This window comes from Daejeonella sp., from assembly GCF_030695525.1.
Lineage (GTDB): Bacteria > Bacteroidota > Bacteroidia > Sphingobacteriales > Sphingobacteriaceae > Daejeonella.
Genome location: NZ_JAUYSS010000042.1, coordinates 1 through 52,946, shown reverse-complemented (window position 1 = coordinate 52,946; position 52,946 = coordinate 1). Strand labels below are relative to the sequence as shown.

General features: G+C 40.5%; 42 protein-coding genes, 2 tRNA genes and 1 other RNA gene. 20 read left to right on the top strand and 25 right to left on the bottom strand.

Features of this window, described 5'->3' with window-relative positions:
- Positions 1–157: 157 nt before the first annotated feature.
- Positions 158–1,246: a tRNA 2-thiouridine(34) synthase MnmA gene (gene mnmA, locus Q8S11_RS09380; RefSeq protein WP_305661830.1), complete on the bottom strand. Its 1,089-nt coding sequence runs from the start codon at positions 1,244–1,246 to the stop codon at positions 158–160.
- A gap of 338 nt (positions 1,247–1,584) precedes the next feature.
- Between mnmA and Q8S11_RS09375 the strand changes: the two genes are divergently transcribed.
- Positions 1,585–1,785 (top strand): dodecin family protein, encoded by a 201-nt coding sequence (locus tag Q8S11_RS09375; protein ID WP_305661829.1) that lies wholly within the window; start codon positions 1,585–1,587, stop codon positions 1,783–1,785.
- Between the two features lie 229 nt (positions 1,786–2,014).
- Here Q8S11_RS09375 and Q8S11_RS09370 read toward each other — a convergent pair whose 3' ends face one another.
- On the bottom strand, positions 2,015–3,382 hold the full coding sequence (locus tag Q8S11_RS09370) for an NAD-dependent succinate-semialdehyde dehydrogenase (protein ID WP_305661828.1): 1,368 nt from the start codon (positions 3,380–3,382) through the stop codon (positions 2,015–2,017).
- Positions 3,383–3,443: 61 nt separating this feature from the next.
- Positions 3,444–4,502 carry a glycoside hydrolase family 2 TIM barrel-domain containing protein gene (locus Q8S11_RS09365; protein ID WP_305661827.1) on the bottom strand — a complete coding sequence of 353 codons (1,059 nt, stop codon included), beginning with the start codon at positions 4,500–4,502 and terminating at the stop codon, positions 3,444–3,446.
- Between the two features lie 700 nt (positions 4,503–5,202).
- On the opposite strand from Q8S11_RS09365, the gene Q8S11_RS09360 reads away from it, so the two are divergent.
- The 7 genes from Q8S11_RS09360 to rlmF all read left to right on the top strand — a co-directional run bounded on the left by Q8S11_RS09360 (position 5,203) and on the right by rlmF (position 13,659).
- The gene (locus Q8S11_RS09360; RefSeq protein ID WP_305661826.1) at positions 5,203–5,721 is read left to right on the top strand and encodes an AraC family transcriptional regulator; all 519 of its coding nucleotides are present in this window, start codon (positions 5,203–5,205) and stop codon (positions 5,719–5,721) included.
- 123 nt (positions 5,722–5,844) lie between these two features.
- On the top strand, positions 5,845–8,112 hold the full coding sequence (locus tag Q8S11_RS09355) for an ice-binding family protein (protein WP_305661825.1): 2,268 nt from the start codon (positions 5,845–5,847) through the stop codon (positions 8,110–8,112).
- An 80-nt stretch (positions 8,113–8,192) separates the two neighbouring features.
- On the top strand, positions 8,193–10,130 hold the full coding sequence (locus tag Q8S11_RS09350) for an outer membrane beta-barrel protein (protein ID WP_305661824.1): 1,938 nt from the start codon (positions 8,193–8,195) through the stop codon (positions 10,128–10,130).
- Positions 10,131–10,458: 328 nt separating this feature from the next.
- A complete protein-coding gene (locus Q8S11_RS09345) occupies positions 10,459–10,794 on the top strand; it encodes an arsenosugar biosynthesis-associated peroxidase-like protein (protein WP_305661823.1) in 336 nt (111 codons plus the stop codon).
- A 6-nt stretch (positions 10,795–10,800) separates the two neighbouring features.
- A complete protein-coding gene (gene arsS / locus Q8S11_RS09340) occupies positions 10,801–11,850 on the top strand; it encodes an arsenosugar biosynthesis radical SAM (seleno)protein ArsS (RefSeq protein WP_305661822.1) in 1,050 nt (349 codons plus the stop codon).
- 6 nt (positions 11,851–11,856) lie between these two features.
- Positions 11,857–12,456 carry a TIGR04282 family arsenosugar biosynthesis glycosyltransferase gene (locus Q8S11_RS09335; RefSeq protein ID WP_305661821.1) on the top strand — a complete coding sequence of 200 codons (600 nt, stop codon included), beginning with the start codon at positions 11,857–11,859 and terminating at the stop codon, positions 12,454–12,456.
- Between the two features lie 288 nt (positions 12,457–12,744).
- Positions 12,745–13,659 (top strand): 23S rRNA (adenine(1618)-N(6))-methyltransferase RlmF, encoded by a 915-nt coding sequence (rlmF, locus tag Q8S11_RS09330; RefSeq protein ID WP_305661820.1) that lies wholly within the window; start codon positions 12,745–12,747, stop codon positions 13,657–13,659.
- Between the two features lie 34 nt (positions 13,660–13,693).
- On the opposite strand, the gene Q8S11_RS17850 is transcribed toward rlmF, so the two are convergent.
- Together Q8S11_RS17850 and Q8S11_RS09325 are read right to left on the bottom strand one after the other, a co-directional pair.
- Positions 13,694–13,864 (bottom strand): helix-turn-helix domain-containing protein, encoded by a 171-nt coding sequence (locus tag Q8S11_RS17850; RefSeq protein ID WP_371135147.1) that lies wholly within the window; start codon positions 13,862–13,864, stop codon positions 13,694–13,696.
- Between the two features lie 351 nt (positions 13,865–14,215).
- Positions 14,216–14,422 (bottom strand): type II toxin-antitoxin system HicA family toxin, encoded by a 207-nt coding sequence (locus Q8S11_RS09325; RefSeq protein WP_305661819.1) that lies wholly within the window; start codon positions 14,420–14,422, stop codon positions 14,216–14,218.
- A 436-nt stretch (positions 14,423–14,858) separates the two neighbouring features.
- Between Q8S11_RS09325 and Q8S11_RS09320 the strand changes: the two genes are divergently transcribed.
- Positions 14,859–15,092, top strand: coding sequence for a hypothetical protein (locus Q8S11_RS09320; protein ID WP_305661818.1), 234 nt, complete (start codon positions 14,859–14,861; stop codon positions 15,090–15,092).
- 330 nt (positions 15,093–15,422) lie between these two features.
- Positions 15,423–15,941 (top strand): DinB family protein, encoded by a 519-nt coding sequence (locus tag Q8S11_RS09315; RefSeq protein ID WP_305661817.1) that lies wholly within the window; start codon positions 15,423–15,425, stop codon positions 15,939–15,941.
- A gap of 209 nt (positions 15,942–16,150) precedes the next feature.
- Here the strand turns inward: Q8S11_RS09315 and Q8S11_RS09310 are convergent, their stop codons facing one another.
- From Q8S11_RS09310 to Q8S11_RS09300, 3 genes are all read right to left on the bottom strand, one after another.
- Positions 16,151–17,917 carry a PQQ-dependent sugar dehydrogenase gene (locus Q8S11_RS09310; RefSeq protein ID WP_305661816.1) on the bottom strand — a complete coding sequence of 589 codons (1,767 nt, stop codon included), beginning with the start codon at positions 17,915–17,917 and terminating at the stop codon, positions 16,151–16,153.
- A gap of 21 nt (positions 17,918–17,938) precedes the next feature.
- Positions 17,939–19,732 carry a c-type cytochrome gene (locus tag Q8S11_RS09305; protein ID WP_305661815.1) on the bottom strand — a complete coding sequence of 598 codons (1,794 nt, stop codon included), beginning with the start codon at positions 19,730–19,732 and terminating at the stop codon, positions 17,939–17,941.
- Between the two features lie 400 nt (positions 19,733–20,132).
- A complete protein-coding gene (locus Q8S11_RS09300; RefSeq protein ID WP_305661814.1) occupies positions 20,133–21,278 on the bottom strand; it encodes a serine hydrolase in 1,146 nt (381 codons plus the stop codon).
- Positions 21,279–21,428: 150 nt separating this feature from the next.
- Between Q8S11_RS09300 and Q8S11_RS09295 the strand changes: the two genes are divergently transcribed.
- Positions 21,429–23,123 carry a sodium:solute symporter family protein gene (locus tag Q8S11_RS09295; protein WP_305661813.1) on the top strand — a complete coding sequence of 565 codons (1,695 nt, stop codon included), beginning with the start codon at positions 21,429–21,431 and terminating at the stop codon, positions 23,121–23,123.
- 26 nt (positions 23,124–23,149) lie between these two features.
- Entirely contained in the window at positions 23,150–25,435 is a 2,286-nt protein-coding gene (locus Q8S11_RS09290; protein ID WP_305661812.1) for an FAD-dependent oxidoreductase, read from the top strand.
- A gap of 127 nt (positions 25,436–25,562) precedes the next feature.
- On the opposite strand, the gene Q8S11_RS09285 is transcribed toward Q8S11_RS09290, so the two are convergent.
- From Q8S11_RS09285 to Q8S11_RS09255, 7 genes are all read right to left on the bottom strand, one after another.
- On the bottom strand, positions 25,563–27,266 hold the full coding sequence (locus Q8S11_RS09285; protein ID WP_305661811.1) for a PQQ-dependent sugar dehydrogenase: 1,704 nt from the start codon (positions 27,264–27,266) through the stop codon (positions 25,563–25,565).
- A gap of 5 nt (positions 27,267–27,271) precedes the next feature.
- On the bottom strand, positions 27,272–28,453 hold the full coding sequence (locus Q8S11_RS09280) for a PmoA family protein (RefSeq protein ID WP_305661810.1): 1,182 nt from the start codon (positions 28,451–28,453) through the stop codon (positions 27,272–27,274).
- A gap of 53 nt (positions 28,454–28,506) precedes the next feature.
- Complete coding sequence (locus tag Q8S11_RS09275; RefSeq protein WP_371135146.1) at positions 28,507–29,793, bottom strand: MFS transporter; 1,287 nt, start codon at positions 29,791–29,793, stop codon at positions 28,507–28,509.
- 26 nt (positions 29,794–29,819) lie between these two features.
- Positions 29,820–30,596: a 3-ketoacyl-ACP reductase gene (locus Q8S11_RS09270; RefSeq protein ID WP_305661809.1), complete on the bottom strand. Its 777-nt coding sequence runs from the start codon at positions 30,594–30,596 to the stop codon at positions 29,820–29,822.
- A 92-nt stretch (positions 30,597–30,688) separates the two neighbouring features.
- Entirely contained in the window at positions 30,689–31,834 is a 1,146-nt protein-coding gene (locus Q8S11_RS09265; RefSeq protein ID WP_305661808.1) for a Gfo/Idh/MocA family protein, read from the bottom strand.
- 12 nt (positions 31,835–31,846) lie between these two features.
- Complete coding sequence (locus Q8S11_RS09260; RefSeq protein ID WP_305661807.1) at positions 31,847–32,680, bottom strand: sugar phosphate isomerase/epimerase; 834 nt, start codon at positions 32,678–32,680, stop codon at positions 31,847–31,849.
- Positions 32,677–34,059: a glycoside hydrolase family 88 protein gene (locus Q8S11_RS09255; protein WP_305661806.1), complete on the bottom strand. Its 1,383-nt coding sequence runs from the start codon at positions 34,057–34,059 to the stop codon at positions 32,677–32,679. The genes Q8S11_RS09260 and Q8S11_RS09255 overlap by 4 nt, the downstream gene beginning before the upstream one ends.
- Positions 34,060–34,193: 134 nt before the next feature.
- Between Q8S11_RS09255 and Q8S11_RS09250 the strand changes: the two genes are divergently transcribed.
- The 3 genes from Q8S11_RS09250 (at position 34,194) to Q8S11_RS09240 (ending at position 36,586) form a co-directional block, all read left to right on the top strand.
- Entirely contained in the window at positions 34,194–35,219 is a 1,026-nt protein-coding gene (locus Q8S11_RS09250) for a LacI family DNA-binding transcriptional regulator (protein ID WP_305661805.1), read from the top strand.
- 352 nt (positions 35,220–35,571) lie between these two features.
- Positions 35,572–36,108, top strand: a complete 537-nt coding sequence (locus Q8S11_RS09245; protein ID WP_305661804.1) for a PepSY-like domain-containing protein — start codon at positions 35,572–35,574, stop codon at positions 36,106–36,108.
- 37 nt (positions 36,109–36,145) lie between these two features.
- On the top strand, positions 36,146–36,586 hold the full coding sequence (locus tag Q8S11_RS09240) for an Hsp20/alpha crystallin family protein (protein WP_305661803.1): 441 nt from the start codon (positions 36,146–36,148) through the stop codon (positions 36,584–36,586).
- Positions 36,587–36,683: 97 nt separating this feature from the next.
- On the opposite strand, the gene Q8S11_RS09235 is transcribed toward Q8S11_RS09240, so the two are convergent.
- The 5 genes from Q8S11_RS09235 to Q8S11_RS09220 form a co-directional block, all read right to left on the bottom strand.
- Positions 36,684–36,911, bottom strand: a complete 228-nt coding sequence (locus Q8S11_RS09235; protein ID WP_305661802.1) for a hypothetical protein — start codon at positions 36,909–36,911, stop codon at positions 36,684–36,686.
- A 196-nt stretch (positions 36,912–37,107) separates the two neighbouring features.
- Positions 37,108–37,392 carry a GIY-YIG nuclease family protein gene (locus tag Q8S11_RS17845; protein WP_371135145.1) on the bottom strand — a complete coding sequence of 95 codons (285 nt, stop codon included), beginning with the start codon at positions 37,390–37,392 and terminating at the stop codon, positions 37,108–37,110.
- Positions 37,393–37,501: 109 nt separating this feature from the next.
- Positions 37,502–37,587: transfer RNA gene (locus Q8S11_RS09230), tRNA-Leu, on the bottom strand.
- Positions 37,588–37,719: 132 nt separating this feature from the next.
- Positions 37,720–37,795 (bottom strand) — tRNA-Gly (locus Q8S11_RS09225).
- A gap of 88 nt (positions 37,796–37,883) precedes the next feature.
- The gene (locus Q8S11_RS09220; RefSeq protein ID WP_305661801.1) at positions 37,884–38,372 is read right to left on the bottom strand and encodes a regulatory protein RecX; all 489 of its coding nucleotides are present in this window, start codon (positions 38,370–38,372) and stop codon (positions 37,884–37,886) included.
- Positions 38,373–38,431: 59 nt separating this feature from the next.
- Here Q8S11_RS09220 and Q8S11_RS09215 point away from each other — a divergent pair, with 59 nt between their 5' ends.
- Positions 38,432–40,891 (top strand): bifunctional UDP-N-acetylmuramoyl-tripeptide:D-alanyl-D-alanine ligase/alanine racemase, encoded by a 2,460-nt coding sequence (locus Q8S11_RS09215; RefSeq protein WP_305661800.1) that lies wholly within the window; start codon positions 38,432–38,434, stop codon positions 40,889–40,891.
- Positions 40,884–41,477, top strand: coding sequence for a DUF502 domain-containing protein (locus tag Q8S11_RS09210; protein ID WP_305661799.1), 594 nt, complete (start codon positions 40,884–40,886; stop codon positions 41,475–41,477). The genes Q8S11_RS09215 and Q8S11_RS09210 overlap by 8 nt, the downstream gene beginning before the upstream one ends.
- Before the next feature lie 296 nt (positions 41,478–41,773).
- Here the strand turns inward: Q8S11_RS09210 and Q8S11_RS09205 are convergent, their stop codons facing one another.
- The gene (locus Q8S11_RS09205; protein ID WP_305661798.1) at positions 41,774–43,825 is read right to left on the bottom strand and encodes an OPT family oligopeptide transporter; all 2,052 of its coding nucleotides are present in this window, start codon (positions 43,823–43,825) and stop codon (positions 41,774–41,776) included.
- A 132-nt stretch (positions 43,826–43,957) separates the two neighbouring features.
- Here Q8S11_RS09205 and Q8S11_RS09200 point away from each other — a divergent pair, with 132 nt between their 5' ends.
- Complete coding sequence (locus Q8S11_RS09200) at positions 43,958–44,443, top strand: HAD family hydrolase (protein WP_305661797.1); 486 nt, start codon at positions 43,958–43,960, stop codon at positions 44,441–44,443.
- Between the two features lie 130 nt (positions 44,444–44,573).
- Here the strand turns inward: Q8S11_RS09200 and Q8S11_RS09195 are convergent, their stop codons facing one another.
- The 4 genes from Q8S11_RS09195 to ffs form a co-directional block, all read right to left on the bottom strand.
- A complete protein-coding gene (locus tag Q8S11_RS09195) occupies positions 44,574–45,545 on the bottom strand; it encodes a YpdA family putative bacillithiol disulfide reductase (protein WP_305661796.1) in 972 nt (323 codons plus the stop codon).
- A 109-nt stretch (positions 45,546–45,654) separates the two neighbouring features.
- Positions 45,655–46,314, bottom strand: coding sequence for a fructose-6-phosphate aldolase (gene fsa / locus Q8S11_RS09190; protein ID WP_305661795.1), 660 nt, complete (start codon positions 46,312–46,314; stop codon positions 45,655–45,657).
- Positions 46,315–46,356: 42 nt separating this feature from the next.
- Positions 46,357–46,713, bottom strand: coding sequence for a four helix bundle protein (locus Q8S11_RS09185; protein WP_305661794.1), 357 nt, complete (start codon positions 46,711–46,713; stop codon positions 46,357–46,359).
- 58 nt (positions 46,714–46,771) lie between these two features.
- Positions 46,772–46,871: signal recognition particle sRNA small type (gene ffs, locus Q8S11_RS09180), an RNA gene on the bottom strand.
- Between the two features lie 216 nt (positions 46,872–47,087).
- On the opposite strand from ffs, the gene gltB reads away from it, so the two are divergent.
- On the top strand, positions 47,088–51,614 hold the full coding sequence (gene gltB / locus Q8S11_RS09175) for a glutamate synthase large subunit (RefSeq protein WP_305661793.1): 4,527 nt from the start codon (positions 47,088–47,090) through the stop codon (positions 51,612–51,614).
- Positions 51,614–52,946, top strand: a 1,333-nt coding sequence (locus Q8S11_RS09170) for a glutamate synthase subunit beta (protein ID WP_305661792.1), incomplete at its 3' end; no start/stop codon positions are given. The genes gltB and Q8S11_RS09170, both read left to right, overlap by 1 nt.

The following is a 52,946-nucleotide window of genomic DNA, read 5'->3' as shown; positions in this document are numbered from 1 at the left end:
AAGGCCATAAGCTGGACTGATTCAGTTAGAATCAATTTCTCCGACTTCGTTGCAATGGAACAGAAACAGCAAAGTGCAAAAAATAACCCAATACATTCACTGTCTAACTTGTTTTACGCTCGTAATTAGCCAAACTTTAGTGATCTGCTGAAGCAGATCAGACCAAAAAGCCACCCCCAATTAAATCATTTCCTTCATAGAAAACTGCCGACTGACCCGGTGCAATTCCTGAAACTGAATGATGGAAATTAATCCTGATCATATCACCTTCTTGTGTCAAAGTGCTCATAGCACCGGAATCCTTGTAACGGATCTTGCTAATGGCTTCCATAGGCTCAGGTATGCTTGCATATTTTACAAGATTGATATTTCTAACCAGAGCTTCCGATTTCTCAAGCTCTTCGATCGTGCCGAGCATGACAGTATTGCTTTCGGGTAGTATTCGTGTTACAAACATAGGGTGGCCAAAGGCTACACCCAGTCCTTTACGCTGTCCGATAGTATAATAAGCATAACCCAGATGCTTCCCTGCGATGCTGCCATCGCTAAGCATGAAGTTGCCGGGACCGATACGTTCATCGAGATCCTGAACCTTATTCCTAAGAAAAGCACGGTAATCATTGTCTGGAACAAAGCAAATCTCATAGCTTTCGGATTTGTTGGCCAGTTCCAGCTGTCCCATATCCTTAGCCATCTGCCTGATTTCAGATTTTGCAAAGCTTCCCAGAGGAAACTGAGTACGGGCCAGGTTTTCCTGAGATACACCCCAAAGCACATAAGACTGATCTTTATGTTCATCTTTTCCTTTAGAAATTACATATCGGCCATTCTCCTGTAAATGGATATTGGCGTAATGTCCGGTTGCAATGAACTCACAATCCAGCTTATCAGCACGTTTTAACAGAGCCTCCCATTTGATATGGGTATTACATAATACACAGGGGTTAGGAGTCCTGCCTGCAATATATTCATCTACGAAATTGTCGATCACAAAATCACCGAACTCAGAACGGATATCCAGAATGTAATGTGGAAAGCCATAGGCAACCGCAAGAGCCCGGGCATCATTGATACTATCCAGACTGCAGCAACCCGTTTCTTTTGAGGAGCCACCGGATGAAGCATAATCCCAGGTCTTCATGGTCAGGCCGATTACTTCATAACCCTGTTCATGCAACATAACTGCAGCAACAGAACTATCTACTCCACCACTCATTGCAACCAATACTCTTCCTCTTTTGCTCATTGTACTATTCTGACCACTGTCGGGTCTATTGAAATTATTTGCAAAGATAGGGCTTTAAGCGAAAAGTATAATATAAGGATAGTCAGTGTGAGGTAAATTATGAGATTCTGAATTTCCGGTTTACAGGGAGTTCGTTTAGGTCCTTCCGCTAGCTACCTGTAATTCGAAATGGGATTAAAATCCAAAGCAGCTTTTAAAGCGGCATTGATTTTGTTATATGAAATTGTGGCATTGAAGCCCGGATAAAAATACTGCGGTGAATCCATGTTTCAGCTCAGCTAAAGACCAAAATTCTATTTAAACACTATTAATGTTTTTTAAACTATAAATTAATAATTATGACACTTGTAAAGGTTATTGAAGTAATTGCTTCTTCTGAAATTAGTATTGATGATGCAGTCCGCCAGGCGGTAAAAGAAGCATCAAAAACTATCCGAAATATTGACTCGGTGTATGTGAAGGATATTAAAGCCCATGTAAAAGATGGTAATGTAACCACCTTTGGCTGTGTTTGTAAAATATCCTTCAGGCTGGATTAAATATCTGTTAATTGGAACAGTATAATTAGAACAAGTATTCAATATGTAATTAAAACATAGAAATGTAGTTCTATAGAATTATGCTGCTCTTAATCAAATCAACATTACCAGCCCCAACATGGCTGGTAATGTTATTAAGGATTTATTGATTATTTTGAGCATGGCTATAGAATATCTATAATGTGCAACTCTGGCTGCTTTATCATGTCTGACTGAACTCGCTACATCATTATTTAATGTAGACAGTCTTAATATTTACGAATTCCCGGATACCATACAATCCAAGCTCCCGGCCATAACCTGATTCTTTAATCCCTCCAAAAGGTAATCTTGGATCTGATCTAACTAAGGCATTGACAAAGCATGAACCTGCTGCCAGGTGACGGGAGGCTATTTCCTCTCCACGACTTAAATTTCTTGTGAATACTGCAGCACCCAAACCAAATGGGTTGTCATTCGCAATTTGAATGGCCTCTACTTCATTGGCTGCCGAAATAATTGCTGCCACCGGTCCGAAAAGTTCTTCCTCATAGGCGGGCATACCTTTTTTTACTTCAGTGAGTATGGTAGGAGGGTAAAAGGAATGAGCTCCTGCCGGTATTTCTCCGCCTAAAATACATTTAGCACCCAGTGTGATGCTCTTTAGTACTTGCTGATGCAGTTCATCCCTGAGATCGGGTCTTGCCTGAGGGCCGATATCCGTATTTTTATCCATCGGATCGCCCATAACTTTTGCAGCCATTTTTTGTCTGAAAAGTTCAGTAAATTCTTTTTCAATGGACTTTAATACAATAAACCGTTTGGCTGCAATGCAGCTTTGTCCGCTATTTATAAGTCTGCTGGTTACGCAGGCTTCAGCAGCAAGCTCGAGGTCAGCATCTTCAAGAATAAGGTAGGCATCGCTTCCACCAAGTTCCAGAACTGATTTTTTGAGTAAGGAAGCTGCTTTAGCTGCCACTTTTTTACCCACTTCAGTACTTCCAGTAAGGGTAATCGCATGAATCAAAGGGTTTTCAATCACCTGATCTACTTCATTGCCCGGGATGAGCAGTGTGCTGAAGAGATTTTGAGGAAAGCCTGCCTCAATAATTATATTTTCAATCTCAATTGCACAACCAAAAACATTGGAAGCATGTTTCAATAATGCAGCATTACCAGCCATCAGGGCCGGGGCAAGAAAACGAAAAACCTGCCAGAATGGAAAATTCCAGGGCATGATTGCCAATACAATTCCCAATGGCTGGTAACTTATATAACTTTTTGAGGCTTCGGTATCAACAGGTTCATCATTTAAGAATTGTTCTGCATTTTTAGCATAGTATTCACAAACATCTGCGCATTTCTCAATTTCTGCACGACCGCCTTGCAGGGGTTTACCCATTTCAAGAGCCATAAGTGTCGCGAGTTCTTCCTTTCTGCTGCGCAAGATACCAGCCACAATATGTAAGTGATAACTGCGTACAGACATGGGTGTTTCTTTCCATTTTCCCCAGGACTGATGTGTGCCGTCAATGATTTTGCTGACTTCCGCAGAAGTATGCGCTTGATATGTTTGAATTATTTGTCCGTTTACCGGATTAATCGATTTTATGCTCATATATAAAATTATGGGAGGATAGTTTGCCCACAAAAATTAATCCCTATATCAGGTTTGGTATTTATTTTTTATTCAGTTTTTTGATAAGATCAGTTTCTTCCTTCCGGTAAGGTCTTCCATCCGGCCAGAAAATGTCGTGAAACCACAGGTCAGGCTGTGCTCCATCCTGAATGGGTTTGTCCCAGGCATAAATCGTATTGGTTTTGCCGGATACGAGACCCCAGTTAATTGCACCAATATTTTCTTTTTGTAGCATGGGCATCGTATTGACGAAAGTGTTATTATTGGTCCTTGCCATAAATTCTGTACAGATCAGAGGTCTGCCATGTGTTTTCAACAATTGTATGACCCTTTTATGCCATTCTGGTGCCTCATAATTATGATAGGTTATGATGTCGGAATTCAGCACCTGGAATGCATTCAGTTTTTCAAAATCCCATCTCCAGAGCCCAACAGATATGGGCTGGTCGGGATTGACCTGCCTTGCCCATTCAAAAACTTTCGTTAAAAGCGGCAGGGAAGTGTCCAGTTTACCCGAATTTCCCGGCTCATTGTATAAATCCCATAGAAGAATACGCTTATCCTTTGCGAAATGACGCATGACATCCTTCACATAAGTTTCGAGTGCAGGGAAGTTCTCAGTCTCCTTATAATTCGGATCGCCGGGATCCTGCACCCAGCCAGAATTATGAATTCCCGGTTTTGGTGCGGGTTGTTTCCCAATGACTCCTATTTTATTCCAGCAATCGTCAAAAAATACAAAAATGGTTTTCATTTTATGTTTATCGGCAATTCTCAGGTATTGATCAATCCTGCTTTTAAAGCCCACAGGGTCTTGTTTATAGGCCAGACTGTGTAAATATACACGCATGGTATTAAAGCCGATCCCTTCGGCCCAAGCAAGTTCACGATCGATAGTTTGGGGATCAAAACTGGAAGCCTGCCACATCTCCAATTGGTTGATTGCGGTGCTGGGAATAAAATTAGCCCCATTGATCCATGGATTCTCTTTTTGCCAGATATTAGCCTTTTCTAAACTCCACTTACCAGCAATTTGTGCATAGGACTGAATAGTTATTGCCAATAAAAAAGCAACAACAAGGGCAGATCTGATTTTCATATTTTAAACTTCCATTTATTCTGATTCTGAATTATTAAACAAGTTTGCCGACCAATTGATTGAACTTCTATCGTTAACCTAAGCATGAATTTAATTAATTTGATGAATTAATCGTGTGCAATAGGTTAAAAATATTAGCTAATTTTTTGCTGATAAGTTTAAGCATCTAAATATAGTATTCATATACCAATCGCTTTCCCAATTCGTTTGTTATATCAATGTTTGCAGATATTCAAGCTGGAAGCGGACTAAACTCTTTGTTTTATTCTATTCAATATTATATAACTTGAAGAGCCCGATTTCAGATTGCAGCGAGCAAAGTAACATTTCCGTATTTCGAAGGTTGGGGGGATTGAAGTAAGGAATTTTTTCGGTTTTTATGATTTTATCAATTCATCCATGGAAATGTTTAGTATAATCAATACACAATTTCCATTATAATGAGCAATATTTAAAATTGGAGGTGTCTGCATATTCTTCTGAATTTAAAACGCAAATTTTAATTATAGTTCAATTATATATTGAAAAATATAATATAATTAATTTTTAATTAAAAGATTAATCATTTTTTGTAAATTATCACTCCATCCTATGGCTTTTTGAATAAGTTGAATAGCTATACATTTTACTAGGCACTCCCTTTGCGTTATAAAGGTCGATGGAGATCTTTATAAAAAATATGGTTTGCACCCGCTGCAAGATGTTAGTTAAGCTCGAGCTTGAAAAACTCGGAATTTATTGTCATGAAATTGAACTGGGAAGGGTTAAAACAATTAACACTCCAAGCATTGAGCAGCTCCATGATTTCAAGATAGCATTAGAAAGTTCCGGACTTGAATTAATTGATAACAAAAAGATCATACTAGTAGAAAAAATTAAGCATACCATTATTGAATTGGTATATAATTTTGACGCACCGCTTAAAACGAATTTTTCGGATTATTTAAGTAATAAGCTGGATTTTGATTACACCTATCTCGCAAATATATTTTCTGAAACTACTGGTTCTACTATTGAACAATTTATTATTAGAATCAGAATCGATCGTGTAAAAGAAATGATTTTGTACAATGAGTTAACCCTAACTCAAATTTCCTGGAAACTGCACTTCAGCAGTGTGGCGCATCTCTCGTCACAGTTCAAAAAAGTAACAGGAATCACCCCCTCTCAATACAAAAATATGACTGTAAGCAGCCCTATGCTGCATCAGAATGTGTGAATTGTGTAACTAATTTACAGAATTATATAACAGCCATATTTGCCTGCTGACGTAGGTTTGTATTGTCCTATGGTCTGTTAAATTCATGCTATAGGACTATACAAAATCTATAAAAAACCTATTATGAACAAAAAAATTACTGTTTTTAGTAATAGTCCTCAACTGCGTCAAAGTAAAGGCTATTATACAATCAGCAAATCCATAGCTTTTATGGCTTTACTTTTTGTGGCCTTTCTTGCAGGATGTAAGAAGGATGATTTTACAGGGGAGGTGATCGGAGTATGTCCGACGGTTACAACCGATCCAATGGATAAAGCTGTTGATGTGCCGCTAAATAAGGTAATAACCGCAACTTTTAATACTATAATGAAGGCCTCGACTATTAACAATTCAACATTTGTTATAAAACAGGGCACCACTGTGATTACAGGAAAAATTGCACCTACAGCAGATGCAGCTGTTTTTACATTTGATCCGGATGTGGATCTTTTGCCATTTACTACCTATACCGGAACGATAAGTAAGGCGGTTACAGATACTTTACGTACGGCTATGGTTGAAGATTATGTCTGGTCCTTTACGACCATTCCGGTACTTTCGGTATCAGCAGATCCGGTAGCAGGTGGAACAGCTACAGGAGGCGGGGCTTTTGCTCAAAACTCTGTGGTTACAGTAAATGCAGTCCCGGCGGCAGGATATACCTTCCTTAACTGGACAGAGTCTGATAATGGTCCGGCTATTTCTACCAGTGCCAGTTATCAGTTCACTATGAATGGGAACCGAACACTCATCGCTAATTTTGACGTGATTCCACCTAATCGATTTGCTGTGATATTATCTGCCCTCCCAAGCGCAGGTGGAACAACAATCGGCGCAGGCTCGTATGATCAAGGCACAAGTGTCACCGTATCAGCAAGGGTAAACCCGGGTTATACATTTGTTGACTGGACTGAAAATGGTGTAAGGGTATCTACAAGCTCAAACATTCAGTTCACATTAAATGCTAACAGAAACTTTGTTGCTAATTTCAGGGCAATTCCAGCAGCTCAATTTGCAGTTCTTTTAACATCAAGTCCTGCTGCAGGCGGAACAACAGATGGTGAAGGTCCATATCCTTCCGGTACTTCAGTTACAGTAAGCGCTGTGGCAAATACTGGATATAACTTTACAAACTGGACGGATCTGGCAAGTGGAGCAGTATTATCCACCAGTCCGAATTATACATTCGCTTTAACTGCAAATAGAAACCTGGTCGCTAATTTCGCAATAAATACCTATATACTGACTGTGATTTCAGCTAATGGTACAGTTGCAAAAGCGCCGGATCAGCCTACTTATAATCATGGAACTAATGTTGTATTAACTGCAACACCAGCCGCAGGATACATTTTCTCTTCATGGTCAGGAGATGCTACCGGCACAACCAATCCTATTACTGTTAATATGACGAGTAATAAAACGGTCACTGCAAATTTCACTGCTATACCAGCAAATCAATATACTCTTACAGTGAATGCTGTGAATGGTTCGGTTGCAAAAGTTGCTGATCAGCCTACTTACACTAGTGGAAGCAACGTAGTGCTTACTGCTACACCGGCTGCAGGTTATGCTTTCTCATCCTGGAGCGGAGATGCCACAGGTTCAGTTAATCCTCTGACTGTGAACATGAATGCCAATAAAAACATCACTGCTAACTTCACAGCACTTCCGGGAGTTGGACCAACAGCAGTTAATCTTGGAACAGCCGGAGATTTTGCAATCCTGACTAAATCAGGGATCTCAACAACCGGTATTACATCCATTACTGGAGATATTGGTGTCAGTCCGGCAGCAGCAACGGCAATGACAGGCTTTGGTTTGATTATGGATACTAATGGTCAGTCGTCACACACCCCAATAGTTATCGGGAAAGCTTACGCATCTGATTATGCAGCTCCAACACCTGCTAAAATGACTACGGCTGTAAGTGATATGGAAACTGCATTTACTACCGCAAACGGCCTGACTACCCCGGCTCCGATTGTAGATCTTTATGCTGGTAATATCAGCGGAAGGATACTTACTGCGGGACTTTACAAATGGAGTACTGGTGTATTAGTAACCAGTGCCGGTGTAACTCTTACAGGTGGTCCAAATGATACCTGGGTATTCCAGATTGCACAAAACCTGACGATAAATAATAATGCGAAAATTACATTATTAGGTGGAGCACAAGCCAAGAATATCTTCTGGGTGGTATCAGGACAGGCTACTATTGGCTCAAACGCTGATGTTAGTGGAAATATCCTGAGTAAGACTCTTATTTCTATGAATACTGGTTCAAAGATTACTGGCAGGTTATTGGCACAAACTGCTGTGACATTGAATGCTAGTACAGTACTTAAGCCATAAAAATTCAATAAATCCCCCCGTCTCTGACTGGGGGATTTTATAAAGGATATATTTTACACAACATATTAAAGCAAAATCTCATGTCAACTATAAATAAAATAATGCAGCGATTGACCATCTTACTCTTGATGATCATCTTTGCCCAAAGCAAGGCCGAGGCTCAGAATCTGCAGCCAACCTGGTGGTTCGGACTGTCGGGAGCGGCCAACTTCAATTTTTACGATGGAACAACCCAAAGAATGAATAATTCATTGTTTGTTCCAACAGCCTTTCATAAAGGTGAGGGAATCAGACCATTTGGTTCCATTTTGATGGAATACCGCCCCGGACCAGTTTGGGGTTTTATGTTAAACCTGGGATATGACGGACGCGGTGGTAAATTCGATAATGTGATTGCACCATGTGATTGCCCGGCTACCCTTAAAACAAACCTTAGCTATTGGACAATTGAACCGAACTTACGTTTAGGTTCACCCACTTCAAATTTTTACTTTTTTGCAGGTCCTCGTGTAGCCTTCAATTTTGATAAAGAATTCTGGTACACTCAGGAGAAACAACCTGATACGGATGGTGAATTTAGTGCCATACGTAAAACACTTTTGTCAGGTCAGATTGGAGTTGGATATGATTTCCAGCTATCTCCAGTCAGCAATGAAAATAAAGTGGCTTTATCACCTTTTGTTTCTTACCATCCCTATTTCGGACAGGATACCCGTACGATTGAAAGCTGGTCGGTTTCCACACTTAGGGCAGGTGTAGCACTTAAATTCGGAAAAGGTAAAGCTGCTGCAATTATAGAGGAAGCAGCACAGGTTATGGCACCTGTTCGTGATGTTAACTTTAGCGTTCGTGCACCTAAATATGTGCCATTGAAGCGTCAGGTAAGTGAAACCCTTCCATTGCGTAACTATGTATTTTTTGATGAAGGATCAAGCCAGATACCAAATCGCTATGTGATGCTGAGTAAAGATCAGGCCAATTCATTCAGGGAGGTACAATTACAAAGTGTTCAAACTGAAAGTATGACCGGACGTTCTGCAAGGCAGTTGAATGTATATCATAATATTTTGAATATCACGGGCGACCGAATGCGGTCAAATCCGGGAACCCGTATTTCCTTGAGCGGAGCATCAATGAAAGGTGCGAGGGAAGGCAAAGAATTCGCAGAAGCGATCAAATACTATCTTGTGGATAGGTTTGGTATTGATGGGAACCGGATTACGACTGATGGTCGTACCAAGCCTTTAATTCCTTCGGAACAACCGGGTGGTAGCAAAGAGCTAACCCTGCTACGTGAGGGAGACCGTCGTGTGGATATAGTGAGTTCTTCCCCTGAACTGATGCTTGAAGTTGGTGGTGGGATGATGAAGCCAGTTACCATTGATGCAATCCAGGTTGATCCAATGGATAGCCATGTGGTATTCCAGGTAGGAGGAGCCAGAGAAGTTCTGAAAAGCTGGTCAATGGATATTTCAAACGATCAGGGTAGTACCCAGCGATTTGGCCCTTACACCAGAGAAGTGGTGAATATTCCGGGTAAGGATATATTAGGTAATCGTGCAGAAGGTAATTATAAAGTAGTGATGAGCGGTGAGACCCAAAATGGTCTAACGATCAGAAAAGAAAGTACGGTCCGTCTGGAGCGTCAAACGGAGACCTTAGAAAAAGCATATCGCTTTAGTATTTTATTCGATTTTGACAAGACAAAGTCGGTTGATTCTTATGAAAAATTCATTGTCGAAACGGTTGTGCCTCTGATTTCAGATGGTTCAAGAGTTATTATTCATGGCCATACCGACATCATTGGATCTGAAGAATATAACAACACCTTGTCAGAAAGCAGAGCGATGCAGACTCAGAAAATCATTGAGCGAGCTGTGAACGCTGCAGGCAAGAGAAATGTAAGATATGATACCATTGGTTATGGTGAAGATCCAAGTCAATCGCCATTTGAGAATAACTTACCTGAAGAACGTTTTTACAACAGAACAGTAATAATTGATATTGTTCCTAATTAAAGGGTAAAAAATCTGTAAATTTTGTTTAAGGACGGGAGCAATCCCGTCCTTTTTTTGTTAAAAATTCAAAATTACCTCATCACTGAGCATCAATTTCAAATAGGAGATTGTAAATAAAAAATAATAGACTGAGATAGAGCCTGTTCTTGATTTCAAGAATTCATCAGGGATTTTTATCCTTATATCTTACTATCTTAAAGATTTGGTAATAAGCATGGAGCATCTCATAGCATGAAGGAGTCTGATAATTTCTCTGATTTAATTAAAGCCAAATATTTCTTGAATACCTGGGTCGATTACCTAAATTGATAATAAAAAAGTATAGAAAATGGAAAATCATTATTATAATGCCGGGGATTTGGGCAAATTTGCTGATATCGCTGAATATCAGAAAGAGCTGTCCGATAAGTTCTTTTCATATTATGGAGAGGTTTTTAAAGACAGCCATTTAACAGCAAAGGAAAAATCATTGATTGCATTAGCTGTTGCTCATGCTGTTCAGTGCCCTTATTGCATTGATGCTTACAGTAGTGATGCGTTTGAAAAGGGCTATAGTGAGGCACAGATGATGGAAGCGGTCCATGTGGCTTCCGCAATTAAAGGTGGTGCGGTTCTTGTTCATAGTGTACAGATGATGAACAAGGTCAAAGAAATTGGAATGTAATATGTTATGATTAAATCATTAAAAGTTTTACATCATCCTTTAGCAGATTCGGAAAATCAGCTGGAAGTACTTGAAAATTCCATAGGGAGTTTTCATCCGACCTTTAATGAGAAACTAGGGCTTTGCGGTATGCGTCCACTTCAGACTTCGGGCATTGATATCATGCAGCTGAATCTGGGGAAAATGTGCAATCAAACCTGCAAGCACTGTCATGTAGATGCAGGACCTGACAGAAAGGAAATGATGAGCCGCAGTACGATGCAATTATGCCTGGATATACTTAAAAACTCTGATATTGAGGTCGTTGATCTTACCGGAGGGGCTCCAGAACTAAATCCTGATTTCCGATGGTTTGTAGAACAAATAAAGCAATTAGGTAAGCATATTATCGTGAGATGTAATCTGACGATCATTCTTGCTAATAAACGATTCCATGATCTGCCGGAGTTCTTTAAACGGCATCAGGTTGAAGTAGTATCATCACTGCCCGGATTTACCCGGGATCGAACAGACAGGCAGCGTGGGGATGGGGTTTTTGAAGACTCCATCACGGCCCTTCAAATGCTTAATAATGTAGGATACGGACAGGAGGGAAGTGGGTTAGTACTGAATTTGGTTTACAATCCGGCAGGAGCTTTTCTCCCTCCATCACAAGTTGCGCTTGAAAAAGAATACAAATTAGAACTCGCATCAAGATATGGTATCGTTTTTAACCAGCTTTTCGCGATTACAAATATGCCGATAAGCCGTTATCTTGATTATTTATTGAGTTCCGGAAACTACCAAAGGTATATGTATAAACTGATTTCCGCATTTAATCCTGCCTCAGTTCAGAATCTCATGTGCCGTAATACGCTTTCAGTAGGTTGGGATGGATATTTGTATGATTGCGATTTTAATCAGATGCTTGACCTTAAAGTAAGCGCTCAAAATAGTCAGCATATCTCAGATTTTGATTATGAGATACTAAAATACAGAAATATTGTCGTAAAACAACATTGCTTTGGATGTACCGCCGGCGAAGGATCCAGCTGTGGAGGAAGCCTTACAATTTAAATGACCATGCTCAATACCACCGCTTTAGTGATTTTTGTCAGAAACCCAATTTCAGGGCAGGTAAAAAAACGTCTGGCAAAGGATATTGGCGATGAACGGGCTCTTGCAATTTATCTTCAATTGCTTCAGCATACCCTTGAAATTACCAGAGGCTTAAGTTTCAGAAAGTTTATTTATTATGCTGATGAAGTAAGTGATTATGACCTTTGGAGCGTTCCAGGCTATACTAAAAGAAAACAAAATGGAAATGATCTTGGAGAGCGGATGCTAAATTCTTTCAAAGAGCTTTTTGATCAGGGTTTTACCCGGATTATCATCATTGGCAGTGATTGTTTACAGTTAAAAACAGAAACTCTTGAGGAAGCGGTTGCTTTACTGGAATCTAATGCAGCTGTTATTGGTCCTGCAAGTGACGGAGGTTATTATCTGCTTGGATTAACTAAATTTTACCCTGATTTGTTTATCAACAAGCCCTGGAGTACTGACAAGGTTTTTGCAAAAACAATCGATGATTTCATTAATCAGGGTATTTCTTATGCCTTACTTGAAGAGCTCAGTGATATTGATGATAGTACAGACCTGGAAGAGAATGGAATTTCAATTTAGATAGAGTCAGAGTGTTCTTATGTAGGGCTGCCCGTTCCTATGAAATACAACTCTGGGTAAAATAAACCTTGCCGAAGGAGGTAGCTTCCGGCTATTGGTAATTTGAAATAGAACGCGCTTTCTTGCCGGAACTACTCCGGAGGAAAGGGCTGAACCATCCTATAACACACAGGTATTGCTTTCAAAAATAAAATTCTTATGACTCCAGAGCCTTATCTGACGAATTATAACCGTATTATTTTATCCTTCCTTATAAGCCAATTCAGGTTATTTAGATAATTTAGCTGAATGCCCAAAAAGAAATCCCTGTTTGAAGAAAAAGATAGTTTTCATCCCCGAAACAGGCACAGGCTTAGATATAATTTCCCGGAACTGATCAAGGCATGCCCTGAACTTGCAGAATATGTTTCTACAAACCAATTTCAGGATCTTTCTATTGATTTTACTGATCCAAATGCAGTTAAAGCATTGAATAAAGCTCTGCTCAAGCAATTTTATAATATTGCTTTATGGGATATTCCGGATGGGTTCCTATGCCCGCCGATACCCGGAAGAGCTGATTATATTCACTATGCTGCAGATTTGTTGATTGGAGAAGATGAAAAGCTTCCCAAAGGCAAACATATCAAAGTTCTGGATATAGGGGTTGGAGCAAATTGTATTTACCCTCTGATCGGCCATTATGAATATGGCTGGACTTTTGTAGGCTCAGAGATCGATCAGCTTGCCAGCCGTTCTGCAACAAACATTATTGAAGCCAACGGACTGTCAAAATTCATAAGTATCCGTAGGCAACGTTCTTCAGATCAAATATTTACCGATATAATTCATTCGGGAGAAAAATTCAGTTTAATTATCTGTAATCCTCCTTTTCATTCGTCAATGAAAGAAGCCGCAGAAGGGACCGCGCGAAAATGGAAAAATCTTGGTAAGGATAAAAAGGATGGAATCGACCTGAATTTTGGTGGTAAAAATGCAGAATTATGGTGCGAAGGCGGGGAGGAAGGTTTTCTTTTGCGGATGATTGAAGAGAGTGCCCGTTTTGCCCAATCGGTTCAATGGTTTACATCCCTGGTTTCTAAAAAAGAAACTTTGGCAGCCTGTTATAAAGTACTTGAAACTTTGGAAGTAAAAGAGGTAAGAACGATTGATATGAAACAGGGGCAGAAGTCAAGCAGGATGCTGGCATGGACTTTTATTTAAGTATAAATCATATTATTTGTCGTTCAATCCATTATTAGATCGGCATTACAATGTCAAGACTTGATAATTCTTTACCTATTTCTTTAATCCCTGTTAGAATTTTTGAGACCTGTTTTGCTGAAGGCTTTCTATGCCCATTTACATACAAAGAGAGAACAGTTGGATTAATGCCGATCCTTTCACTTAAAGCTTTGGCATTGATCACGTTATAATACTCAAAGAATTGGGGTATATCGACCTGAATTGTAACATCATCTTCGGTAACTGTTTTAAGCCCTGGTATTCATTATGTAAATTTAAAGCCTCAATAATGTTTGATTTTAATTCTGTAAAATTTTTTCCGGTTGTGCCCACAGGATAAGTTTCGAAATCTAGGGCGAATGCTGAAAAACCGGTTGAAGTCTTTTCAACGATGAATACGATCTTTGCTGCCATAATTTTGCCGATGCCTGGCTAATTGTATGCTTTACATCTTGTAAATGCATATGTTTGAATCCCAATCGCCGGGATATGCGTCTACTTTTCACAGTAAGCAGAGACTGTTTATTTAATATTACTATTTTATCAAAGCATATTTAAGCCCGGCTTGTTTTTTAATTTTCTCAGCTAAGCCTTTACCCATTTCATCTGATCCGTGATCAGGAAATGTAATAATTATGCCAGGCTTATCCGGGTGTGATAAAATCTTATGGCTTCCTTTACCTTCCCTAATAATGATCCACCCTGCTTTCTTTAGTAATCTCAGTAATTCTGAACATTTCATATTCTCGAATTTGTTGAAAGCATTGGATTTGGATCATTACGTAAATGTAAACAATCGTTTACATAAATGCAAAGCATTGTTTACAATGCTTAATTGATTTAGGTTTTGTTACAGATTTGTTGTTGATTGAACAAATAGTCTTATTCGTCTCTCTGATTTAATTTAACTGAATGCGAGTATCGGTACAATGAATCTGCGAATAATAGTTTAGACGATTTTGTAGGATGAATAATTAACAAAGGCAATTTGAGAAGCCTATAAATAATTGGCGAAGCAAGCAGCAAAATCCATCCAGACCTAAAAGTAAAATATACCTATATTCCATGGCCTGATTTAATGATATAAGAAGTAAAATATTTGATCATTAAAGTCCATTTATCTGCTTTGGATTGACCTGTCAAAATTTAATTACTATCTTTATTCAAACGACTAAACTATGGATTTTGCATTAAAATATAGGATAGTTGAGAGGATTATTCAGAGTAATGATGATGCCTTACTTAATGAAATTAAATCATTAGTTGGTTTTTCAGAAAAAGATTATTGGCCCGGGCTCCCGGCTGAAGTAAAGCATGCAATACAAAATGCTAAAGATGAGATTGATCGTGGAGAAGGTATCTCTCATTCCAGTATCATGTCTGATGTTAAAGATCGTTATTTGAAAAAGTAATGTCTAAGTCTATTGTCTGGTCTCCAACGGCCAGTATTACTTATTTCCGGATTCTTGAATATCTGACAGGATTTGTCAAAGCTTAATCTATAAAGAACATCTGTAATTTGGAGGCTGATTCATACGATTAAGGGCAAGGTTCGTAGCCTGCTACGATTTTTTATCGGAAATCCGGTGGTGGGGAGGTAGAATGTGGTGATGCATATTATCCAATTTTACCTTACCAAAAAAATATTAAATAGATTAAAACGAGAGTTAGTAATATTTTTAAAAACAAAAGCTAAACCTTGATTTAGTGATTATGTTTGCTTGTATATAATTGAAATAGAAATGAAATTTTTAGTTTGTTTATTGCTTGTCTCCTTTCAATCTATGGCCCAGGATCAGAAATTACTTGTTCAGAGCCATGCTGAAAAATTGAAAAATGCGAAAGAATATACTTTGAAGGTTGCGGAATTAATGCCTGAATCTATGTATGATTTCAAGCCTGTTGTTGATGAAATGAGCTTTAAGGAGCAGATTATTCACATAGGGAAAAACCTTTACTGGTTATCATCTACATTTATAATTGAAGCTCCGGACTTAAATGCAAAGCAATCAGTTATTGCCAAAAATATGACTAAGGGTCAGGCAATTGATTTTATTTCAGGAGCCTATGAATTTGCCGGTCAAGCAATTATGAATGTAAGGTCAGAATCATTGTCTAAAGAATTTCCGTTTTCAGGCAGAAAGTTAAATAAGGTTCAATTTCTGAATTTAATTCAGGATCATCAAACACATCATAGAGCTCAATTAATTGTTTACTTACGTTTAAATATGTTGAGTCCGCCAAATTATATTGGTTGGTAAGATGAATTTTCTGACTTAAATTATCGATGAGCAATTATTAAAATCAGCTTCGTAGAAACAGCAGAGGGTTTGGTACAGGATCTTTCCCCGTCTTGCCATGCCCAATCAATCTTTAAACAGAATACAGAATTATCTTTAAATTCGTACTATTGAATATCTCTGCATAATTTATTGATATTCATTTCATTAGGCTTAATTTGTTTCTCTTACTACCTCAATGCCGCAACCTCAGCATTAGTAACAGCATCCGAATTATTTCCCCAGCTTTTTCGGATATAGGTCAATACCTCGGCTACCTGTTCATTATTCAGAAAACTGCCATGTGCAGGCATGGTTTCGCTGTATGGAATGCCTTTGACTGTAATTGGTCTCGATAAACCATTCAATACAATTTTGATCAGTCTGCTTTTATCACCATTTACCCATTCTGAACCTTCAAGAGGGGGGAAGCGGGCTCCATCTCCTTTGCCATCCTTTTGGTGGCAAGTGCCGCAGTACATGGTATAAACAGCCGATGCAACCACAGGCTTACCCAGTTCAAGATTATCTTTTACAGGATCAGGATCTTTGATATTGCTCGCAGTTTTCTTACGGATCGCCATTTTAGCTAATTGGGCAGTTCCGAATTTGCTTTTATCGCCTTTAAACATCACCCTCCAGATCTTTCCTTTTTCTGTTTCACTGATATACAAAGAACCATCAGGTCCTTCGGCAATTCCCATCGGGCGATACCCGGCTGCATTGGCAGTCACGACAGGATCTGTTTGAATAAAACCATCAGCAAAAACTTCCCATGGTCCGGTAACCACACCTTTTACCATTGGAATAAAGGCCACAAAATAACCAGCCTGTGGGTATGGTTGTCGGATTGTAGAACCATGAAGAACAACAAATGCCCCATTTTTGTATCGTGCAGGAAGCTGATTTCCTTTATAGAATAGGAGATCATTCGGGGCAAAATGTCCGGGGAAACCTACCAGGGGTTTAGCTAATTTTGCTCCATTCCCTTCTTTGATTTTATCACCACCGTATTCAGGATTTAATAATTTCTTTCCTTTGATCTGATCGTAATAATAATAAGGCCATCCGCCATCAATTCCCTGATCTACCTTAAATAACTCATCGGCAGGCAATACAGCACTTTCCCATGGAGAAAAAAGTTTTGGCCAGAGCATGTGCAAATAATCCCTGCCATGTACTACTGCAAACAGAGAATTAGTGCTTTTATCCCAATCCATACCGATCACACTCCGCATTCCGTTGGCATATCTCAAACCCTGAGATTGAACCTGATTCAGTTTATTTTCATTAAATTTCCAGATACCACCATGGTCGATCAGATGGGGGCAGCCTTCACCAGGAATAACAGCATCCGGTTTTCCCTCACCTTTGGAACCCGGAGTTCCGTCTGCACAGACATCAGATCCTGCTCCCCAGCCTACAAACATGTATCCTTTACCGTCAAAAGCAATGGATTTTCCCTGATGGATATGAGCCGGGGGATTATCAATCACGATTGTGTCGATTTTGTTTTCTGGCAATAGTTGTCCGGGAATCAGTTTCTGTCGGAAAACCATCAGGTTTGAGCTGAAATACAGGTATCCATTATGGATTTTCATTGCAGTTCCGAATGGACCGCTTTCATATTTTGAGAAATGGGTAATGATATCTGCCTTACCATCATTGTCAGTATCGCGTAAAGCCACATTGCCATATCCCTCAGTACGGGCATGAAACCGTGTTTTGACATAAATATCACCGTTGCTGTTTACCGAGAGGTGCCTTGCACTTCCTTTTATACTATCAACCACTGCTAAAGCCTCGAAGCCATCAGGCAAAAAGAGTCCGGCATTATTTGGGTCAGCCGGAGGTAAGGCTGGCTTAGAGTAATGTGTAAAGCCATAGATTGTTAAAATGACTGCAAATACTGCAGCACAAAACAGAGATTTCTTTCGATTGATGAAAATTTTCAACACGATTTTAAGATATATATGAAATTATTTAGTACCTGATCGTCTAACTACTGCAACTTCCTGAGGGCTAATTGCATCCGAATTATTACCCCAATTTTTGCGGATATAGGTCAATACCTCGGCTACCTGATCATCATTCAGGAAGCTGCGATGTGCAGGCATGGCTTCACTGTATGGTAATCCTTTTACAGTTATTGGACCAGAAAGCCCGTTAAGAACTATATTGATTAGCCTGGTCTTATCTCCGTTCACCCACTCAGATTCATTTAATGGAGGAAATCTACCACCATCACCTTTCCCGTCACGCTGATGGCAGGCACCACAATACATGGTGTATACAGCTGAAGCCACTACAGGTTTACCACGGTCAAGGTCATCCTTTATCGGATCCGGATCTTTAATATTACTTGCTGTTTTCTTCCGGGCAACCATTTTTGCCAGTTGAGCAGCTCCGAACTTTGTTTTATCTCCTTTAAACATGACCCTCCAGATTTTTCCTTTTTCTGTCTCACTGATATACAATGAACCATCAGGCCCTTCGGTTATTCCCATCGGGCGGTAACCTGCAGTATTTGCTGTTAAAACCGGATCATTTTGTATAAAACCGTCTGCAAAGACCTCCCATGGACCTGTTACTACTCCGTTTACCATTGGAACGAAAGCTACAAAATATCCGGCCTGAGGATAAGGCTGGCGGATGGTTGAGCCATGTAAAACTACAAATGCGCCTTTCTTATAACGTTCAGGAAGCTGGTTTCCCTTATAAAATAATATATCATTGGGTGCAAAGTGGCCCGGGAAGCCCATTACCGGCTGGGTGAGTTTAGCTCCGTTACCTTCTTTAATCTTATCACCACCATATTCTGGATTTAATAATTTCTTCCCTTTCATGTGGTCATAATAATAGTATGGCCAGCCACCATCCATATCCTTATGCACCTTAAATAATTCATCAGAAGGAAGCATAGCACTTTCCCATGGAGAGAACATCCCTGGCCAAAGCATTCTGAAGAAGTCTCTTCCATGTATAACAGCATAAAGTGAATTACTGGTTTTGTCCCAATCCATACCTACAATACTTCTTAACCCTGTGGCATATCTAAGACCTTCGGATTGGGTTTGGTTCAATTTACTCTCACTAAACTTCCAGATACCAGCATGATCGATGAGATGAGGGCAACCCTCTCCGGGAATCTCTGCATCCGGTCTGCCTACTCCCAAAGAACCGGGACGCTTGTCGGAACAAACATCAGAATCAGCACCCCAGCCCACATACATATAACCTTTTCCATCAAAAGCTATCGGTTTACTTTGGTGTGAGTGAACAGGTGGACTGTCAATTACAATCGTATCCACCTTACTATCAGGAACCAATTGGCCGGGTTTAAGCTTCTGACGATAGACGATCAGTGTAGAACTATAATATAAGTAGCCATTATGGATTTTCATCGCAGTTCCATACTGCCCGCTTTCATATTTGTTGAAATGAGTGATAATATCTGCCTTGCCATCACCATCTGTATCTCTCAAAGCCACATTACCGAAACCTTCAGTAACTGCATGATGACGGGTTTTGACATAAATATCACCATTGCTGTTTACGGCAAGATGCCTTGCATTACCTTTCAGGCTATCGACCACCGCCAGCGCTTCAAATCCGTCGGGGAGAACCAATCCTGCATTATTCGGATCACCCGGAGGCAATTTAGGCGTTTGGTAAAGTGTAAATCCATATGCAGCAAAAAACACAGCTAACAATACAAAAATATAGAGTTTTGACATTTTTAGTCTGCGAAATGATTGAAGTATTTTAGTCATTTTAAAGGGTTTTTATTGTTTTTGCTGAATAGGGAAATAAATCATACCCTACAAGTCTATTGAAAAGAAATTGTAATGGGTGTTTCTATCCTATATTTTACAGAAAAGGCAGTTTGGTTTTTGTTGGTTGGTTTTTGTTGGTTGGTTAGTAAATTATCCGAATTTTAAAATGCTTAGTAATAGCCAATATCCTTTAGTATAAAATTTCATTGAACTCCAATTTAGTCTTTGTTCTTGGATCTTGATACTTAGATATTAGTAAGTGACTTACGAATTTAACTTTCATGATGCTTAGGTAAATTCGTAAGTCTGAAACCTAAATTTAATATGAACAAGGATTTAGTCTTGATACTTGGTTCTTGGTTCTTGGCTCTTGATTCTTGATACCTGGTTCTTGATACTACTTAATAAAATTCTCATACAAACTATTCACCCCAGCCCTCAAAACATCATTTATCCCTTTTGTATAAGTAGGATTACAACCATTGGTTATCACTACAATTCCAAATTTCTCTTTGGGATGGAAAAACATCGCGCTGTATAATCCATAAGCTGAACCGGTATGCCCAACCATCATTTTTCCTGGTATGAAATCATCGAGGTTTGTCAGGGCGAGGGCATATCCTTCTTCATCAGCAACTTTAGTCTGCATTAGTTTTGCACTCTTTTTCGACATAATTCTTTTGCCTTTATATTTACCCATGTTCATGTGCATGCTCATGTATTTTGCCAGATCACTGGCCGAGATTTTCATTCCTCCTGTTGGTGAGAAAATCGGGGTTGTATAGCCCATTACATAATTTCTGATTTCCTCACGTCTTGGATTATAGGCTGCCGGGGAGGGTTTAAATGTCTTCGTTGCGGCATCATATTCATGCAGGGTCGCAAAGCGATTAGCATCCAGCGAGTCTACATTGTAACCCCCATAAAGTCCGAGTGGATTTAAAATATGATTTTTAACATAATTGTCGAAGCGTTCACCACTAAGCTTTTCAATAACCGTACCCACCATATTATAATTCAAATTACAATACCTGTATCCAGCACCTGGGGCGTAGTCGCTATAGCATTTAGCCCAATCCGGGTTTTTGGAAGGATTAATAGCATCAAGCGTAAAATAACCCTGACTATCATTTATACTTGATGTATGCGATAGGATCATTCTCAATGTGATTACCTTATCCGGAAATTTCGGATTCCTGATTTTGAAGCCTACAAGATCGCTGAAATCATCATCAAGTGTAAGCTTCCCGGCTTCCCTCAACTGCATGATGGAAGTTGCTGAGAATGACTTGGATATGGATGCAATCCGGAAGATATCTGTATCCGAAAGTGGGGCTTTTGTCCCGATATCTTTCAAACCCAAAGAATTGCTATAAATGATATTGCCTTTTTTTACTACGGCAACAGAAAGTCCTACCACATCTAGCTTTTTCATGATTTCACGCAAATCCGCTTCAGCTTTTTCATTTTGAGCGAAAACAGCTATTGAACAGGTGAGTAGGAAAATGAAGGATAAAATTTTTTGGGAAATTGCTTTGATCATTTTTTATTTTTTTATAAATCTATAAATATTTTTTTTGCAGGCTTAGGACAAAGTTTTAATCTTAACAATACATTTATAAAAGTGTTTAATAAGATTGCTTTTGCCATCTTAAATTATTGAAGGCATTTCAAACTGATATATTATGTAATTATGAGTCCAAATATAGATACCATAGTCATCTTTGTTTTTTCGGCATTCGTATTATGCATAGGCCTTGTGTTTGCAAGGACAGGAATTAATTTAAAATCGTTTTTTGCAGGTGGAGAGTCTGTCCCATGGTTTATTGGAGGATTATCGCTCTTCATGAGTTTTTTCTCTGCAGGAACATTCGTAGCCTGGGGTTCAATAGCATATAAATACGGATGGGTTGCAATTACAATCCAGTGGACTATGTGTATTGGGGCTCTGATCAGCGGGATGTATCTTGCTCCCTTATGGAAATCTACGGGTAACCTTACCGCGGCAGAATTTATCAAAGAGCGCCTTGGTCTACAGGTACAAAAGACTTATATCTATATTTTTATGCTGGTTTCTTTATTCATTAAAGGAACCGTATTGTATCCGGTTGCAAAGCTTGTCAGCGCTTCTTTGGGTTATCCATTAATGCCTTCCACTATCGTGCTGGGCTTATTTATGATCGCTTATACTGCTGTTGGCGGACTCTGGGCAGTTATGGTGACTGATATCCTTCAGTTTGTGATATTAATGGCCGCTGTACTAATTATTCTTCCACTTTCATTTGATGCAGCAGGAGGCCTCGCAAAATTTCAGGCGAATGCACAGGAAGGTTTTTTTGAACTGATTAATGGGGAATTTACCCTGGGATTTATTATAGCATTTACACTTTATCATATTTTCTATATAGGTGGTAATTGGACATTCGTACAAAGATATACCAGTGTTAAAGATAGCCAATCAGCGAGAAAAGTAGCTTATCTGTTTGCGGGTTTGTATCTGATCAGCCCGGTGCTATGGATGCTGCCGCCAATGATTTACAAGACCATTAATCCCTCTCTGATTGGTCTGGATACAGAAAATGCTTATTTGATGATCTGTCAATTGGTGCTCCCTCCCGGATTATTAGGCTTAATGCTCACCGGAATGTATTTTTCAACTTCTGCATCCGCAAATACAACCTTAAATGTTGTTTCAGCGGTATTTACAAATGATATTTACAAAGGCAGGATTAATCCGGCGGCAAGCGATCGAAAACTAATGCGGGTTGCCCGATTGTCATCCTGGACAATTGGTCTCGGAATGATCGCCATTGCGCTCATGGTGCCTTATATCGGTGGCTTGGTGAATGTGACCATCAGCGTAGGAGCAATTACCGGAGGTCCCATTTTAGCTCCACCAATCTGGGCATTGTTCTCCAAAAGGCTAAGCGGAAAAGCCACATTGATCATCACTTATGTCAGTTTGGGAATTAATCTGATCTTTAAAATTATTTTACCCTTCCTAATTGAGTTCAAGCTTAGCCGGGCAGAGGAAATGCTGGTTGGGGTGGGTGTACCGCTGCTGATGCTTATAGGCAATGAAATCAGGGCTTATTATGCCAATTATCTCAGTCCGCAGTACCTGGAATTTGAAGCTCAAAAAAGCTCAAGAAAGACTCAACAGGCAAATTTAACAAAGGAAGAAATCAGTGAATCATTACAGCAAAATAAATTTGGTCTGAAAATCACTGCTTTTGCACTCGCATTTACAGCATTTCTCTTATTGATTCTGGGCTTAATTACCGGAGATAATTTTGGTCTTTTGGCTTCGATAGCGGCACTGATTTTTGTTCTCGCAATCATCCCATGGAGGGCCTCAAGAAGAATTGTATTCTATTCTAAAGACTAGTATGTTTATAAATGTTAAAATAATTTATGATTAAAAGTGAATTTTCCTCCACCGGTCGTTCAGTTTTTGAGCTCCGAATGAATGCTGATCTGGTTTTCATTGGAGGTGGTATTGCAGGAACCTGCGGAGCTATTGCTGCTGCAAGGGAGGGTTTAAAAGTTATTCTGGTGCAGGACAGACCGGTACTTGGTGGAAACGCATCCAGTGAAGTGAGATTGTGGATTTTAGGAGCGACTTCCAGTATGGGAAATAATAATCGCTGGTCGAGGGAAGGTGGGGTATTGAGTGAAATTCTGATCGACAATATGTACCGTAACCCGGATGGAAATGCAATTATACTGGATACTATTTTGCTGGAAAAGGTGAAAAATGAGCAGAATTTAACACTCCTCTTAAATACTGCGGTTTATGAAGTTGTAAAATCGGCTGATGATGTGATCAGTGAGGTTATAGGTTTTTGCAGCCAGAATTCGACACGCTATATTTTATCAGCACCTTATTTCTGTGATGCATCCGGTGATGGGATAGTGGCTTTTCAGGCAGGTGCCGCTTTCAGGATGGGAGCGGAGTCTAAAGATGAATTTGACGAGGGTTTTGCACCAGATAAAGAGTACGGAGAACTATTAGGGCATTCCATTTACTTCTTTACAAAGAATGCCGGCAGGCCAATTACATTTACTGCGCCTTCGTACGCTTTAAAAGACGTTTCTTCGATTGTTAAATACCGCTCATATGACATCAGTGATCATGGCTGCAAACTCTGGTGGCTTGAATACGGGGGCAGACTCGATACCATTCATCAGACCGAAGAAATTAAATGGGAATTATGGAAAGTGATCTATGGAATTTGGGATCATGTTAAAAACTCAGGGAAATATCCTGAAGCCGAAAACCTGACACTGGAATGGGTTGGACACATTCCGGGTAAGCGGGAGAGCCGGCGCTTTGAAGGCGATTATATTCTGTCTCAAAAGGATGTTGTGGAACAGCGGGAGCATCAGGATGCAGTCTCTTATGGAGGCTGGTCATTGGACCTGCATCCCGCCGACGGGGTTTTCAGTGATCGGCCGGGCTGTAATCAATGGCATTCTAAGGGGGTTTATCAGATCCCGCTTCGCTGCATGTACAGTAAAAATATTAAAAATCTTTGGTTAGCAGGCAGGATTATCAGTGCAAGTCATGTCGCATTCGGTTCTGCCAGGGTTATGGCTACTGTATCTTATTCGGCACAAGTGTTAGGCTTAGCTACCCAATACTGCCTGAGAAATGGAATCACTCCTTCAAACCTCGCCAATTCTGAAAAAGTTCAGGAATTGAGGCAGGAACTGATGCAAAGGGGGCATTTTATTCCCGGATTGGAGCCGGAAAGGACAAATTTAGCGCATAAAGCAGTTCTCAGCGCCAGTTCTGAATTTATACTTACAGAATTAAAAGCTGATGGAACCTGGCAGAAACTTGAATATTCTACTGCTCAGTTATTGCCAGTTTCTCCTGGAGATCAGATAAAGATCTGTTTTGAGATTGATGCAGAGGAGAGCACAAGTTTAAGGCTGCAATTACGGGTTAGTGCCAAACAAATCAATTATACCCCCGAAATAATCCTTGAGAGCCGTGAAATTTCTGTTGCCGCGGGAATGAGCACATTAAGTATTGATTTTGATCATATAATCGGGGAGGAACAGTATGTTTTTCTCTGTATTATAAAAAATGAGCTTGTTTCAGTTCAAACCAGCAAGATGTTCCTTAGCGGAACCATGATGTTAATGAACCGCTATAATAAAGCTGTAGCTACCAGTGGGGTACAGTTGCCGCCTGATGGGATCGGAATCGATTCCTTTGAATTCTGGCTTCCATCAAGGCGACCTGCAGCCCAAAATCTGGCATTTAAACTGTCTGCTGCGCTCAAGCCTTTCAGCGTTTCTAACCTGATTAATGGATTCTGCCGTCCGACAAATGCTGCTAATGCCTGGGTAGCCGATCTTATTGATGCAAATCCTTATGTTACCTTAAGCTGGAATAAAACAGTTCAGATCAGGCGGATTGTGTTATTTTTCGATTCAGATTTTGACCATCCACTTGAGTCGACCCTGAGGGTTCATCCTGAGCGTGTGGTGCCTCATACAGTCAGAAACTACAAAATATTGGATGCTGAAGGTAAGCTGATCTTTGAAAAAGCAGGAAATTATCAGAATGTTAATGAGGTAATATTGGATGAGGTTTTAAGTACTTCATCCATTCGAATTTACCTGGAACATCCTTCAGACAATGTTCCTGCGGCATTATTTGAGGTTCAGGTCTTTGCACCCTGTTAGAAATGAATGGACTTAGAGAATAATTCTGTTTGTCTGAACCGTGATTCAGGTGATTTGTTTGATTACCATGATAGTACGATTCATTACAATCACGTTAATCATTTCAATCACAGTTCAGACGTCATAATCACTTACATCCCGCCACTTTCCAGATTTTCCCATCAGTTTTAGTAAACAGATAAAATTGTTTATTAGCTCCTAAACCAAAACGAAGGTCAGCCCTGCGGCTGGCGGTGATGTCTCTGAAGGTAGACGGAACTCCGTTAAATAATAAGTCAAATTCCAGAATCTGAGCTGACTTGCCTGATTTAATATCTTCATTATTAATGTAAAAAACTCTCCCGGTGGTTATATCACCAAAAATATATTTGTTCTTTAGCTGTTCAATATTGCCTTCATAAACATAACCTCCGGATATTGCATTCCCTTCATCGTGATCAAATTGAGCTAGGGGATAAACAAATTTAAAGTTCGGTTCATCAGGCTGTAAGGCATAAACCTTATTCATTTTACCTTTATTATTCAGGAAAAATGTCCCTTCCCGCTGTGGCCAGCCATAATCAGCTCCCGCCTCGATCAGGTTGAGTTCTTCAACACTGTTTAAGCCAATATCGGAAATCAGCATTTTCCCATCAGGTGTCCAGGCTACTCTGTTTGGATTTCGGAAACCTCTAGCAAATACCTCTCCAAGAGTTTTATCATCATTGTCGCTGGCAAATGGATTAATAGAAGGAATGCCATACTTCCCGTTCATGCTATTGTTTCCCTGAGGGTCTATTCGTAAAACCGAAGCCCTGATTTGAGTGTTTGTATTGCATAGGAAAGAAAACCCGGCTTCAGCCGAACCTCCGTCACCCATTGTAAGGTATAACAAGCCATAATCTGGATCTTTGGGCCGGGAGAGCGGATTAAAGACAATTTCCTGCATACTATGAATTACTGTCGGCATGTCAATTCGCAAAAGTTCTCTGCTTTTACCCTCAAACTTTCCTGATTTTGGCTCATTTATTTTCCATTCTGTGAGAACACATTGTATGAGAACAGGAATTGAGTCAGCATATGCGAAATCTGAAGGAGCCGAGCGGGCCTTTTCAGAATGTATCGTATAGAATAGACCATTCTTATAGAATTTGGGATGGAATGCAAAACTTCCAAAACCAGTAGCATAGCCGGGTACTGAAATAAAGGCGGGTCTTTGTTTGCTAATGTCCATAACTTCAAACAATTCCCTGCCTTTTAACTCATATAATTTACCTCTCAGATCTTCAATAAAGCTGCGTTCCTTTTTGCCGGGTAAAATCCGCATTTGATTTATTCTGGCCAATGGTATTTTATCGGCAGTTGGATTTGCTGTTAATACTTCCTCCAGTTCAAGAGTTAATCCTGATTTTTTAATCTTTTCGGGGATTGGATCATTCAATACAGGCCCGAATTTTTCAGTCGATGTTTCGATTTTTACCTTAAATGTATTGATATAAGCTAATACCGACAGCATCTGATCATTACTAAGGGCTTCGAACGAAGGCATTGGGACTTTATACTCCTGCAGCAATTTAATCCCACGGGGGTTTCCACCTTCAATAACACTCTGTGAATTGCGAATAAAGCGTAGGAGCGCAGGCTTTGTTAGCTCAGTAGTAACCCCGGATAAATCCGGACCAATACCTCGCTGTGTAAAGCTATGGCATGAACTGCAGTTCTGGGTAAATAAAGATTTTCCTTCCTCAATTGTTTTTTTATCCACCGGATAATCATTGATTGTTTGTGCTCCTGTATTGAGGATCATGGCCTGTGCAAAACAGAAGACCAGGAATATTTTTAAATAAGCCATTTTGATTATTTAATTACCAGTGGATTAGCATAATCATCCCACATCCTGTTGATGAAACCGGGTACAGGTTCACCATCGTATACAATAAAACGGTATCGGGCTATATATTCTTTATCTGGCCGTATTTCAAAGTCGCCGGCTTGCGATGGTGCATAACAAAAGAAAGGCTCTGTAGGATGGATACGCATAGGTTGCGGAGAACGGAAATTATCCGGATGGGATAAAATACTGATACCACTAAGTTTTCCGCTAATATTACCGCTGATATGAACCCATTTTGAGGTAGTAGCATGCCCATTGCTTCTGTCTTTTCCTTCTGAAGTCAAAAAATAGGCATTATCCTTACCATTCCACTCTCCATTGCCTCTAAAGCCAATTCCTCCATATAAATACTCCGGAAGTTTTAACACTGAAGAAGTAGAAAGACGCTGTTTGAGTTCCAGATCAAAGACATAATAAGGCTTTTCATCGCCCTCTGAATTGTAAACTTTAATTTGCCATTCTTCATCCAAAACCTTTTTATTTGGATTTAATGATAGATCATAATAAGCATTCCCTGATTCCAAAGAGGCAAATACTGCTCCAGCCTGGGTATTCTTGATTCCCTCAAACAGAACAGTACCGGTTTTATCGGCCATATTCCAGAAATCCGGCTGCCGACCATCAAATTCTGTTTTGGTCCATGCAGCCCAAATTCCATGATGATGTTTATGGTTTAATGGATAATCATCAGCAACTGAAAGACCGGAAGGGGAGAGCACCGGAAAAATATATCCTCCGCGTCGGAATACAGGTTCAATTTCTGCGGGCAAATCTTTTTTACCGGTTTGCAGCCCGATTACCTGTTTGCCATTTACAGTAAATTTTGCTTCAGCTTCTGTTAATAAAACTTCTGCTTTGCTTCCTGAAACTGATTCTCTGATCGTTTTAAAGGTTTTAACTTCCCCCGGATTAAGACTCATAATCGCACAGGCATAGCCATCTTTCAGAAATTGTACAGGATACTTGTTTTTGTCCTTATCGATTAGATATATGTCCTCTTTGTCGCCTGCAGCCTTTAATTTGAACTTTACAATACTATTTTTTCTTACAATATGATCATTCACAATCCGAATGGTCTTAGACCCCTGGGCAGATGTTTCCAATACTACCCCCAGTGTCAAACAAAAAATCAGTAATATCCTCATATATATTATGTTTATCTCCAGAAAATGTATTTGCATTCTCCATTGTCAATTACCTAATCATCTTCCTCCACATAATTCAAATCCTTACTAAATGTCTCATCTAAATACCGAAGCGCAATTACAGCAATTACAAATGACAGTAAACCAACTCCGGCTGCCGCGTAAATAATGCCTAAGCTCGCTTTAAACTGAATAAAGAGTGCCGTCAGGGGTATTACAGAGCCCCTGACAAAATTAGGAACCGAAGTAGCAACCGTTGCCCGGAGGTTAGTACCAAACATCTCAGCAGCAACCGTCACGAATAGCGTCCAGTAGCCGTTAGCAAAACCTAAAAGTGCGCAAATGGCATAGAAAACCACAATATCCTGTGTCGGGAATAAAAGGTAAACCGATACCATTGCAGCGGAAATCAGCATAAATGTCAAAATGATTTTCTTTCTGCTTTGATAATACTGGCTTAAAAATCCACTTGCCAAATCACCGATTACCTGACCTGTGAATGCAAACATGACTGCTTTTCCTGCATTTACTGGTTCTGTGATGCCAAGGGCTTTACCAAATTCCGGAGAGAATGTAATCAGGATCCCAACAACAAACCAGATAGGCAATCCGATCAGGATACATTTAAGATATTTAAGAAATCTTTTTTTATTGTTAAACAGCATTAGAACATTGCCCCGTTCTATATTCTTATCCTTGATTTTTACAAAAATCCCTGATTCAAATACCCTCATCCTCAGTACTAATAATAATAAACCAAGTCCGCCACCGATGAAGTATGAAGTCCGCCAATCGAAAAGATCAGCCATGAAATAAGCCAGAACAGCCCCTAAGACTCCCATTGTTGCTACGAGCGTAGTCCCGTATCCCCGTATTTTGCGGGGGAGTATTTCAGCCACAAGCGTAATGCCCGCTCCCAACTCACCAGCCAAACCCACACCTGCAATAAATCTTAAAACAGCATATTGCTCAAAAGAGGTGACAAAGCCATTCGCAATATTAGCCAGAGAGTAAATTAAGATCGAGCCAAAGAGGACAGAAAGACGCCCCTTTTTATCCCCCAATATCCCCCAGAATATACCGCCGATCAGGAGTCCGGCCATTTGTAAATTCAATAAAATGATGCCGTCGTCCAATAATGCTTCCTGAGAAATACCAAGTGACAATAAACTTGGAACACGCACCACGCTGAACAGAAACAGATCATACATATCCACCAGATAGCCCAGGGCTGCAACCATTACCGGTATTTGTACCAGTTGTTTAAGTATATATTTAAAATCAACAGGATCAGTAGAGTCCTGATCAGTAGCTTGATTGTCAATAGGATTTTGCTTCATTTCTAAGGGTTTATAGATCTTTTTATTTATAAACGGGAGAGAGTTAAACCACCATCGACCATAATGACCTGTCCGGTGGAGTAGGGAAAATAACCTGTAGCCAATGCAAGCACAGCTTTAGCCACATCAGAAGTCTCACCCCAGCGCTTTTGAACACATAAGCCATCTGCAATTAATTTATCATACTTTTCGGTAACCCCGGCTGTCATGTCTGTATGGATTATTCCCGGCCTTACCTCATATACCGGTATATTAAATTCGCCCAGACGGGAAGCAAAAAGCTGTGTTGCCATGCTTAGGCCCGCTTTTGCAACGCAATATTCTCCACGGTTAATTGAAGCAACTGTTGCAGAGATGGATGAAACATTGATTATACAAGCTTTAAAATTTTTATCCTCCTGTTGTTGAGCAATCATCCAGTTTGCTGCTGCCTGGGTCAAAAAATAGGGCCCCTGAAGATTTGTTGAAAGTAAATACTCAAAGCTTTCCTCTGATGCTTCCAAAATGTCCTTACGTTCTTTTGGTGCTACCCCTGCATTATTAACCAAAACATTCAGATAGCCATAATGCGCCTTGATTTTTTCAATCATCGCAGTCCGGTCTGTTTTGGAAGCGATATCGCCACGGCAATAAAGTACTCTTCCGCCATGAGTTTCAAGTTCCCGAATCACTTCTTGTACTGCTTCCTCCGGACGGACACCATTAATGGCCAGGTCAAAACCAGCCTTCGCCAGTTCCAGTGCAATGCCAAAACCAATCCCACGCGTTCCCCCGGTTATAAATGCTATTTTCTTTGTCTGCATTCCTAAATGGCTAATAAATCCTATTAAAATATTATTAATCTATTCTTTAAACTTTCTCACATCTCATATCTCACATCTCCCATCTAATAAACTTAAAGCTCTGGAATATCCACCCAGCACCTTTTCTCCCAGCTTTCAATACCTTTTTCAGCTAATTGAACTCCTTTTGCACCTTCCCGTAAATCCCATGGGAAGGGTTCATCTTTTACCACATGTCGTAAGAACAGCTCCCATTGCACTTTGAATGCGTTTTCAATAACCTCCTGCTCTGGGACTTTAGACCAGCCCTCAAAAAACTTAATAGGTTGTTCGATATCCGGATTCCATACCGGCTTTGGTGTGTTTCCATAATGCTGGGTATAACATTCACGTAAGCCTGCCACCGCCGAGCCTTTCGTTCCATCAACCTGCAGGGTCAGCAAATCATCGCGGCGAACACGAACCGTCCAGGATGAATTAAAATGTGCGATTACGCCTCCTTCTAATTCAAATGTGGCATAGGCTGAATCATCTGCGGTACATTTATAAGCTTTGCCTTGTTCATCAATACGCTCGGGGATATGGGTTGCACCCAGGCATGATACTGCCTTTACTTTTCCAAAAACATGATCCAGCACGTAACGCCAGTGACATAACATATCTACAATGATACCCCCATCATCTTCCTTGCGATAATTCCATGAAGGTCTTTGGGCAGGGATGGAGTGCCCTTCAAAAACCCAGTAACCAAATTCACCCCGAACAGACAGGATTTCCCCGAAAAAGCCATTTTGAATCAGTCTTTTCAGCTTCATAATACCCGGAAGCCATAACTTATCCTGCACAACCCCGTTTTTTAATCCTGCAGCCTTGCAAAGTTCGTATAACTCAAGTGCTGTTTTGGTATCAATGGCTATCGGCTTTTCGCAATAAACATGTTTCCCCGCCTGTACTGCTTTCCTTACACCTTCAGCTCTTCTGCCAGTAGTTTGTGAATCAAAATAGATGATGTTATGCGGGTCGGCAAGGGCTTCATCTACATTGGTAGTCATTTTTTTAACCCCCGAAAGCTGACTTAATTTCTCTAATTTATGGATATCACGACCTACAAGTATCGGATCAGGCATAATTATTTCGTCTGAATTAACTTTTATGCCTCCCTGTTTAATTATTTCTGCAATCGACCTTAACAAATGTTGATTGGTTCCCATGCGTCCGGTGACGCCATTCATGATGATTCCTATATTATGTACCTTCATTATGTTCTGTTCTTAAGAATTTTTTAAATATGCTTCTGTAATTTTTTTCAGGAAAACTGCCTGATCTTCCTGCCAATACAAGTTAGAAAAGATTTCCACCTCATTAAATCCCTTGAAACCGGCTGCCTCAACCCAGCCCCGTATTTCCCTGATATTGATACAGCCTTCACCCATTAAACCACGGTCATTCAGCATATCGAGCGAAGGGCTTTTCCAGTCGCAGATATGAAAGGCTGAAAGATTATTGTTTTGACCGCAGCGTTTAATTTCCTGCTCCAGATCAGGATTCCACCATAAATGGTACACATCCACTGCAATACCAAGCCAGGGAGAGTTTAGTTCTTCAGCCATATCATTTGCCTGAGAAAGGGTATTGATCGCCGAGCGACTGTCGGCATACATCGGGTGGAGGGGTTCGATGGCCAGTTTTATTCCTGCAGCTTCAGCATAAGGTAAAACAGCCGCAATTCCGTCCCTTATTTGCTTGCGCGATTCAGTTAAAGGCTGTCCGGGCACTGCACCGCAGACTAACACGATCAGCGGGGCTCCCAGAGCTTCAGCTTCATCAATTGCTTTACGATTATCATCGATTGCTTCCTGCCGACCTGATGCTGAATTATGCGGAAAGAATCCTCCTCTGCAGAGTGATACAATTTCCAGATTGGAGTCCCGAAGCATTTGCCCCGTTTGTTTTATATCCCTTCCATTCAGCGCATCCCGCCAGACCGTAATCCCACCAATTCCTGCCTCAGAAAAGTTCTTTGCAGCCTGCTCAATAGTCCAGGGTTTGGTGGTAATGGTATGAACACATAAGCGTGAAAGATCACTCAATTGTTCCGGCTTCATTTTAAAGCTCCAAAAAATGATAAATAGGATTCATTATTTATTACCCGCTGAAGATATAATGCAGCTTCACGGGCATGATAATCTCCCCACATACTGGATTCACCATTTGGTATTTTGCTGCCTGACGGGACATGGTCCCATCCGTTTGGACGGTGATAAATGGAATGTAAGATCAAACCCTGATGATCTGAACTTGTGCTCAGGTAAGGTTCATCAAATAAAGTATTCAATACCGTTAAACCGGCCTGCCAATAACGCTCGCCAGATTCTTTATCGCCTTTGCTGATCAGATATTTACCCAGGCGAAGTAATCCCTGTGCTCCAATCGCCGCTGCGGAACTATCTACAGGTTCAAAATCATTATGTGGTTCCGCCGGGCGATTTAAATAATCACCCAGTTTATGAAGATCAGGCGCACCGGTATCCCAATAGGGGATACCATCAGATGGAGTATGTTCAATATAAAAATCGCAGGTTGCTTTTGCTGCCTTTAGCATAAAGCCTTCTATTTCTTTACGCCCACCAAGGAGGTCAAGTTCAGTATCCGACAGCTTTTCGAAGCACTCAAGCTCTTCGGCAAAACCGCACATTGCCCAGGCTAATCCGCGTGTCCAGGTGCTGAAGCCGGTATAACCCTGCTGCGAGTTTGGGCAGCGAAAGTTCCCATCCTTGGTGTTAAAAACACTCTCATGAGCAGCTCTGCCCCATAGATCATACATATCACGGCCTTCACCATAAAAAACTGAATAATCTGCCGTGGCTTTAAGATGTAAGATAGCCCGTTCCAGTAAATTGATCTTTACATCGCCCTCAGCCTGAAATACATGACCCAGAAGATGGCTCACTAATAAGGCACGGCAGGAGCGGATCGTATCCACGAATAAGGAATGCGGTCCGTTAAAGGAATGAATAAACCCACCATTTTTGATATTTGTCCAGCGACTTGCCTGTACCGCACCTGAAATTTTAAGGGCTAACTGATAAAACTCCTTCTCCCACTTGTTAAATTCTGTTTTGCCTTCGTTCATTAAGCGCAGGAGATTGCCGTAGGTGCTCACATTATTAAATCCATGATCATGCACACCAATATGGCTGATATGCGGGGCCATTACCGCCAAAGTGTTCTTACGACCGATCTCCAGAAATTCTTTATCGCCTGTTGCATCAAACTGTAAAATGGCGGAACCGAATTGAAAGCCCTGGGTCCACTCCGTCCAGCCCCGGGTACTGTATTTACCTTTCACGGTAAAAACAGGGGAACCTTTTGAAACATCATAATTCTTATCCAGATCCTGAATCTTTTGACCCGACAGGTTCCAGAATTGTTTTAGCTTATTTTGAAGGTCAGAAGCCTTCAGGGTTTTATTTATACTTATCATAAGGTATCTTTATCGCCTGTAAAGCGATTATGCTAAATAGGGTTAATGATTTGATTCTTAGCTATTCAAACGTTTGAATAAATGTATATTTTTAATTTTCAATTTTCAAATCATTTTAATGCATTTTAAAAGGAATGGCAAAAAGAACTACGCTTAGGGATATTGCTGAAGAATTAAACCTGACGATTTCGGGTGTTTCAAAAGCCCTGAGCGGGCATCCCGGTATCAGTGCCAGTACTAAACAGCGGGTTGAGGAAGCGGTTGTAAGATTAAATTACAGACCAAATAAAATTGCTTCTTCTCTGCAATCCGGCCAAACCAAAATTATAGGTGTCATTATTCCGAGTGCAGATAAGAGCTTTTTTGGTTCCATTGTATTCGGCATGGAAAATATCATTAACCAAAATGGCTATAGTATTTTATTATATCAGTCGCATGAACTGCCCGAAAATGAGATCAAAGGCATAGACACGTTTATACAATCGAGCGTTGACGGGATTATTGCGACGATGGGGAAGCAGACCATAAACTATCAGCATTACCTTGAAGTTAAGAAGCGCAATATTCCGCTGGTCTTATTTGATACTGTTAACGAAAATATTCCTGTGCCAACTGTAACGATAGATAATTACAAAGGCGGTTTTATTGCCACTGAGCACCTTATTCAAAACGGATATAAGCGGATTGCCTATATCTCAGGCTTAAAGCATGTTCCAATTTTTAATGAGCGCTTGCGCGGATATCTGGACGCTTTGAGAAAGTATAATATCCCGGTTGAAGAAGAACTGATCATTTATGGTAAAAACACCATTAAATCCGGGACAGAATGTATGGAAAAGCTATTAGAGCTTCAATCAGTCCCGGATGCGGTAGTTGCCGTTGAAGATTTCACCGCTCTGGGAGCAATAAAAGCCTTAAAAGCTCAAAAATACCGGATTCCTGAAGATGTAGGGGTAGTTGGATTTTCGAACGAAGGATTTAGCGAGCATATTTCCCCAAGTTTAACTACGATAAACCAAAAGACAGTCGAGATGGGAGAGGAGGCCGCCCGATTACTGTTTGCAATGAGTAATAAGGCAAATCCTTATGATGGAGAACCTGATAAGATTGTTCTTGAGCCTTTATTGATTGTCAGGGAATCGTCGGTTAAAATTAAATGATTGCCTGAGTGTGGATTCCAGACCACTTCCCAAAGATGACCAATAGTATCCTGAAATTTAGCCGTATTACCACCATAAAATTATCCTGAGCTGATTTAACAATTAAGGCAGGGTATTTTGTGCCTTCGCCATCATTAAATCAAATCTTCTTTTGTTATCAGTCTGGCTCAGTATTTATATCTGAAAATATGTCATTTCTGAAAAGTCAAAAATTCAGAAATCAGATATTTAAATTAACAAAATGTCAGTTTAAAGGTCATAAACAGGGTTTTGCATACAATTTGTACAGGATGAATCACCGTTATGGTAAAAGTTAATTTATTTATGGTTGAACCTTTAATTAGAAACAATTATGAAAAAACTAATCTTAATCATGGCGCTGAACGTTGCAACATTGTCAGGCAGCGCACAAGTAGTAAAAGTAGCTCTTAAACCTACTGAAAATGGCAATACACCTACCGTGGTGTTGGATTCTATTAAGAAATCATTCCCTGAACCCATTAGCCAGACCCTTACTAAAATTACTGCTCAGAATTATGGAAAACAGTGGAATGTAGAGATCAGTCCTGCTTCTGAAGAACAGGATCCCTTGTATTATGAGGTGGATATCATCAATAGTGAGGGCAGGTATAAAGCAATTTACAATAGCAAGGGAAACCTGATGCGCATAAAACAGACCCTCAAAAAGGACTCTTTACCTGAAGCAGTGAACCAGACGATCCAATCGAAATATAATGGCTGGTCGCTTGTTGACAAGGAGGAGCGAATTGATAATAATGGCAGAAGGGTGGATACAGAATACAAAGTGCTATTGAAGAAAGGAATGATCAAAAAAGCAGTCTACCTTGATGAGAACGGGAAAGTAAAACTGGCCCTGCCAACAGTTTAACAAAGTGAAATTTTAAAATTATTAAATCATAACAATTATGACGCTGGTTAAATTTAACAACAACAATGGAAGCAGATCATTATTGCCAGGCTTTAATGATGTTTTCGAATCAATTTTTAATGACACCTTTTTCAGTGAAAGGGTTTCCGGCTCGCTGCCTGCTGTGAACACAAGTGAGAGTGCCGACTTCTACCATGTAGAAATGGCTGCTCCCGGATTAAAAAAGGAGTGTTTTAAAATTAATGTAGAGGGGCAAATTCTGAATATTTCCTATCAGGATAATGAAGAACACAGTTCAGAAGGTAAACGCTATACCCGTCGTGAATATAGCTTTACATCCTTTGTCAGGTCCTTTAATCTTCCGGAGCAGGCCGATCTTAATATGATCGAAGCATGCTATGAAAACGGAATACTTAAACTCGATATCGGTAAACGTGAGGAAGCTAAAAGTACATCACGTTTAATTGAGTTGAAATAATTTATCTCCTGTCTACTCAAAAGGCCGCTCAGGATTCCGGAGCGGCCTTTATTATTATAAGGGTTCATTTATTGTCTTTTAACAATTAGTGATAAAACTAATCAGCCTGGTGTAAATTTATCTGGCGACCAATATCATTTACCTCAGGATCTTCATCAAAAATTGGAAGGTCAGTTTCATAATCGAGTTTCAACCATACGCCTTCTGTATCCTTTTGAATGTGGATATATTCTTTGCCTTCTTTGAAAACAGTAAACGTATGATCTTCTTCCGGAAATACGGAATAGGTTGCTGATCCTATAAAAATATCAAATGGTTCTTCCATACACAAAGATAAGAGATGCATGTTAAAACTTTCAAAACTTTGGTAAAACAAGATTAACCATTTAAAGGTTACTCATGAGCTTTAAATTTTAAACGTAAATAATACGATCCTTGCAAAAACGTATAGAACACAAAAGCCCAATATTTTCATATCGGGCTTTTGTACTCGGAGCCCCGAACTAATCGGGGTACTCGCTTTAGAGTGAACCCCAATTTTTATCGGACATGCTTAACCTTCCACCATCAGCAATCAATTTTTCGATATAAATTTTGCTTTTCATGGATTTTATTTCAAGCTCTCTTTGATTGGCTTCTATCCTGGAATTGAAATTTTCGAAATACACTAAAACCCATGGACCTTTATTTCTAGTTGCAGTTACTTGGCCATTATTATGCCTGAGCAATCTTTTCGGAATATTTTCTGTATGCCCAATATAGTATCTGCCGCTTTTTTGAGATTGTAAGATATAGGTGGAAAACATGAAAAATAATTTTCAGGAATCTAGGAAAGAATTATGGAAGGAATCAAATCTGCTTATTAAACGGTAGGTATATTAAAAACAAAAGCCCTTTGTTTCCAAAGAGCTTTTGTACTCGGAGCGGGAATCGAACCCGCACTCGCTTTAGGGCGAACAGGATTTTAAGTCCTGCGTGTCTACCAGTTCCACCATCCGAGCAGATGGCTATAATTTGCTCTAACAATCCAATTGGCGTGTCTACCTCCCGATAGCTATCGGGATCCACCATCCGAGCAGATGGTTATTACTATTTCAAACAAAAATTCCCTCTGTTAGGAGGGAGTTTCATATTGGAGCGAAAGACGAGATTCGAACTCGCGACCCCGACCTTGGCAAGGTCGTGCTCTACCAACTGAGCTACTTTCGCGTTTGGGTGAGTGTTCCGGAGGAATACTGCGGCACAAATATAGGCAGAAAAGCAATTTTGGCAAGTATTTTTTAATTTTTTTAAATAATTATTCTAAACTCTTGTTTATCAGCAGTTCTGAGATCAAGTCCTGTTCATAACCTTTACTCATTGCATATCTGCTCAACAAATAGCGGCGCTTAAAAGGGTCTTTCTCTGATAGAAGATTCGATTTCTTCTCAAGGATCTGCCTTAAACTCATTAAATAATCGCCTTCATCAATGCTTTTAAGTGCTTTCTGGATCATCTTATCAGGAACCTGTTTTAATTTTAAACCCTGTTTGATCTTCAATTTGCCCCAGCCCTTGATTCTGAACTTACCCATTGTATAGGCTATCGAAAAACGCTCTTCATTCAGGAAATTCTGATCAATAAGCTCAGAAATGATCTCCTCTACATCTTTTTGATGCAAACCCCATTCGTAAAGTTTGTTCCTGACCTCATACTGCGACCTTTCCTGGTAGGCGCAATAGCTTTCAGCTTTCAGTTTAGCCTGTTCTCTGCTGAATATTTTTGGCTTAATGTTCTCGTTTTTCAAAGCACTGAAATATCGCAAATATTTGAGAGGAATCTTTAAAAATTATTGAAATTAGCAGAATGAACCATATCCTATATTCAACAGAAGATCTCACAGGTATCCTCAAAGCGGAGTCTTTTATTCAGAATAAGGATATTTTGATCAGGACCATACTTAGCGATAGTAGGAAGCTTAGCGATATCAATCATGCGCTCTTTTTTGCGCTGAAAGCGAGGAGGGACGGGCATAGCTTTATTGCTGCCGTTTATGAAGCCGGAGTAAGGAGTTTTGTAATTTCTGATTCCGAATTTGATACCGGAGCTTATCCTGATGCAAACTTCTACAAGGTTGGTGATACGCTAATGGCATTGCAGGATCTGGCAGCTGCTCATCGTTCAAAATTCAATTATCCGGTCATCGGTATCACCGGCAGCAATGGTAAGACCATCGTCAAAGAATGGCTCTATCAGCTTCTGGTGCCTGAAAGCAATATAGTCAGGAGCCCTAAAAGCTATAATTCACAGATCGGGGTACCCGTTTCGGTATGGGAAATGAATGAAGAGAATGATCTGGCGATATTTGAAGCGGGGGTATCCAAAGCGGGTGAGATGGAAAATCTGGCAAAGATAATTCGTCCGACGATTGGAATACTAACCAATATCGGGGAGGCCCATAGTACCGGTTTTGAGAGCCTCAATGAAAAGATCAGCGAAAAACTGAAGCTGTTTGAAGGTGTGGATCTGTTTATTTACTCAGATAAGTATCTGGATCAGTATGATGGTGAAATACCCGGTAAGAATAAATTCACCTGGAACTATCGTGGACAGGCAAATTTAGAGGTTTTTGATGATGAGGTGCTTGAGGAAAGATTCCAGTTTCTGAGGGCGCGTTTCAATGGAAAGGATGTTCAGGCAATGATTCCATTTACGGATCAGGCCTCTATTGAGAACGCGATAATCTGCTGGGCTAGTTTACTGGCAATGGGTTATGAGCCTGAAGAGGCTGATAAGCGGCTTGAGAAGCTCATTCCGGTAGGAATGCGGCTTGAACTTAAGAATGGCATTAATAACTGTTCTGTAATCGACGATTCCTACAGTCTCGACCTTTCCTCATTGGCTATTGCCCTTGATTTTTTAAAACAGCAAAAGCAGCATCAGCGGCGCACATTGATACTTTCTGATATACCCGGGACTGATTCCGAAGTGGTTTATGAACAGGTCAGGAATCTGCTGGAGAATAAGTCAGTCGACAGATTATTAGCAGTAGGTGAGCAAATCAGCAAGTATGTTGTTGATTATCCTTTTGAGACCGAATGTTTCGCCAGCACAACGGATTTCCTGGAACATTTCAGTTCAATAAAGTTTTATAATGAGACTATACTTTTAAAAGGGGCTAGGTCTTTCGAATTTGAGCAAATCAGCCAGCTTTTAACTCAGAAGGTTCATGAAACTGTACTGGAGATTAATTTGAATGCACTGGAACATAATCTGAATCATTATAAGCTGGAATTAGGGGCCGGGACAAAAATTATGGCCATGGTGAAGGCATTTTCTTATGGCAGCGGCAGTTTTGAAATAGCCAATCTTCTGGAATTCAATAAAGTTGATTACCTGGCTGTTGCCTATGCGGATGAAGGCGTCGCATTACGGAATGCCGGATGCAGTTTGCCGATTATGGTGATGAGTCCGGATGCGATGGCTTTCGAAACCATCATTCAGCATAAACTGGAACCAGAAATATTCAGTGTCCGGGTTTTAAACCAGTTGATGGAGGTGTTGAACCGGAAGAATATGGAGAATTATCCAATCCATCTTAAACTGGATACCGGTATGCACCGGTTAGGGTTTATGGAGGAAGAACTGGATGAGCTGCTTGAAATTCTTGTCAATACAAAGGGAGTACGTATACAGAGCGTGTTTTCTCATCTGGTGGCTAGTGAGGATCCGGAGCATGATGAATTTACCAGGTACCAGATCGATCTCTTTTTAAAGCTTTCTGAACGGATCAGCCAAAACCTGAATTATCCATTCATGAAACATATTTCCAATACTTCTGGGATCAGCCGTTGGCCAGATTCCCGTTTTGATATGGTTCGCCTTGGCATCGGACTTTATGGAATAGATTCTTCTTATGATTCAAAATCTCCCTTACAAACCGTAACTTCGCTGAAAACCAGTATTTCACAGATTAAAACTATTCCTGCGGGCGATACAATCGGTTATGGCAGGGAAGGGAAGATGCCTGAAGGAGGAAAAATTGCAACGGTGAAGATTGGGTATGCCGATGGCTACCGAAGGGGATTGGGCAATGGAAAGGGGAAAATGATTGTCAGGGGTAAGGAAGTCCCGACAATTGGAAAGATTTGTATGGATATGTGTATGCTGGATATTAGCGGAATTGAAGCAGTTGAAGGGGATGAGGTGATTGTGTTCAATGATCAGATCCGGGTGGAAGATATTGCCAGACAGCTTGATACAATACCCTATGAAGTACTGACAGGAATTTCTCAGCGGGTGAAACGAATTTATTATTATGAATAGGATAGTCAGAGCTTTATTTAATTACCTTATTAGAGGCGCCCTGGTAATTCTGCCAATTGCCGCAGCTTTATTCTTTATTTACTGGGCGGTTTCCAAGTTGGATTCTGCACTTAATTTAAGTGATGTAATCTGGGTTGATCAGGCCGGAAAGCCAATCTATATTCCGGGTTTAGGAATTCTGACTGTAGTGGTATTTCTAATTGTGGTTGGAATTGTGGTAACAAATTTTGTAACTGACCCGATCAAAAAGTGGTTTGGGTCATGGTTCAAAAGATTGCCGGTATTTAATGTGATCTATACCTCATTCAAAGATCTTACTGAGGCCTTTGTAGGTGATGATAAAAAGTTCAACGAGCCTGTTGTGGTTGAAGTTAATGAGACAGGATTAAAGAAAATTGGCTTCCTGACTCAGAAAGACCTTACTAAAATTGGATATCCGGGCGAGGTAGCGGTCTACTTTCCTTTATCTTATTCTTTTGCCGGACAATTATGTATTGTACACTCTGATCGTGTCAAACCGCTTAAAATGAGTGCCAGTGAAGCGATGAAACTCATTGTATCAGGAGGAGTAAGCCATATTCCATAAAACCCTTAATATTTCCTGAGTGCGATATAAGCAAGGGTAAAAAATGCGCTTATAATTGATCTGACAAGACTCTTGAGCCACGATAATATGATTTTGGAAACCAATACCTATTTGTTATAGGCTGGCACAGCCCTTTCCTCCGGTTAGTTCCGGCATGAAATCGCGTTCCCCTCTGGTCGGTGTTCTCACCGTACCAAGCACGATTTTATCCAGTGGTCGGTGATAACACCAACCAGAGGGAATAGTGTAAGGTCAATGTGTTTCTACAGGACTTTACACTATCTGCTATTTATAAATTATTTGTCTTTACTAATTGCAATTCGGTATAAAGACCAGCCCATGAACAGGAAGAATATAAAACCTAATATCTGATATCCTCCGGTTCCAAGCAATCCGCTCAGGTGCGCTTCCATATTCAAGCTTTCCACGGGACCACCGGTTGATTCAAATGCCATGAGGAAGGCATAAATAACCCCCATAAGGGCACCACCAGCAACAAGTCCGGTAGCAAACAGGTTTCCTTTACCTAGTTCTTCCTCCTCTGATTTTTTACCATCCTTCTTTGTTCTCATCTCTACCAGGCCCTTAATGGCACCACCGGCAAAAATGGGCAGGGTAGTGGATAGTGGCAAATATGCTCCAACAGCAAAGGAGAGTGATTTAACCCCGCATAATTCGATTGTGATTGCCAGAAAAACTCCAACGAGTACAAACTGCCAATCGAGGTTAAATGAGAGCAATCCTTTAATCAAAGTGGCCATCAGAGTTCCCTGAGGTGCCGGGTAGGTTTCAGTTCCTATTGCATGTGTTATACCTTGTGCGGTCATTTCAGCTGTTGGTCTGTCTAACACTGAGAGTGTCAGGCCTATTACTACAGCGGATACTATGGAGCCTACGAAGAGAGCTAGTTGTTGATATCTGGGCGTTGCACCAACAATATATCCGGTTTTTAGATCCTGTGATGTTGCCCCGGCATTAGCTGCAGCAATACAGATCATGCTTCCTACAACCAATGCCATAGGTTCATATAAATTTCCTGTCCAGCCAATGCTGATGAAAATAAGGCAGGTTCCCATTAAAGTGGCAATGGTCATTCCGGATACCGGATTGGAGGAGGTTCCGATCAATCCAACAATCCGGCTGGATACGGTCACAAAGAAAAACCCAAAAACGATTACCAGAATACCGATCAGCAATTTGTTTAATACAGAATCACCGGGGATTTGCGGTAATAAAGCCATCAGTAAAATAAGTCCAAGACTTCCAAAAATTACTACTTTAAAAGAGAGGTCATCATCAGTACGTTTGATAATCTGCTTTTCTGTATTCGACTTATTCATCGATGCCAGACTTGATTTGAACGATGAAACAATTGTAGGAATGGTTTTAAGCAGGGTAATGAACCCACCGGCAGCTACTGCACCTGCACCGATTTGTTTTACATAGGCCTGGTAAATAGCGGTAGCTGTATTTGCAAAAGCCATGTTTAAAGGATCCCATCCTCCCGGTCCTCCGGGACTGTATACATCTTTTAGGTAACCAAGCTTAACTAATTGATAAGCAATTGTTTCTGCGGGTACTAATGTTGCGAGCAAAGGAATAAGTCCCAACCATGCAAGTACACCACCTGCTACCAGAACTCCGGCAATCTTTGGGCCGATAATATATCCTACACCCATATATTCAGGAGTAATTTCGCCATTGACCGTTGCTGAAGGAAAGAATTTGTTCGCCTGGCTTGTTGCCCAGGTAGGAGCCTCTGCAATCAAATGAAATATCTTCTGAAGAATGGCATAGGCAAATGCAAAAGCAAGTCCGTAATAAGCCGTTTTGGCAAAGTTACCTCCTTTTTCCCCTGCAATCAATACTGAAGCACATGCAGTTCCCTCCGGATAAGGCAAACTTTGGTGTTCTTCAACTATAAGTGATCTCCTGAGTGGAATCATCATCAGGGTTCCCAGAATTCCACCCAAAGCAGCAAGAAAGAAAATTGGCCTGTAGGAGAAAAAGGATTCACTGTTACTTCCTGCAGATAGAAACAGAAATCCGGGCAGGGTGAACACAACACCTGCAGCAATTGATTCCCCGGCAGAACCTGTAGTTTGGATGATGTTATTTTCAAGTATGGTTGTTTTGAAAAATTTTCGCCCAATAGAGATAGCCAATACAGCAATTGGTATAGAGGCGGATACGGTTAATCCCGCTTTTAATGCAAGATAAACTGTTGCTGCTCCAAAGATTATTCCGAATATTGCCCCCAGTAATACTGATTTTACTGTAAATTCTGCTACATGACTTCCTGAGCTGATATAGGACTTAAACTCTTTCTTTTCTGTAGTGTCTGACATATTTTTTAATGGTTTTTCTTAATTAAAGATACTTCTTTTAGTGATATTTGAAATAAAGTAGTCCGGTTGAAAATTAAATTATTCTCCGGACAAATTTAAGTTCAGGGTCAGAAAGGAATAACAGGAAATAAAATGAAAAAAGCCGTTTTTTTAGATCGGGATGGGGTTTTAAATAAAGAACTCGGCGATTATGTATGCAAGTTTGAGGACTTTAAAGTATTAGAGCATAATTTTCCGGCTTTGAAGGAATTACAATCACGGGGATATTTATTGATTGTAATAACTAACCAGGGCGGATTGGCCAAGGGCTGGTATTCTGAAGAAACTCTTGATCGTATGCACAATCACTTACGAAAAACATATGCTGATCAGGGGATTCATTTAGCAGATATCTATTACTGCAGGCATCATCCCGAATACAATGGTAAATGTCTTTGCCGAAAGCCCGGATCTATCATGCTTGAGAAGGCTGTTGCCCGTTTCGGTATTGATGCGGGCTCCTCCTATTTTATTGGCGATAGGGAACGGGATGTGCTCGCCGGAGAGGCTGCAGGGGTAAAGGGGATATTGATTGATAGTGATCAGCCGATTGGGGAGATTTTGAATATGATTGCTTAATTATAAGGATTTTCCTAAAATCTCCCCAATCGGCAGTTGAGAGTTGAGAATTGAGAATGGAGAGTTTCATATTGTCTTTAATTGAGCATTGAGAATTTCCAATTAATACCCAATTCTCCACTCTCCACTCTCAATTCTCAACTATTTTTTGAACTATCCTGGTAGCGTGCACCCTCGAGTTCTCAATAAACCAAACATGCGTATTCATACCCCCGCAGATGACGCCTGCAAGGTAGATGCCTTTCTGATTGGTTTCCATCGTTTCGGGATTATGTTCAGGCACCTGTTCTTCATCATCTGAGATAATGATTCCTAATTTCCTTAGAAAACTAAGATCAGGCTGGTAGCCTGTCATGGCTAGAACAAAATCATTTTTAATCGTGATTTCTCCATCAGGGCCAAGGATATCAACTTCATTTTCCCTGACTTCGGCTAAGTTTGAATTGAAATATGCTTTAATACTGCCTTCTTTGATCCGGTTAACGATATCCGGTCTGACCCAATATTTTACACGCTGGCCGATTTCAGACTCCCGGATTACCATGCTAACCTGAGCACCTTTCCGAAAGGTTTCGAGTGCTGCATCTACCGAAGAATTGTTGGCTCCAACTACAAGTACATGCTGTTTGGCATAAAAATGAGGGTCTTTATAATAGTGTTTTACTTTCGGAAGGTCTTCTCCGGGGATATTCAGCAGATTGGGAATATCATAAAATCCTGTGGAGATAATGATATTTGTTGCTGCATATTGTGATTTACTGCTTTCAATATGATAGGTACTACCTTCTTTTCTGACAGATTTCACCTCTTCAAAAAGCCTGAGATTTAGGTTGTAGTGCTCAGTTACCCTTCTGTAGTATTCCAGGGCCTCAGACCGGGTAGGTTTGATGTTATTGCTTACAAAGGGTATATCACCGATTTCCAGTTTATCGGAAGTAGAAAAGAAAGTCATATTCGCAGGATAGTTGTATAGCGAATTAACCAGACAGCCTTTTTCGAGTATGATGTAGCTTAGTCCGGCTTTTTTTGCCTCAATTCCACATGCAAGACCGATTGGCCCCCCACCAATAATCAGAATATCGTATTTATTGTCCAATCCCATATTTGTTTTGCATTCAATAATTTTAAAACCAGAAGTCTGAAATTACAAAAAGCATAGAGTTCTATCCTCTATGCTTTTAGCTTTAGACTTTTAGCTTTATGCTTTTAGCTTATTTCCCTGCTGCCTTTGCATGATCAGCAAGAAATGTTGCGAGTCCGCTATCCGTCAAAGGATGTTTTGATAAGGCAATCATCGCAGCCAATGGTCCGGTGATCACATCAGCACCAATCTTAGCACAATTGATAATATGCATCGGATGACGGACTGAAGCGGCCAGAATCTGAGTTTCGAAGCCATAATTATCATAAATCAGACGTATATCTTCAATCAGCGTTAAGCCATCGGTAGAAACATCATCCAAACGGCCAATGAAAGGGGAGACATAAGTTGCCCCAACTTTTGCTGCCAGAAGTGCTTGTCCGGAAGAAAACACAAGTGTGCAATTTGTTTTAATACCTTTAGAACTAAAGTATTTAATCGCTTTTATGCCTTCTGTGATCATTGGGACTTTAACCACAATTTTAGGATCAAGTGCGGCAAGAATTTCACCTTCCTTCACCATGTTTTCAAAATCAGTGGCTATTACCTCAGCACTGACATCTCCCTCAACAAGGGCGCAGATTGCTTTGTAGTGGTTGATTACATTTTGATCACCTGTGATGCCTTCTTTAGCCATCAGGCTTGGGTTTGTGGTTACTCCGTCTAATATTCCCAAAGCCTGTGCTTCTTTAATCTGGGCGAGATTTGCGGTGTCGATGAAGAATTTCATGTTAATTTAATTAGCAAATTAGTGAATTAGCAAATTAGCAAATTATGCTTTCTTGCTTGTGGAAATTATTTTATTAATGATTTTTTGTATTTCAGTTAACTGTTCGCTCAATCCGGTAAGTTCCTCATGATCATATAATTCTTTACATAATGCGAGCCAATATTCGGTTTCGTCTACTTCCTTGACTGCAATTTTGAATTTATGGATAAAATCAGCCTTGCTTTCTGCATTTTGAGCTTCCCTGACATTTGCACCATTAGAAGTAGAGCTTTTGAAAAGTTGATTTGCCAGTGGGAAATTTTTATTTGTTTGAAGTGTCTGGCAATATTTGGCAGCACTGACAGCGAAAGCAAATGTTTTTAAAACGATTGGGTTTTCATCAGCTTTAAGCCTGCTCATGGTTGGAAGCAATTTGCTAATTAGCTCATTTGCTAATTATCTCAATTTAGGAAAAAAAAATGGGCAAGCACCTTTTATCGCACCGCTACAACCTTCTACCCTTGCTGCGTTCCCACCCTGGGGGAGTTCAAAGGGAGCTGGTCGTAAAAGACTTGCCCGGCACAAAAGTAGAAAAAAAAAGCAAATTCAGGCCATAGGACTTAAAATGATATCTGAAATATGAAAGTGTTAACGGAATAGTAGTAAAATTACCATTATGGTAATTATGGTCAGTAATAATAGGATTTTTTGATTGAATCATAAAAATAGTTGTAAATTAAATAAAAACGACGTATTTTGATTAATTTAGGCGGCTTATAAATTAAAATCAATAGATGACAAATACTGACAACCAAACAATGGGTTTATATGATCCTTCTATGGAGCACGATGCCTGTGGAGTTGGTTTTATTGCAAATATTAAGGGAAAAAAATCGCATAAGATTGTAAGTGATGCCCTTACTATTTTAGAGAACATGGAACACCGCGGTGCTTGCGGTTGTGATCCGGATTCGGGTGATGGTGCAGGGATTTTAATTCAAATCCCACATGAATTTTTTAAACAGGAAGCCCTGAAATTAAATATTCGCCTTGAAAAGGCCGGCACTTATGGTGTAGGAATGCTTTTCTTTCCAAAGAAGGCTACGATAAAGGAAGAATGCCGCAAAGCGATTGGGAAGGCAGCTGATAAGCTCGGCCTTAAAATTCTAGGTTACCGGAAAGTGCCGATTAATGGTGGAATTATAGGGGAAGCTGCATTTTCTTCAGAACCGGATATTGAGCAGGTATTTATTGCAAAACCCACTTCCCTGCATACACCTGCAGATTTTGAGCGAAAGCTATATGTTCTTAAAAATTATGCTACCAAACTGGTAAGGGAAACAGTAACCGGAGCAGAGCAGCAATTTTATATTGTATCGCTTTCTCAGAATGTGATCATGTATAAGGGTGAGTTTACCAGCAGTCAGGTGAGGATTTATTTCCCTGATCTGAATAATAGCCTGCTTAGTTCTGCCTTTGGAATGATCCATTCGCGATTTTCTACAAATACTTTCCCATCCTGGCGTTTGGCACAACCATTCCGGTTTATTGCGCACAATGGGGAGATCAATACTTTAAAGGGAAACTTAAACTGGTTCTATTCCGGCATCCGCTCATTTGCATCACCTTTTTTCAGTAAGGATGAGATGGATATGCTTTTACCGGTAATTGATAATAATCAATCCGATTCGGCATGTCTTGATAATGTTGTTGAATTATTGTTCCATTGTGGCCGTTCATTGCCACATGTAATGATGATGCTCATCCCTGAAGCCTGGGATGGAAACGATCAGATGGACCCTGCAACAAAAGCATTTTATGAATATCATGCTACCCTGATTGAACCCTGGGACGGGCCTGCAGCTATTGCCTTTACCGATGGGCATATGATCGGAGCAACCCTCGACAGGAATGGTCTTCGTCCGCAACGTTTCGTGATTACCGATGATAATCAGATTATTGTGGCCTCAGAAGCAGGTGTTTTACCTGTTGATGAATCGAAAGTGGTTAAGAAAGGGCGCTTGCAGCCAGGAAAAATGCTGGTGGTGGATACCATTAAAGGAACCATCATTCAGGATGATGAAATCAAAAAGGCTATTACTACACAGCAGCCTTATGGTACTTGGTTAGAAAACTATAAAATCAGTCTTGAAGACCTGGCAGAGCCAAGAGTTGTCTTTACGCAGTTGTCAAATGAATCAACATTCAAATACCAGCAAGTATTTGGTTATTCCCGTGAAGATATCGATACTCTCATCAAGCCTATGGCTCTTACCGGAAAGGAAGCAATAGGTTCAATGGGAACAGATACGCCACTTGCTATTTTTTCTGACCGGCCCCAGCATCTGGCTAATTATTTTAAACAATTGTTTGCGCAGGTTACCAACCCGCCGATAGATCCGATCAGGGAGCGTCTGGTGATGAGTCTTGCCGGATTCATGGGTAATAATGGCAATATCCTTGATGAGGATGAAATGCATTGCCATTGTGTGGCATTGCCTCATCCTGTATTGAGTAATACTGAACTGGAGAAGATCAGAAGTATTGATACCGGTTCTTTTCAGGCTAAAACCCTTCAAACCTATTTTAAGGCTGATGGTCAGCAGGGATCCTTGCAGCGCGGATTAGAGCGACTTTGCAGGTACGCTGAAGATGCTGTTCATGACGGATTTGAGGTTTTGATCTTATCAGACCGTGCAATTGATTCTGAGCATGCTCCGATTCCTTCCTTACTTGCAGTATCAGCTGTGCATCATCATCTCATCAAGAAAGGTCTTCGGGGTGCGGTAGGTATTATGGTCGAAGCAGGGGATGTTTGGGAAGTTCATCATTTTGCATGCCTCATTGCGTTTGGCGCTACAGCGGTTAATCCATATCTCGCATTAGCCACAATACATAAACTAAAAACAGATGAAAGAATAGATACTTCACTGGATATTAAATATTTATATAAAAATTATATTAAATCAGTTAATGATGGTTTGCTGAAGATATTCTCTAAAATGGGAATATCTACTCTGCAATCTTACCATGGTGCCCAGATCTTTGAGATTGTAGGTTTAAATAAGGATGTAATCGATAATTATTTCACCGGTTCAGTTTCCCGTATTGGGGGAATGGGATTGGATGATATTGCTGAAGAAGCTTTACGCAAACATTTCTCAGGGTTTAAGCGTAGGGGTATAGAAACAAAATTATTGCCCGAAGGTGGTGTTTACCAGTGGAAAAGAAAGGGTGAAGCGCATTTGTTTAATCCGGAGACGGTTCATTTGCTGCAGCATGCCACCCGGACGAATAATTATGATGTTTATAAAAAATACGCATCCCACATTAATAAACAAACAGATACTTTATATACTATCCGAGGGCTTCTTGATTTTGCCCATCATCGCCAGCCGGTGCCATTGAGTGAAGTTGAGCCTGTTGAGGTAATACTGAAGCGTTTTGCAACCGGTGCGATGTCATTTGGGTCTATTTCTCATGAGGCACACAGCACACTTGCGATTGCGATGAACAGGATTGGAGCTAAAAGTAATACCGGCGAAGGTGGTGAAGATGAATTAAGATATGTGCCATTAGCAGATGGAGGTTCCATGCGCTCCGCAATCAAACAGATTGCATCAGGCAGATTTGGGGTTACAGCCAATTACCTGACCAATGCTGATGAATTACAGATCAAAATGGCACAGGGTGCGAAGCCTGGAGAAGGTGGGCAATTGCCTGGTGATAAGGTAGATGAATGGATTGCAAAAGTGCGTCATGCTACACCGGGTGTAGGATTAATTTCGCCTCCACCACATCATGATATTTATTCAATCGAGGATTTAGCTCAATTGATCTTTGACCTGAAAAATGCGAACAGGGCTGCCCGTATTAGTGTTAAACTGGTTTCAAAAGCGGGTGTAGGTACCATTGCTGCTGGCGTTGCAAAAGCCCATGCAGACGTGATTTTAATTGCAGGACATGATGGCGGAACCGGAGCTTCACCGCTGACTTCAATTAAACATGCAGGTTTGCCATGGGAGCTCGGACTAGCTGAGGCTCAGCAAACCCTCGTAAAAAATAAATTGAGAAGCAGGGTAGTGCTTCAAACTGACGGTCAGTTAAAAACAGGTAAAGACATTGCGATTGCAACGCTTCTGGGAGCAGAGGAATGGGGTGTTGCAACAGCTGCATTGGTTGCAGGAGGTTGTATCATGATGCGTAAATGTCACCTGAATACCTGCCCAGTAGGTGTTGCTACTCAGGATCCTGAATTAAGAAAACTGTTTTCAGGTAAACCTGAACATATTGTGAATTTGTTCAGGTTCATTGCTGAGGAATTACGTGAGATCATGGCAGAGCTGGGATTCAGGACTATAAATGATATGGTGGGAAGGGTTCAGTTCCTCAAAATGCGTGATGATGTGGATCACTGGAAAGTGAAAAATATTGATCTTTCAGGGATTTTGTATCCGATGGACAATCCGTCGGGCATGACCTTGTACAACAGTGAGAAGCAGGATCATAATTTGGATAATGTACTAGACTGGGAATTGGTTAAAAAAGCTGTAAAGGCTATTGAATCAAAGGAACCTGTATTTGCTTCATTTAACATCAAAAATACTGACCGTACCACCGGTACTATTCTTTCGAATGAGATCACAAAGAAGTATCAGTCTGCCGGACTTCCGCAGAATACGATAAATTATACATTCACGGGTTCTGCCGGACAGAGTTTCGGGGCCTTTTGTACCCGGGGAATATTCTTTGAACTCTGTGGTGAAGCGAATGATTATGTTGGAAAAGGTCTTTCGGGTGCCCAATTGGTCATTTATCCTTCCAGAAAAAGTAAAGTGCTATCTCAGGAGAATATCATCATTGGTAACGTAGCATTATATGGAGCTACTTCGGGTGAACTGTTTGTCAGAGGACAGGCAGGAGAGCGATTTGCTGTAAGAAACTCCGGAGCTATAGCTGTTGTAGAAGGTGTTGGAGATCATGGCTGTGAATATATGACTGGTGGAAGAGCCTTAATCTTAGGCAAAACAGGCCGGAATTTCGCTGCCGGTATGAGCGGAGGAATAGCCTGGGTTTATGATTCGGATAACTCTTTTGTAGAAAATTGCAATACAGAAATGGTAGATCTTGATCCCTTATCGCCAAAAGATGAGGAAGAAATTCTCAGTCTTCTGAATAAGCATGTTCAGCTAACCCAAAGTCAGGTAGCAAAATACATTCTTGATGATTGGGCGCAGCAATCGTCATCATTCATCAAGGTATTTCCAAAAGAGTACAAAAAGGTATTAATAGAAAAAGAATTACAGCAATCAGCGGGATAATGGGAAAAGTAACAGGATTTAAAGAGTATGACAGGGAGCTTCCTAAGAAAATTGCCCCTGCAGAACGAGTAGAAAATTACAATGAATTTGTGCAGGAATATCCTCCACAGAAGTTAAATGAACAGGCAGCAAGATGTATGAATTGCGGGGTACCGTTTTGTCATTCTGGCTGTCCACTGGGAAATGTTATCCCTGAATTTAATGATGCAGTTTATCAGGGAAAATGGGAAGAAGCGTATCTGATTCTTAATTCCACAAATAATTTTCCTGAGTTTACCGGGCGGATTTGTCCGGCTCCCTGCGAAGCAGCCTGTGTTCTGGGTATAAATAAGCCACCGGTTGCTATTGAAGAGATTGAAAGGCATATTATTGAGATTGCTTATTCTAAGGGATATGTGAAGCCTAGTACCCCTATTTTACGTACAGGCAAGAATGTTGCTGTAATTGGCTCAGGGCCTGCGGGTTTGGCGGCTGCAGCTCAGTTGAACAAAGCTGGTCATAATGTCACTGTATATGAGCGGGATGATCGTCCCGGAGGCTTGCTTCGCTATGGAATTCCTGATTTTAAATTGGAGAAGTCAGTAATTGACCGTCGTTTAGAGATAATGGAGCAGGAAGGTATCAAATTTATTTGTAATGTAGAGGTTGGGAAGGATGGAGATATGAAGGCCTTTATTGATCAGCATGATGCAGTAGTTGCAGCCGGTGGTTCAACCATTCCCCGTAACCTGAACATCCCAGGCAGAGATTTAAAGGGTATTCATTTTGCAATGGATTTTCTGAAACAACAAAATAAGACAGTAGGTAATATTTCGTTCACTGGCGAACGTATTCTCGCAACTGATAAGGATGTAGTGGTGATTGGTGGGGGTGATACAGGATCTGATTGTGTAGGAACCTCTAACAGGCAGCATGCCAACACCGTAAAACAGTTTGAACTGATGGTTCAGCCGCCTGCTGATCGTACAGAGAATATGCCATGGCCTACCTATCCTATGCTTCTGAAAACAACCAGTTCGCATGAAGAAGGTTGTGAGCGGTTCTGGGGTATTAATACGAAATCTTTTTTAGGTAATGAAAATGGAGAACTCAGGGCGATTCTGGTGTCTGATGTGAGCTGGGAGCTTGATGCATTGGGTCGTCCGGTAAAATTTAATGAGGTAAGCGGTTCTGAACGTGAAATCCCGTGCCAGTTAATTCTTTTAGCTATGGGATTCCTTCATCCTCAGTATCCGGGACTGGTGGAAAATGCGGGTCTTGAACTTGATGGAAGGGGTAACGTAAAAGCTGATGAAGGAATTTATCAGACTAATGTCCAAAAGGTATTCGCTG

Bases quoted from the DNA above. Each gene is read 5' to 3' on its own strand.
- mnmA (WP_305661830.1), bottom strand. From the start codon at position 1,246: ATGAGCAAAAGAGGAAGAGTATTGGTTGCAATGAGTGGTGGAGTAGAT.
- Q8S11_RS09375 (WP_305661829.1), top strand. From the start codon at position 1,585: ATGACACTTGTAAAGGTTATTGAAGTAATTGCTTCTTCTGAAATTAGT.
- Q8S11_RS09370 (WP_305661828.1), bottom strand. From the start codon at position 3,382: ATGAGCATAAAATCGATTAATCCGGTAAACGGACAAATAATTCAAACA.
- Q8S11_RS09365 (WP_305661827.1), bottom strand. From the start codon at position 4,502: ATGAAAATCAGATCTGCCCTTGTTGTTGCTTTTTTATTGGCAATAACT.
- Q8S11_RS09360 (WP_305661826.1), top strand. From the start codon at position 5,203: ATGTTAGTTAAGCTCGAGCTTGAAAAACTCGGAATTTATTGTCATGAA.
- Q8S11_RS09355 (WP_305661825.1), top strand. From the start codon at position 5,845: ATGAACAAAAAAATTACTGTTTTTAGTAATAGTCCTCAACTGCGTCAA.
- Q8S11_RS09350 (WP_305661824.1), top strand. From the start codon at position 8,193: ATGTCAACTATAAATAAAATAATGCAGCGATTGACCATCTTACTCTTG.
- Q8S11_RS09345 (WP_305661823.1), top strand. From the start codon at position 10,459: ATGGAAAATCATTATTATAATGCCGGGGATTTGGGCAAATTTGCTGAT.
- arsS (WP_305661822.1), top strand. From the start codon at position 10,801: ATGATTAAATCATTAAAAGTTTTACATCATCCTTTAGCAGATTCGGAA.
- Q8S11_RS09335 (WP_305661821.1), top strand. From the start codon at position 11,857: ATGCTCAATACCACCGCTTTAGTGATTTTTGTCAGAAACCCAATTTCA.
- rlmF (WP_305661820.1), top strand. From the start codon at position 12,745: ATGCCCAAAAAGAAATCCCTGTTTGAAGAAAAAGATAGTTTTCATCCC.
- Q8S11_RS09325 (WP_305661819.1), bottom strand. From the start codon at position 14,422: ATGAAATGTTCAGAATTACTGAGATTACTAAAGAAAGCAGGGTGGATC.
- Q8S11_RS09320 (WP_305661818.1), top strand. From the start codon at position 14,859: ATGGATTTTGCATTAAAATATAGGATAGTTGAGAGGATTATTCAGAGT.
- Q8S11_RS09315 (WP_305661817.1), top strand. From the start codon at position 15,423: ATGAAATTTTTAGTTTGTTTATTGCTTGTCTCCTTTCAATCTATGGCC.
- Q8S11_RS09305 (WP_305661815.1), bottom strand. From the start codon at position 19,732: ATGACTAAAATACTTCAATCATTTCGCAGACTAAAAATGTCAAAACTC.
- Q8S11_RS09300 (WP_305661814.1), bottom strand. From the start codon at position 21,278: ATGATCAAAGCAATTTCCCAAAAAATTTTATCCTTCATTTTCCTACTC.
- Q8S11_RS09295 (WP_305661813.1), top strand. From the start codon at position 21,429: ATGAGTCCAAATATAGATACCATAGTCATCTTTGTTTTTTCGGCATTC.
- Q8S11_RS09290 (WP_305661812.1), top strand. From the start codon at position 23,150: ATGATTAAAAGTGAATTTTCCTCCACCGGTCGTTCAGTTTTTGAGCTC.
- Q8S11_RS09285 (WP_305661811.1), bottom strand. From the start codon at position 27,266: ATGGCTTATTTAAAAATATTCCTGGTCTTCTGTTTTGCACAGGCCATG.
- Q8S11_RS09280 (WP_305661810.1), bottom strand. From the start codon at position 28,453: ATGAGGATATTACTGATTTTTTGTTTGACACTGGGGGTAGTATTGGAA.
- Q8S11_RS09275 (WP_371135146.1), bottom strand. From the start codon at position 29,793: ATGAAGCAAAATCCTATTGACAATCAAGCTACTGATCAGGACTCTACT.
- Q8S11_RS09270 (WP_305661809.1), bottom strand. From the start codon at position 30,596: ATGCAGACAAAGAAAATAGCATTTATAACCGGGGGAACGCGTGGGATT.
- Q8S11_RS09265 (WP_305661808.1), bottom strand. From the start codon at position 31,834: ATGAAGGTACATAATATAGGAATCATCATGAATGGCGTCACCGGACGC.
- Q8S11_RS09260 (WP_305661807.1), bottom strand. From the start codon at position 32,680: ATGAAGCCGGAACAATTGAGTGATCTTTCACGCTTATGTGTTCATACC.
- Q8S11_RS09255 (WP_305661806.1), bottom strand. From the start codon at position 34,059: ATGATAAGTATAAATAAAACCCTGAAGGCTTCTGACCTTCAAAATAAG.
- Q8S11_RS09250 (WP_305661805.1), top strand. From the start codon at position 34,194: ATGGCAAAAAGAACTACGCTTAGGGATATTGCTGAAGAATTAAACCTG.
- Q8S11_RS09245 (WP_305661804.1), top strand. From the start codon at position 35,572: ATGAAAAAACTAATCTTAATCATGGCGCTGAACGTTGCAACATTGTCA.
- Q8S11_RS09240 (WP_305661803.1), top strand. From the start codon at position 36,146: ATGACGCTGGTTAAATTTAACAACAACAATGGAAGCAGATCATTATTG.
- Q8S11_RS09235 (WP_305661802.1), bottom strand. From the start codon at position 36,911: ATGGAAGAACCATTTGATATTTTTATAGGATCAGCAACCTATTCCGTA.
- Q8S11_RS17845 (WP_371135145.1), bottom strand. From the start codon at position 37,392: ATGTTTTCCACCTATATCTTACAATCTCAAAAAAGCGGCAGATACTAT.
- Q8S11_RS09215 (WP_305661800.1), top strand. From the start codon at position 38,432: ATGAACCATATCCTATATTCAACAGAAGATCTCACAGGTATCCTCAAA.
- Q8S11_RS09210 (WP_305661799.1), top strand. From the start codon at position 40,884: ATGAATAGGATAGTCAGAGCTTTATTTAATTACCTTATTAGAGGCGCC.
- Q8S11_RS09205 (WP_305661798.1), bottom strand. From the start codon at position 43,825: ATGTCAGACACTACAGAAAAGAAAGAGTTTAAGTCCTATATCAGCTCA.
- Q8S11_RS09200 (WP_305661797.1), top strand. From the start codon at position 43,958: ATGAAAAAAGCCGTTTTTTTAGATCGGGATGGGGTTTTAAATAAAGAA.
- Q8S11_RS09195 (WP_305661796.1), bottom strand. From the start codon at position 45,545: ATGGGATTGGACAATAAATACGATATTCTGATTATTGGTGGGGGGCCA.
- fsa (WP_305661795.1), bottom strand. From the start codon at position 46,314: ATGAAATTCTTCATCGACACCGCAAATCTCGCCCAGATTAAAGAAGCA.
- Q8S11_RS09185 (WP_305661794.1), bottom strand. From the start codon at position 46,713: ATGAGCAGGCTTAAAGCTGATGAAAACCCAATCGTTTTAAAAACATTT.
- gltB (WP_305661793.1), top strand. From the start codon at position 47,088: ATGACAAATACTGACAACCAAACAATGGGTTTATATGATCCTTCTATG.